We start from the raw sequence: 57,224 nt of genomic DNA, 5'->3' as shown, positions 1-57,224 counted from the left end.
CGACATGGTTATACGCTGGGGCATCTTCGCCCCCTTTTTCCCCGCCACCTGACGCGACTTTCAGCGTCACCGCCCTTCAGACGCCGTGACGACCGGTATAACGTTGTGCCCCCTGTTCCCCGTGTGACACCGTCACGACGCGCTGGATTCGGAGCAATCTGAACGGGCCACGTGGCGCGCGCTGTGCGTAGCGGTACGCCGGGCGAGTCCTGTTTGCCCTGCCCGTTGACCGCCAGCACGGTTAAGCATGCTTTGTTCTGTCATCTACACTTAGCCATTCATTCCCGGCAACCCTGAGCGGTTTGCCCATGCAAAGGACGACTTTATGACTGAACAATCGACAACAAATCACGCCTGGCTTTTGGCTTCACGCCCCAAGGGTGAACCAACGGAAGACAACTTCCGTTATGTTGCGCAGCCGACACCTGAAATCAAAGATGGCGAGATCTTACTGCGTACGATTTATCTGTCACTCGACCCTTATATGCGCGGACGTATGGATGAAGGGAAATCTTACGCGCCACCGGCAGAGCTGGATAAGCCGATGGTTGGCGGCACGGTTTGTCAGGTCGCCGAATCCAAAAAAAGTGAATTTAAAGCGGGTGACTGGGTGCTTTGCCAGAGCGGCTGGCAGGAATATGCCGTGTCTGATGGTAAAGACGTTGCCCGTCTGAATAGCGACCTCCCGCATCCCTCCTGGGCGCTGGGAATTCTCGGCATGCCCGGATTTACGGCCTATATGGGTTTAATGGATATCGGTCAGCCGAAAGAAGGCGAAACCCTGGTTGTCGCGGCGGCAACCGGTCCGGTGGGCGCGACCGTGGGCCAGTTAGGAAAAATGAAAGGCTGTCGCGTGGTAGGTGTCGCGGGTGGTGAAGAAAAATGCCGTCATGCGGTGGAAAATCTGGGCTTTGATGCCTGTATCGATCACCACAGCCAGGACTTTGAAGAGCAGCTCAAAAATGCCTGCCCGGATGGCATTGATATCTATTTTGAAAACGTGGGCGGTAAGGTGTTCGATGCGGTCTTCCCGCTGCTGAACCCGGCGGCGCGGGTGCCGGTTTGCGGACTGGTTTCTGCCTACAGCCAAAAAGAGCTGCCGCCAGGCCCTGACCGTACCTCCCGCATCATGGCCGGTATTCTGACCCGGCGCATTCGCATGCAGGGCTTTATCATTTTCCAGGATTATGACCACCGCTATCCTGAGTTTTTGAAAGCCATGACGCCGCTGGTGGAAAGCAAGAAAATTCAGTATCGCGAGCACGTGATTGACGGGCTGGAAAATGCGCCTAAGGCATTTATTGATATGCTGAACGGTAAAAACTTCGGTAAGACTGTGGTGAAAGTAGCCTCGTAATCCCACGCATCACGTAATAATGCAACGTCACTGACGTTGCATTTTTTTTAGCGGATGGGCTGCGAAACATGCGTAGCGGCTGCATCATTGGCCTTCGCGACGGCCAGCGCCAGCGCCTCACCGTCTGCCAGCGCCTGACACAATACGCCCATGAAACAGTCACCCGCGCCATGCGTACTGACCAGCGTCACCTTTCGGGCTGGCAACGTTTGCGTATTCCCGGCTTCGCTGAACGCCACACCGTGTTCACCGGCGGTCACCACTACGCACGGAAAGCGAGCAGCCAGTTGGGTTGCCGCCTGCTGTGCCGACGACAGATCGGTGACCACAATGCCACTCATGTCTCGCGCTTCAACCGCATTGACCACCAGCACATCAATGCTGCGTTCAAATTCAGCAGAGAGCGGGCGCGCCGGTGCCGCATTGATGCAGACCGGAATATGCTGCTGCCGTGCTGCCTGCGCCGCCGCCAGATTCACCGCTTCCGGCACCTCATTTTGCAGTACCAGCATCGAAACGCCCTGCCAGAAATCTGCCTGCGCAAACGGCAGGCAGGAAATATGCTGGTTGGCATTGGAGACGACCACTGCGCCGTAATCCCCTTCCGCATCGGTAATCGCCACGCTTATACCAGAGGGCATGTCGTTAAGCACCGCAACGTGTTGTGTTTCTACACCCGCCTGTTGCAGGCGATTCAGTAAGAACCGGCCCTGTTCATCCGCGCCTACGGCCCCGATAAAACACACCGCCGCGCCCGCACTGGCCGCTGCGATTGCCTGGTTGCCGCCTTTGCCACCAAACTTATAGCGGCACGCGGTACCCATGACCGTTTCGCCTTTTTCAGGGCGATGGTGGGCATCCAGCATAATGTCGTAATGAAGACTGCCGGTGACTGCAATTTTGCTCATGCTCAGAATTCCCGCAGATCCTGAACCGCATGCTGGGTTTTCATCAGGTTTTTCTCCGCCCGCTTCAAATCCTTTTTCGCGATAGCCACAAAAAGCGCATCCAGTATATTCAGTTGGGCGATTCGTGACGCGGCGTTTTCCCCTAACAGATGCGATCCCTGAGAAGTTGAATTAAGAACCACATGCGCATGACGCGCAATAGGCGACTCCGCGTAATTAGTAATGACAATCACTCTGGCGCCGTTGCGACCGGCTAATTTCACCGGATCGTTCACGGCACGCGTTGCGCCTGAGTGACTAATGGCAATTACCACATCGTCATCAGATAATACGGCGGCAGACATCAGCATAATATGGGCATCATCATAGGCGCTGGATTTAATCCCTATTTTTAGCATCTTGTGGGATAAATCACGGGCGACCGTTGCCGAACCGCCGACAGCATAAAGATCAATATGACGTGCTTTAAAAATAATATCTGCCGCGCGATTAAATTCGGACACATCTAAAACCGACAGGGTTTCTTCAATAGCCTGAATAGACGTGCGGAAAACTTTTGCCAGTAATTGTTCCGAAGAATCATCAGGCTCAATTTCTGCATGCAAACCGGCCACTTCAGACGCGTTATAATAAATTAAACTGCTCCTGAAATTTCTGAATCCCGTGAAGTTAAGCTTTTTTGTTATCTTCACTATCATCGCTTCCGATACACCGTTCTCCTGCGCAATCTCTTTTAATGAGGTTTGTTCAGTGATGTCGGTTCGGGCCGTGATCGCCTCAACCACGCGCCGTTCTAACGGGGTCAGTTGGGGTAATCGCATACGAATTTGAGCGCCAATGGCTCGCGGATCTTGCTTCATTACTTGCCTCGGGTCGCTCGGTCAATCAACATCGCTATGATAATAATAAGACCGGTAGCGAGCAATTGATAAAACGCCTGAATATTAAGCAGTGTCAATCCATTACGCAGCGCCCCCAGAATAATGACGCCGATCAGGGTGCCAAAAATACTGCCTTTCCCTCCCATCAGTGACGCCCCGCCGATGGCGGCGGCGGCAATCGCATCCAGCTCCCACAGATTGCCAATGGTGGGTTCCGCCGCGCCCAAGCGACCAATCAAAATCAACGAGGCCAGTGACGCCAGCATGCCGGAGATCACGTACACCGTCACCTTGGTGCGCTTCACCGGCACACCCGCTACCCGGGCAGCCTCTTCATTACCGCCAATCGCCAGAATGTATTCGCCCAGCGGCGTCTTATTCATAACGACCCATAAGCACAAAGCAATGACCGCCACCACCACGATGGGCGTGGGCACGCCAAATAGCGTGCTGTTAATCAGGCTACGGAACGACATCGGAATGCCAAAGACCGGATTGCCACCGGTATAAATCAGGGCAACGGCGCGAAACAGCGACAGACCGCCCAGCGTCACAATAAACGGTTGTAGCCCGGCATAAGCAATCAGTGAACCGCTAAACATGCCGCTAATGACCCCGATGCCCAGCGTCGCCATGATTGCCAGGGGTACCGGTACGCCAGAAACCATCAGCGTAGCCCCTAATACGGCGGACAGCGCCGCCGTGGGCCCGACCGATAAGTCAATGCCGCCCGAAATGATTACCAGGGTCATGCCCAGCGCAATTAAGGCATTTATTGACGACTGCTGCATAATATTCAGCAGATTGGGAACGGTTAAAAAGACCGGTGACAAAAATGAGAATGTCACCACAATAATGACCAAACCGATTAAGGTTCCGGCATCGCGCAGGTTGAATTTAAGCAGCGACGAAGAACGCCCTGGCTGCTGCATATTAGTTTGCGTTGTCATGTTTATCGCCTTTATCTTTAAAGGTGTTCGATCAGGCCATTTCTGTTTCTTTAATGGCAAAGCGGGCTATATTCTCTTCGGTAATCGCATCACCGGTTAATGTCTGGGTAATCTTCCCTTCCCGCATGACCAGAACACGATCGCAAATACGAATAATTTCTGTCATCTCTGACGAGACAACAATAATCGCTTTACCTGCCTGTGCCAGGCGCTCAATAAGATTGTAAATTTCGGACTTGGCACCAATATCAATTCCCCGGGTTGGCTCATCAAATAAGAAAACTTTGGTATCAGCTGCTACCCAGCGACCAATAATCACTTTCTGTTGATTACCGCCGCTAAGCGTGCCGATGGTTTTTTCGATATCCAGCGGGCGAAGTTTCAGGTCGCTCATCACATCGTGCGCCACGCGATTTAACCGGAGTTTATTGATTACCCCGGCCAGGGTGAACTGGCGCATAGACGACAGCGCCATATTCATCTTCACGGCGCGCGCTTTGATGATGCCCTCTTTTTTACGATCTTCCGGTACCAGGCCGATGCCTGCCCGGATCGCCGCGCTGATATTGTGGTTGGGGACCAACCGGCCATTGACCTGCACCGTGCCGCTGGTGCGCCTGTCAATACCGGCGATCAGTTTGAGAAGTTCGGTACGTCCTGCACCCACCAGTCCTGCAATGCCCAACACTTCCCCGGCGTTGACGCTAAAATTTGCAGGCGATATGACGTTGCTCCGTCCCAGGTTCTCTACCCGTAATACTTCCTGCGACGTCACGAAGGCATTGTGGTCGAGCTTTTCGATCTTGCGGCCCACCATTTTGGCCACAATGCTCTCTTCAGTTTCATCACAGATATTAACGACCCCGACCTGTTTGCCATCACGCATGATGGTTGCCCGGTCGCACACGCTGAAGATCTCGTTCATCTTATGTGACACGTAGATCAGTGAAACGCCCAGAGACTTCAGGTCGGCAATCAGTTCAGCCAGACGGTCAAACTCTTGCGGTGTCAGGCTGGACGTCGGCTCATCCATGGCGATGATTTTTGCGTCATCCAGTAAGGCACGCGCAATTTCCACCACCTGCTGTTGCGAAACCTTTAGCGCCTTAATCGGCATATCAGGATCGATCGTCGGATCCAGGCGCTTCAGGATTAACGTGGCACGCGCTAACTGTGCCGCTTTATCGACCCACAACCCCTTCGCTTTGGTTAACGGGCGGCCCAGAAACATGTTCTGCGCAACGGAGAGTTCGGGAACATGCTGCAGCTCCTGATGGATCATCGCAATGCCTGCATGACGCGCACTGAGCGGGTTTTTCATGTGTACCGTCTGGCCGTTCACGCTGATTTCACCGCTGTCCGCATCGCGCACGCCGGAAAGAATGTTTAACAGGGTGGATTTTCCCGCACCATTCTCGCCAATCAGGGCATGCACTTCACCCGGCTTCACAAAAAAGTCGACATTTTGTAAAGCTGCAGCGCTGCCGTAGGTTTTGCTGATGCCGCGCATCATTAAGCGATACTGTTCCATACACTCTCCGCCTGGCTTACTGCTGCGCTAACAGCTGACGCAGCTTATCCATGTCTTTGGTAGAAAAGGCATCGGCATTCTCTTTGGTGATGAGCGCCTGCGGTGTTGAGACGACACGTGAAATTTTCTGGCCGTCGATGAGACGCAGCATCACATCCATCGCCACTTCGCCAGTCAGCATCGGGAAGCTGTCTACTGTGCCGGTCAACTCACCGCGCTTGATCGAGGCATAGGCATCTGAAATACCGTCAGTCCCAAATACCGCAACCTGTTTTGCCTTGTCCATTGCGCGCACCGCTTCCACCACGCCAAGGGCCATGGTGTCATTGTTGGCGTAGAAACCAATCAGATCGGGATGCTGTTGCAGAATGGTGCTGGCCGCATTGTAAGCCTGCTCACGGCTCCAGTTCGCTGGCACGCTGGCCACCACATTGAACTTGCCGTTCGCTTTCAGCGTTTCTTTAAAACCACTGGTGCGCTGGCCAGCCGCGTAAACGCCAGGTTGCCCTTCAATGACCGCAACCTTGCCGCCTTGGGGATGGTGCTCAATAAACCACTTCGCCACCCGAACCCCGTTGTCTTTCTGGACGTTGCCAACGTAGTGTTCTGCGTTTGGCATGACGGCATCGTTGACGTTCACGACCGGAATTTTTTTGCTGTTGGCGCTTTCCAGTGCGGGTTCGAGGTTGATATCGGTTTGAGGTGAAACCAACAGGCCGTTAAACCCTTGAGAGATTAGCGTTTCGGCAATCGAGAGTTGTCCCAGCTGGTCGTCTTCATTTGCCGCGGCCTGATAAGCCACGGTGATACCATATTTTTTGGCCGCGTTCTGGTAGCCTTCACCAAGTAAACGCCAGTATTCGTTGGTCAGCGTTTTGGATACGCCGCCAATTTTCAGCGACTTATCGACCTTGGGCATCGCACCGTATTGACTGTCAAGCTGTGACCAGTCAGTACGGTCCGTTTCGGTATCGGATTTGAGGGGTGCCAGATCGGCTGCGTAAACGCTGGAACCGAGCAGCAACGAGGCCAGCACAGCGAGGAGACGTTTTTTCATATTGTTAGCCTTCTAATTATGCATTTGTAAGGTACATCTGGATGGTTTCACACCGACGCGATGACTAACGCGCCAGCATAATGTCGTTGACGATCTGCTGCGACGCCACGGCATCCTGATGACGGATAGCCTCGGCCAGCGCCGCGTTATCATTAAATTGCTCGCACAGTTTCAGGAGGCGTTTCACGGTGGCGATGTTGGTTTCGGCTTCACGCACTGGATCCAGCCCGCTGGCGTCCGGGAACGTGTCGAAGTAATATGCGCCCTGATAGCCATCGCGCTGCATCTGCCACAGGAATTCCAGCGTGGCACGCGGATTCACCGCTCCGACCATTAACCCGTCATCACGTTTACCCCAGCCATCATTCAGATCCAGCCCCAGCAGCCGGGAGCGGCGTGCGACCATGGCGGCAGCCCAGGCCGGAATTTCATTGGCGAACAGGACGTGAGCGAAATCCAGGGTGATCCCCAGGTTCGGGCAGCCCGCTTCTTCCACCGCCAGCAGGCAGGTTGTGACGTTAGGAAAGATGCTGTAGGCGCGGGGTTCGTTAGGTTTGTACTCAATACTCACGTCGACATCCGGGGCATATTCTGCAATTTCGCGCACTGCGCTGACCGCGTCTTCCCAGATTTTTTTGTAATTGACCTGAAAACAGTAATCAAAGCCATCCTGCCCCATCCACAACGTCATCAGTGTTGAGCCGAATTCCCGTCCGGCATCAATGCCGCGCTTGGTGAGCTCGATAGCTTCGCGACGAATGTTGGCATCAGGATGGGTAAAGGCGCCAATCTTGAACTGCGGTGCATCCCAACGCATCTGCATGCCGTTCACTGCCAGTCCCGCGTCCTCAATGGCCTGACGCAGCGTTTTGATATCTGCCGTAAGGTGTTGGGGATAGTTGAGATCCAGGTGGGTCAGGCCATTAACGGTACCCGCACGCGCCACCATTTGCATAACGGAGGGCTTCCCCTGTAACGCTGGCCAGTAGCGATGTGCCCCCGATGCAAACGAGTTAAGACGTGTGGCAAATTTTAAATCAGACATGTGGCGCAATCCTTCATCACAGGGTTGTAATGTACTTTTCTTTTTCACAATTAATTGTGAAGTTATAAGATAATTTACACCTTGCCGCGCCACACGCAAGCACCAAAACAGACAGGATCGTTGAAATGCGATAACCGTCACGGATAGCTCGTCAGTGGAAAGCCGGGTTCAGAGTGCGAAAAGTCCCAACGGGATGGGCCTGGCGCGATAAAGGTCACGTGTGTGTGAGAGAAAACGGCTATTGGGATGCAATCTGCCGTTGCGCTTCTGCGTTTTACGCTACGCTTATTCCATGCAATACCCGTATAAACATGGAGACTAATTGAATGAGTCACGATGCGCGTAAACCCACCACCACCGACGCAGGCATTCCGGTTGCCAGCGATGAGCACTCGTTGTCGGTAGGACCGGACGGCCCGCTGGTACTGCACGATCACTATCTGATTGAGCAGATGGCGAACTTTAACCGTGAACGTATTCCTGAACGGCAGCCACATGCAAAAGGGAGCGGTGCCTTTGGCTTTTTTGAGGTGACTGAAGATGTCAGTCGCTACACCAAAGCCAACGTTTTTCAGCCCGGCACGAAAACGGATGTGCTGATGCGCTTCTCAACCGTAGCCGGTGAGCGAGGCAGCCCGGATACCTGGCGCGATCCACGCGGTTTTTCCATCAAGTTTTATACCCGCGAAGGCAATTACGACCTGGTGGGCAACAATACGCCGGTGTTTTTTATTCGCGACCCGATGAAGTTTCAGCATTTTATTCGCTCGCAAAAACGCCGTGCGGACAACAATCTGCGTGACAACGATATGCAGTGGGATTTCTGGACGCTGTCACCGGAATCGTCGCACCAGGTCACGTGGCTGATGGGCGATCGCGGTATTCCCAAAAGCTGGCGTCATATGAACGGCTACTCCAGTCACACCTATATGTGGGTAAACGCACAGGGCGAGAAGTTCTGGGTGAAATACCACTTCCATACCGATCAGGGCATTGAAAACCTGACGCAGCAGGAAGCCGATAAGCTGGCAGGTGAGGACGGCGATTACCATACGCGCGATCTGTTCATGTCCATTAAAAACGGCCACTTTCCGAGCTGGACGCTCTATATGCAGATCATGCCCTTTGCGGAGGCAGATGAATACCGCTACAACCCGTTCGATCTCACCAAGGTCTGGCCGCACAGCGATTACCCGTTGATCAAGGTTGGAAAACTTACGCTGAACCGCAATCCTACCGATAACCATGCGCAGATTGAACAGGCTGCCTTTGAGCCTAACAATCTGGTGCCCGGTATTGGTCTGAGCCCGGATAAGATGCTGCTCGGGCGCGTCTTTGCCTATGCGGATGCCCACCGCGCCCGACTCGGGGTAAATTACAAGCAGATTCCGGTTAACGCCCCGCAGTCGCCGGTCAACAGCTACAGCAAAGACGGCGCGATGCGCATAAACCCGGTATCCGACCCGGTTTATGCGCCCAACAGCAAAGGCGGCCCGGTTGCCGATGGTGAACGTTATCCAACCGACTCGGTCTGGTCTGCCAGCGGCGATATGGTACGGGAACCCTATTCTCTGCGCCGTGACGACGACGACGTAGGCCAGGCGAATACGTTGATCAATAAGGTGATGGATGACGCCGCGCGTGACCGGCTGGTCAACAACGTTACAGGTCATCTGTTAAACGGCGTGGAAGAGCCGGTGCTGTCGCGGGCTTTTGCGTACTGGCGCAATATCGACAAAACCATTGGCGACCGCATCGCCACAGCCGTACTGGACGCGCGGGCTAAACGCTAAACCGCCCTGCCAAACGGTGGCATCCGCCACCGTTTTATCCCCGTCGCATTCAGCCATGCTTTGCACAAAACTGCTCAATATCCTCTGACTGAAAATCGGCAAGGTTTGCCATGATCTTTTCCCGTGGCCAGTTCCACCAGGCGATGTGTTGTAAGCGCGTGGCAATCGCCGGATGGAAGCGAACCCCAATCGGTTTGGCGGGCACGCCACCGACCACGGTATAGGCTGCAACGTCTTTCGTCACCACCGCGCCCGCCGCCAGCACCGCCCCGTCGCCCACCGTGACGCCGGGCAATACGATCACGCCATGACCGATCCAGACGTCATTGCCAATGATCACTCTGTCTTCTCGCCGGGCGGTGAAAAAACCGTGGTCGCGCGTGGCGGTCGCGTCGTAATACTCCGGACAATAGGTAAAGCGGTGTTGTGACGCGCGATTCATCGGGTGATTCGGCGCGCCAATCCGGACCTGATTAGCGATCGCGGTGAAACGGCCAATCTCACTGTCGGCAATGCAACAATGTTCACCTACATAGGAGAAATCACCCAGGGTGCTGTATTCCAGATAGCTGTGAGCCAGAATTTCACACTGCGCGCCAATCTGCGTTTCACGCATGCGTACGCTGGCATCGATTTCGGTTTTCTGAAGTTTGGCGGGTTTTACCGCGGCAAGTGACATGGAAACGCTCCCGGCTCTGGTCTGAGGTCTGGATAAGTGATGCCCGTAAGGCGCCTTACTGCCGCGCCACTGTAGCCGGATAACATGACAGACAATTGACAACGAAAAAGGCGGAGTGGTTAGCTCCGCCTTGGTCAAAGTTCCGGTTATTTTGCATGACCGGTCAGTTGCAAAAGGGCAACGATGATCTGCAAGATGACCCGGATAATCTCCAGAATCAGCTTAGTCAGTTCCATCACTTTCCTTCTCCTGCTTAGGGAGCGCGCTGTTCAGCAGCCGGGACTCTGACATTACCCGCCGACTGCCTGAGCACAACGTTGTGGAGAGGGCTGAGCGGCACTCATGGTTTAAGCCACAGGCCAGCACCACCTGGGACCTGCCGGGATTTACATAACCGTGCTCCCCTGGAAGCAATCAGTTAACCACGGTGCGATGCCCGATGCTCAACACATGTATAAATATACAGTATTTTGGCCAAACTTGAAGTCTTCGCTGTCACTCTTTACACTCAACCTGTGGAGAGTGCTGAGCACCTCGTTTGTCCTCCGGTTACCCGCCGCAGGACGAACAAAAGAAAAAAGGATTTGGCGTTATGCCAAATCCTTTTTTTATGCCTGCGCAGTCGCAATTACTTCGCTGAACTGACGCGCCAGATCGTATCACCTGCATCATCGGCGATAATTAACCCGCCCTGCTTATCGCTGGCAAGGCCCACCGGTAAGCCGTGCACTTCTTTTTCATCCTCAGTCAAAAAGCCGGACACCACGGTTTGCGGTTGCCCCACCGGTTTCCCGTTTTCGAATTTCACCCAGATGACCTTGTAGCCGTTCAGTGGCTTACGGTTCCAGCTCCCGTGTTCGCTGATAAAGGCACCGCCCCGGTACTGCGGCATATTCTCTGCACCATAGAACAACAGGCCCAGTGGGGCGACATGCGAGCTCAGAGCGTAATCAGGCTTGATGGCTGTTTTGACCAGATCCGGTCGCTGCGGCTGAGCGCGTACATCAACGTGTTGACCAAAATAGCTGTAGGGCCAGCCATAGAAGCCTTTCTCTTTAACAGACGTCAGGTAGTCGGGCACCAGATCCGAGCCAATTTCGTCACGCTCGTTGACAACCGCCCACAGCTGCTTCGTCTGCGGCTCCCAGTCGAGCCCAGTCGGGTTACGCAAGCCGCTGGCATAAATACGGCTGGCACCGCTGGCGGCATCGACCTCCAGCACGGCGGCACGGCGGTATTCCGCACCAATACCGTTTTCGGTGATGTTGCTGTTCGACCCGACGCCGACGTACAGTTTGCTGCCATCAGGACTGGCTAACAGCGCTTTTGTCCAGTGGTGGTTAATGGGCCCGCCGGGTAATTCGGTCACCTCTTCCGGCGCGGTGCGAATCTCGGTTTGGCCTTCGCTGTAGGGAAATTTCACCAGACTGTCTGCATTTGCCACATACAGGGTATTCCCGACCAGTTGCATGCCAAACGGCGCGGTCAGATTCTCGATAAAGCGGTGTTGCTCCCACTTGCCATTCACATTACGCAACAGGGTGATGCGGTTACCGCCTTTGCCCCCTTTGCCTGAGGCATTTTTTACCAGACCCGTAATCAACTCTTTCGGCTTGGTCGTGGGTTTGGGTGTGCCGTTGGATTCCGCGACCAAAATATCGTTGTTCGGCAGCACGTAGACCTGACGTGGATGCTGAAGCTTATCGGCAATCTTCTCTATCTTCAGCCCCTCGGCGACCTTAGGCATTTCGCCGTTCTTCCACGGAACACCTTTGGGCACCTGCATCGGCGGTACCATAAAATTTTTGGCTTCCGGCAGCTCAGGATTCGCACCAATCTGTTTTTCAGGCGCGACCGACGCACCGTTATCACACCCGGCTAACAGGGCCGTCAGCGCCAACGCTATCAGGGAATATTGTGGTATTTTCATTGGGGCTTCTCCTTAAGCGATGCGTTGACGAAGGGCAAGTTGCACATTCGCCAGCAGTAGCAGTATCACCACCAGCGTTGAGAGAATCACCGCCGTGGGCACCACGGCGTACGCATCACGGCTGTGAATAAAGGCGTTAGCGATAGCCAGCAGGATAGCCACCAGCGAGATCCAGAAATGGGTTTTCTCTGGCGCGCTGGTGCCGCGGAACAGATAAATAAGACTAATTACTCGTGGCAGAACAGCAATGACCAGACCTATTGCAATTAACCAACTGGCACTGACAGACCAGAAGATGACAGTCGTCTTCATATAGACGATATCGAACAGCCAGGCCGCTACAAAAAAGCCCACCGGTAGAGGTTCGAGGAGAGCGTAAAGCGTCACGGCGATGGCCGATCGTCCAGAGGTGTTGCGCATGATTTTCTCCATTTTCAATAGTTATACAGCCCAGGCACAACGTATTACCTTCCCATTACGTTGTTAACCTGCCTGTAAAATATTAGTAAACCTGAAGAAAAATGATGGTTTTAATTCACCTTTGCAGGCGATGACGGGTAAAGCGGTGTCGTCAGGCCTGATGCGACAGGAACCGGCCTGGATAATCGGCGCGAATGGGCTGTTGCGTCGCATAGCGGCCAACCAGCCTGTAGCGGTTCAGCGCAATGGCGTCGTAAAAAAGGTTACTGAGGCGTTTCGGCAACCAGCGCAGCACGCTCATAATGCGCCACGGCAGCGGCAACTGCTGAAAAACGCGAAAAATAGCCTGCGCCCGAAGCCAGTGCTGTTCATCCCGAATGTAGACGATCGTGCTGATATTGTCGTCAGGCAGGCCGGCCCATCTCAGTAGTGCTTTGCCCTCCTCACTCTGGACGGAAGCAAAACGGACCTGCCGCGCCAGCCGGTGGCGCAACAGGAAACGCACCCATCCTGTACAAAGTTTGCATACACCATCATAAAGCACGACGCTCTCGCCCGTTTGCAGATAAGGGGGCTGTGGCATGGGGCGGCTCCTCTGTTTCATCCTCAACAGACGCAGTATAGTCCTTCTTTCCCGTATGCTGAGCCAGCCACTGACAAACCGCCGCTTCATCGATGGCCCTGGCATTAACCCGCAGCAGCGGCCCCAGTGCCATGGGTTGTGCTTCTTCCGCCAGACGACGCAGTTCCGGAAGATACTCCGCGCCGGGGTGACCCGGCATGCGTTGCGCCAGGCGAGCCTGGTAACGCGCCACCGCCTCATCGGGTGAGATCTGCATCCAGATCTCCAGCACCTCATCCACGCCCGCTCGCTGCAAACCCTGCTCCAGCACGCTTTTCGACTGAAACCCAAACCAGGCATCAATCAGAAAAACCGTGTTCACCGGTGACTGGCCCACAATATTCCAGATCGCCTGGTAAGCCGCACAGCCGAGCTGTCGGTTACGCTGACGATCGACCGGGGCGAAGCTGGACATGAAGGGCTCCTTAATGCTGTCCAGCGTTAATACCGGTAAGGTGAAACGCCCGGACAGCATCCGGGTCAGCGTACTTTTGCCCGAGGCGGGAATTCCGTTGACCAGTACTACTCGCTTACTTTCCGCCTGTCTGGTCATAAGATCTCCATGACGTCCGCCATGCTACTGGCCTGGCGTAGTTTGACCAGCGTCGCGTCATCGTCAAGCAGCGAGACAATCGCGCGAATGCCCTCTTCAATGTGGGCATTACTGTCACGGGCACCGAACATGATGACGATATCGGCCTTTTCACTGCCCCCAAACGAGATCGGTTCTGCCAGCACAATCAGACTAAAACAGTCGCGAATAACGCCCGTTTCCGGGCGGGCATGAGGAATGGCGATACCTTCTTCAAACACATAATAGGCACCGTGCGTGAGCGTGTTATCAATGACAGCCTGAGGATACGAGGCCCGAATATAGCCGCCCGCCACCAGCGGTTTGGCCGCCATGGCGATCACCTGTTGCCAGTCGCTGGCCGCAACCCCGACCTGAATGGCACTGGCTTCCTGTAATAACTGTTTAATGGTCATTACTGCTCCTTAAACTGATTTTCGCACCAGATTGCGTAATTCATCAATTTTCACAAACAGAGGATCGATGTGATCCCGGTAACGACGGCTTTTTGCATAGAGTGATAATGCCCGGTTATATTCCAGCATTAATTGTTTTTGCGTGTCGGTATCGGCGGTATTACTGGCCAGCTTCGCTTCCAGCTGCCTTATTTTCTCGCTGACGGATTCTGCCAGGCGATCCTGTTCGGCCGCATCCTGCGGTTGATTTTCCACTTTCTTTTTCATGAATCCAAACATAGCGACTCCTGCCCCGAAAAGCGCGCGGGCACTTCAGGTTTATTTACGTCGGGATAAATGGGGTTAGCGGAATAACTGCATTTTTTCCACTAATACATTGGTTACCGCATTATTAGCGGGCACCAGGAAATTACGCACGCTGTCGTTTACTTTGCCTTTTTCGAACGTGGTTTTGCACTGCGCCACCCACTGGACATTCATCTCGGTGCCCACGTTCACTTTGTCGATACCGCTGCTGACAGCCAGGCGCATATCTTCATCACTCACGCCCGTTCCGCCGTGCAGGACCAGCGGCGTCGCGGTGGCGTCGGTGATTGCGGCCAGGCGCTGGTGCTGAATATGGGCTTTCCCGGTATACAGGCCGTGCACGGTGCCGATGGAAATCGCCAGCATGTCGACGCCCGTTTCGTGCACAAAGCGCTTGGCATCCTCTACAGGGGTAAACGCAATTTCATCCATCTCCACGCATTTACCATCTTCCGATCCGCCGATTGCGCCCAGCTCAGCTTCCACGGAGACATTTAGCGGGCGCGCCATATCAATAACCCGTCGGGTATTAGCAATATTTTCCTCAAGCGGTAAATGTGAGCCATCGTACATGACCGAACTGAATCCGGCGTTAATCGCTGTCTGAATCGCCTCTAAATCAGAGCAGTGATCCAGATGCAGACAGGTTGGAATATTTTTACTTTTCGCTAAAGATTTAACGGCATCGACCAGTAATTCGTGTCCGAGATATTTTGCCGTACCGGTAGATATCTGAATCATTAACGGGCTGTGGGTTTGTTCTGCCGCCTTAAAAAAGGCGGGCAGCATTTCCAGACAATGTAAATTAAACGAGCCCACTGCTTTAAAATCACGTTCTTTGGCAATCTTGAGCAGGTCAGTAAAATTATAAAGTTTCATGCACGTTTTCCTCACGGGATGAAGTGGATTTTCCGTTAACAAACCAGGCGATAGCGGTAACAAAGGCGACGAATACGGCGACGAACAACCAGTTATTCTGGAAAGCATGTCCCAAAACCAGGCCGGTACTGATGACGTCGGAATCGCTGAAGGTCACGCCGGTAAAGCCATAACTTTCCAGCATCGGCACCAGAATGGCCGGCAGGAAGGTAATGAATAAGCCGTGCACGAAGCCCCCGATCATCGCGCCGCGCCGGCCCCCCAACGCATTACCAAACACGCCTGCCGTGCCGCCTGCAAAGAAGTTGGTGAGCAGACCCGGCAGAATCATTGCCAGACCAAACATCGGGAACACCAGCATGCCGACCACGGAGCCGAGCGTGGTCGCCAGGAAACCGACAATGACTGCGTTAGGCGCATAAGGAAACATGACCGGGCAGTCGAGTGCAGGCTTCGCATCCGGCACCAGCCGCATGGCAATGCCACGGAATGCCGGAACCAGTTCATTCAGCAGCAGTCGCACACCGCTGTAGAGAACAAACACGCCCGCGACAAACTGAATGGACTGCATAAAGGCATACATCAGGTAGTTGGTGCCGCTGCTGTACTGCGCAATAAAGGCGGGACCGGCTGCCAGCGCAGGGATCAGGTACATTGGCACCATCACCACCGCCATTGACAGGTAGGTGTCCTGTAAAAATTTGAAGTTGTCCGGTAACTTCAGATCCTCCGTCGAACGTGACCCTTTACCGACCACCTTCGCCACGGCCGCCGTCAGCAGATAGCCGATGGTACAGAAGTGGCCCAGGGCAACATCGTCCGAATCGGTAATACGCCGTACCACCGGCTGGGCCAGCGCGGGCATCACGACAGCCATAACGCCACCAAAAATCCCGCCGGTCAGAATCAGCGGTAAGCCGGTTAAGCCTGCTTTATAGCCGATGACCGCACCAATCGTGGCCATCCATAACAACGCCTGTCCGGTCAGGAAGATGTATTTAAACGGCGTCAGGCGGGCAATGATGATATTGACGATAAAGATCACCAGCAGCGTCATGGCCACTTCGGAGCCCAGTTCACGGTTGGCCAGCCCGGCGATGGCAGCCACATCGGTGATGTAGCCCTGCATGCCAAAGCCGTGGGTGAAGATACTGTTCAGGAAGGTCAGTGCGCCGACAATAATATTGATGCCCGCCATCATAATTAAGAAGCCGAGCAGGGTTTTAAATGTCCCTTCTACCACTTTTCCCGCAGATTTCTTTTGCAGCACCAGCCCAATCAGCGCAATAAAAGCGATAAGAATGGATGCCTGTCCCAGTAAATCTTTAACCAGAAAATTGATTACACTATTCATGATTAGCAACCTTCATATTACGTTCTTTTAAGAAAGCCACGATCTTTTGCTCAATTTCGGCTTTATCGGTAAGTTTATTTAATATAATGACCCGTTTAATCTGTTCTGGTGTGGCGTCAGCATTTAAAACATCCGCAAACGCTTTTTGCGTCAGAATCATGTCGGATTTAAATGCATTAGCTTCTGAAATTGTGGTGTGATCGATATCGGCTTCAATTTCCAGTTTTTTTAAAACGGCTTTCGCACTCATTTCGATGGCGAAACTTGAACCCAGACCACAACCACAAACACATAAAATTTTCAGCATGTTTTCTCCTCACACTATTTGCAGTTGTTTAGCGAGTTTATAATGGTGCCCTTCTGTATCGACCAGGCGTTTCTTCATGCTTATTAAGTCAATCGGAATAGGCTTATTGCTGCCGTTAATAATGACGGCTTTATTGCGCATTCCGGATTGAATACAACGAACCACTTCACTTGCCATAATGGTACCCTGATAAATTTCTTCACAGGTGGGATCGCCATTACGCAGTCCATAACCGACAATCGTTTTGCGAATGCGCACACCGATCAACGGTTCAAGTTGCTTAATTAAGGTATCGATTGCGCCCTGAAAGCCCGGTGAATATTCACGTGTATAGCCCTCAGAGCACAGGATAATGACGCTGTTCTGTTCACTGAGGCGCTGAGTGATGCGCCCGGCCAGCGTCGCCGTCGGAATCTGACACTCGGGAATTAACGCAAAATCCGCATTCGATTTTATTGCCGATTGCAGCGTCAGTTCACCGCAGTAACCGCCGAGCAACTCGACCATAAATACCCGGCCGGTTAATGCGCGGCCCGTATTCCGCAGTTTTGCCACCTCTTTAAGTACCTGCTCACAGGCAGTTGAAAAGCCCACGGTGTAATCACTGCCGAAGACATCGTTATCAATCGTCATACCGATGCCAAAACAGTTCACACCGAATTCGCTCAGCGTATGTAAAAATTGCAGTGAGCCATCTCCGCCGGCCATAATTAATACATCAATACGCAATGCCTTAAGCTGTCGGGTGATGGTTTCGTATTCGCTGCGAATTAATTTTCGCGTGGTCCTTCCCGACTGCATAACCGGAATCGAGGTAACAGAGAAATCCACTAAATCGCGTTGCGCAATTTCCTGACAGACATTATCGAGAAGTCCCGGAATACCGCCATTAAATAACAGCATTTCCGCCTGCGTCATTCTCGCAATCTGAAAAATAAAATTATTTATGCCGGTAACATCGCCGCCGCTGATTACCATCCCGATTCTCATTCTCCATTCCTCTCTGGCTCAATGCGTCTGCGGGCTATTGTTTCGGGATACAAGCCTTATATTTGCAAGTGAGATCACAAAAACGAGAGTATTTTGCCGGGTGGATAGATTGACAGCGGGGTTAAAACAGGTGTTTCTGTGAATTAAATCACAATTAATAAGCGCGCCCGGTCTGTGAGCTTCGGTTGATAAAACAACAGGTTAAATATCATCAGGCGAAGAGAAACGGTTATTTCAGGCGCGTGTCCGGATAACAAAAAAACCGTGATGCAGATTTGTGATTTTCGCCTCACTTTTCACTGTGATGCTGACGGGTTATTTTGGCGGGCAGCATAGATACCGGTTATTTCGGCAGCGAAAAAGGATTCATCTTGTCCGGTTAACCGTTTACCGGGTTTTCTTACACGCGCGGCACGATGATGAACGTTTGCGCAAAGCGGGCTGTGTTGTACCGGTGACGTTGGGTGAAGCGGGCATAAAAAAACCCGGCAACGGATGTGCCGGGCTGGAAAACATGCTGGAAGCGTTATTTTGCGTACGCTTCGGTGGAGATGGTCAGTTTGACATCGTCGCTGACCGCAGGCACGTATTTATCCAGTTTGAAGTCAGAACGCTTGATGGTGCCGGTCGCATCAAAACCAATCGCCTGCTTTTTCACCATCGGATGCTCACCCTGCTTGTTCAGCGTGGCGTGCAGCGTAACCGTTTTGGTGATGCCTTTCAGCGTCAGATTACCTTCTACGTCAAATTTGTTATCGCCTTTAGCAATGACTTTGGTGCTGCGGAAGGTCGCGCTCGGGTATTTGGCGACGTCAAAATAGTCGGCGCCTTTAAATTCTTTCGTCAGTGCAGGCACATGGCTGTCAATTTTGGTGACAGGCAAGGTCACGTCAACACGCGACTGCTCGGGTTTGCTGCTGTCGAACACCAGTGACCCCGTGGCATCCGGAATATCGGCGGTAGGATGCGAGAAGCCGAAGTGTTCCCAGCTCATAACGACCGACGTATGCTGTGGGTCCAGCTGGTAGTGCATTGTCTCAGCCTGAGAAACCGGGATATACAGCGCGGCAACTGCGATCAGTGGCAGTGTAAAACGTTTAACATCTTTCACTTTTCATTCCTTTTTTTATGGCGTCACATTGAGTCTGGTGCAAAGCGGCAGGAATAAAAAGTGAAGAGATTTGGCGTAAACAATCAAAATCATTCAACAATATCGACGAGTAATTATTTTACTGCTTATCGTCTGTACGTAAGATGCGCCACGCTGATTTCTGGCTGCATAACTGGTGATGCAGCTGCGTTAACTGCTGAGTGCTGAGGGCAGCAATATCCTGTGACGTCAGTGTGGGCAGTCCGTTAGCCTGACGCAGCGCCTCGACGGTGGGTTCTTCCTGCGCTGCGGCTAACTGTGTTTTCACCCCGTCGAGATCGGCCGCGTCTGTCACGGACGTCATCTGCTGCAGGAAATCGTCGCAATACTGAATCAGCGTTGTGGCAGACAGGGTCGGTGACTGAAGCGCAAAAAGAATACCGTCGATATCCACACAACGCTGGTAACGGCAGCTGACGACATAACCGATGGGGTGTTCAACACGGTAGCGCTGATAAAAACGCGGCGCGTATAGCAGCGCCAGCGCGCGCAGTGCGGCCAGCTGTTGAGGATCGGCCAGTGGTATAAACAGCAGAATGGCGCTGTCGTCCGAGGGGTGCGGTATCCTGCTTTCGCCGCTCACCCATGCCCGCGCGGGTAATGTAGCAGAATTGACCTTCAGCACGCTGAGCTGTTGCGCAAGTTGTTGATGTCGACGGGCATTACCGCCCAGAAGGATGGCCCGCCAGCGCTGCGGCTGCACGGACGACGCCAGGCAGTAAGGCAATTGCCGTAGCAGTTCGCGTATTGCAATACCGGGAATGGCAGAGCTGGCCTCTTCCGTTGTCGGCATCAGGCAGGATAACAGTTGCGCCAGCGCCGCGCTGAGCAACGCCTCGTCGGCGGGTAAGTCCAGCGTCAGTTGCCAGACGCCCTGCCTTTCACACCATTCCCCACCGCCGCCAAAGTGACGCAGTACTGCAAACACCGGCCGCAAGGCGCTTTCGCAGGCCTGACCTGCCGCCAGCGTGTTGTACAGTTCGGGACGAAGTATCAGCGTGCCGGAGGTTTCATCCGGGTGAATGTGTGGCAACGTCACCGCGGTGGTGGGCAGCCTGGCGGGCGGGAAAGGATTAGGACCGGGATAATAAAACCACTCAACAGGGGGAACACTGACGTCGGGCACCTGCCAGCGCGCCAGGGTGAGCGCATAACCCTGTACGCTGCGTGATTCGCCAGCCACGTCGGCGGCACAAACCAGGGTGGTTGCTGGCACGCCGGCCAGCGTCTGTAATAAGGGCGAGAGTTCGGGGCAGTCGCCCGTGGCGGCAAACCCTAAAGCCCGCGCCTGAAGCTGCATTAAGGGCGACAATGCAGCCAGCCGCCGCTGCGCCAGGTGCCAGTAGTGTTGCCGCTGCGTCGCTGTGGTATGACTCAAGGCGGCGAAAAATGACATCAGCAATGCCTGTACCACGGCGGGTTGCTCACCCGTCACTGTCATCATCAACCACTGCGTTTTTGCGGACTGATACAGCCATTTTAGCTGTAACTGACTGGCGAGCCCGCGCGCGTACAAGGCGGCCAGCAAGCCGCCGGGGGCTTCATCCAGCAAAAACTCGCGCAACAGCGTGACACTGTCACTTAGCGCCGTTGGTAACAGCCAGCTCAGCGTCACTTCGGACGGGCCGTCCTGCTGCAACATCAGCCTCCTGTCGGCCGATAATTCAACGTCTGGTGCCGGAAGACTGCCCGCATCGCGAAGGGCAAAAGGAGCAGCAAAAATCTCAGCCAGCGTTGCCAGTTCGTCCAGCGGCTGCGGCCCCTGAAGCCACAGCATCATCGTGCCGGCGTGATAAAAACGCTGATGAAACGCCCGCAGCGCGGCCTGCAATTCAGTGACGTTGTCACCAAAAACCGCCCTGTTGCCGGTCTGAAAGCGCTGGAAACTGGCCGGTGCGATGACCGTTGAGAATATAGCCGCCTCTGCTCTGGCCGCAGTGTGATGCTGCAGCAGCCGATGCTCGGCATCAATCACAGCAATTTCCTGAGTAATGGCCTCTGGCGTTAACCGCGGCGCGCTCAGCATATCCTGCAGGCGCAGCAGGCCATCAACCAGACTGTCCGGGGCGACTTCAAAAAAAAAGGCGCTCTGGCGCGCCAGGGTGGTGGCATTCACCTGTCCGCCCTGCGCCTGCACCCAGCTCATCAGCCGCCCTTCGTCGGGCCAGCGCTGGCCACCGCTGAACAGCATATGCTCAAGCAGATGCGCCAGGCCGGGCCAGTTATCAGGTTCATCGTGACTGCCCGCCGCCACCTTCACCAGCGCCGCCGCCTGCGTTGCGTCCGGCTGGTGGACGAGCGTCACGCGGAGTCCGTTCAGGGTCAGGCTGCGTGTGTGCATTACAGATTCCGCGTTTTATAGATCAACTGAGAATTGGTGCGGTTGCGGAACTGTAGCTGACCGATTTTGATATCACTACAGTCTGCCTGACGGCGCGCCTCAAGGATTGTGCCGTGATGCGGTGACTTACTGCAGACCGGATCGGTATTATCGGCATCGCCGGTCAGCATAAAGGCCTGGCAGCGGCAGCCACCAAAGTCTTTCTCTTTTTCATCACAGGAGCGGCAGGGTTCCGGCATCCAGTCGAACCCCCGGTAGCGGTTAAAACCAAACGAGTGATACCAGATGTCTTCCAGCGACTGCTCCAGGACCGAAGGAAAGGCCACCGGCAACTGTCGCGCGCTGTGGCACGGCAGCGCCGTGCCTTCTGGCGTGACGCTCAGGAAAATCGCGCCCCAACCGCCCATGCACGGCTTTGGTCGTTCTTCATAGTAATCTGGCGTAACGAACAGCAGGTTAGTGAGGCTGCCCCGCTCGTTCATCTGCGTGCGGTAGCGGTTAACGACCGCCTCCGCCCGGGCAATCTGCTCACGCGTCGGCAATAACCCTTCGCGGTTCAGCTGTGCCCAACCGTAAAACTGGCAGGTCGCCAGTTCAACATCATCCGCCTCCAGCTCAATGCACAGATCGATAATCTTATCGATCTGGTCGATGTTATGGCGATGCAGTACGAAATTCAGCACCATCGGATAGCCATGAGCTTTCACTGCGCGCGCCATCTCCAGCTTCTGCTGAAAGGCTTTTTTCGAGCCGGCCAGCGCCGCGTTGAGGGTTTCATCACTGGCCTGAAAACTGATCTGAATATGATCCAGACCGGCCTCGCTGAATGCGTCGAGTTTTTTCTCCGTCAGACCAATGCCGGAGGTGATCAGGTTGGTATAAAATCCTAAATCACGCGCCGCTTTGATGAGTTCGGGCAGATCCTTACGCGTCAGCGGTTCACCGCCCGAAAAGCCCAGCTGCACGCTGCCCATGGCACGGGCCTGGCGAAAGACCTCGATCCACTGTGCGGTGGTAAGCTCGCGCGCCTGCTGGGCAAAATCCAGGGGATTCGAACAGTACGGACACTGCAGCGGACAGCGATAGGTTAACTCTGCCAGCAGCCAGAGCGGTGGGTTGACGCCGGGTTTAAGCTGGGTCACGGAACTGTATCCACTTCTGTTCATAAGCTGACTGCAGGAATTCTTTCACATCTTCGCCCACGCCGCCCGCGTCCGGGAACTGAGCATCCAGCGTGGCAATAATGGAAGCGATATCCTGTTTGCCGTCCACCAGCGCCAGAATGGCCGCAGCGGTTTCATTTAACTTCGCCATGCCTTCGGGATAAAGCACCACATGGCTGTCCTGTGCCGCTTCCCATTGCATACGGTAGCCACGGCGAAAGGCGACAATTGTGTGTTCGTTCATCATTATACCAGTCGGGTTGTGTGCCAGACGGCCTTATCGGTCACGCTGTGATAAGGCGGGCGGTGAAGTTCGTAAGCCATGGTCATGGCATCCAGCAGCGTCCAGAGAATGTCCAGCTTGAACTGCAGAATCTCCAGCATCCTGTTCTGTTTTTCCGCCGTATTACAGAACTCAAGCGCCAGGGCAAGACCGTGTTCCACGTCGCGGTTAGCCTGACTCAGACGGCTGCGGAAGTAAAAATAGCCTTCTTCTTTAATCCATGGATAGTGCTGAGGCCAGCTGTCGAGCCGTGACTGATGAATCTGTGGCGCAAACAACTCCGTCAGCGAACTGCAGGCCGCCTCCTGCCAGTTAGCGCGGCGGGCAAAGTTGACATAGGCATCTACCGCAAAACGCACGCCCGGCAGGACATGCTGTTCAGAAAGCAATGCCTCACGCGTCAGCCCGACCGCCTCGCCCAGCCGCAGCCAGGCCTCAATGCCGCCATCAGCGCCCTGGCTGCCATCGTGATCCAGAATACGTTGTACCCATTTACGCCGGGTGGCCGGGTCCGGGCAGTTGGCCATGATGGCCGCATCCTTCAACGGGATACTGGTTTGATAATAGAAGCGGTTCGCCACCCAGCCCTGAATCTGCTCGCGTGTGGCCTGGCCATTGTGCATCGCGATGTGATAAGGGTGATGAATATGGTAGTACGCGCCTTTATCACGCAGCGCCTGTTCGAAGGCCTGAGGCGACAGGGTTTCCGTAATCAGCATCTTTCGTCCTGCAACTGTATCGCCATTCCGTCCTGACTCACCTCAATGCCCTGTTCAGTCAGGTACTGACGCTGAGGCGACTGTTCGTCAAGAATGGGATTGGTGTTGTTAATATGAATAAGAATTTTGCGTTTTGCGGGCAGACGGGCGAGTAACGCCATCAGCCCCTGCTCTTCGGCCAGCGCCAGATGGCCCATGGCCTTGCCGGTATTTTTACCCACGCCCGCGGAGAGTAATTCATCGTCCTGCCAGACCGTGCCGTCAATCAGCAGGCAGTCCGCCTGTTCGAGCCACGGCAGAATCACCGCATCCGGCTCGCCCAGTCCGGGCGCATACAGCAGTTTCTGGCCGTTTGCGCGGTTTTCAATAAACAGCGCCACGTTATGGCCCGGTAACGGCCGATCGCGATAAGGCGAGTACGGTGGTGCGTTACTGAGGATTGGAATCGCAGTGAACTGAAGATCCGGACAGACGTCCACGCTAAACGGCGCTAACGGGCGAATGGGACGATGCTGTAAGCCGCCGTTCCAGTGTTTCAGCATGGTGAACACCGGGAAACCCGTGGTGAGATCGTCATAGACTTCCGGCGTGCACCATACCTGATGCGGACAACCTTCACGCAGACTGAGCAGACCGGTAGTATGGTCGATCTGGCTGTCAGTCAGGATAATGCCGCCGATCGCCGTACCGCGCAGCACACCTTTTTTGATGAGTTCTGGCGTGTGCAAAATCTGCTGACTGATATCGGGGGAAGCATTGCACAGCACCCAGTCCTCGCCATTATCGCTGACAATAATAGAGGACTGCGTACGCGGCGTCGCCTGAACGGTGCCGTTACGGACACCCTGACAGTTGGGACAGTTGCAGTTCCATTGCGGGAATCCGCCGCCTGCCGCCGAACCAAGGACTTTAATAAACATGAAAGGGACCAGGTGTTGAAACAAAATGCCCGCACAAGCGGCGGGCAAAGGATTAACGGTTGGAAATGTACAGTGTTACTTCCAGACCGAGACGCAGATCAACAAATGTTGGTTTTTTCCACATAATTTTCTTCCTTATAAATAAACAGACAAAGAACGTACTGCAAGACAGCATCGTAACAGGGATTAAAATGCGAACCTTGTCACGCTATTTTCTCGCAGACCCTGGGGTGAAATCAACGAAAAGCCCGTAAGAAAACGTGTTAACGGATGCCGGTAAGGTGTAAAACCCGCAGCCAGTTTCCCCACGTCAATTTCTCCAGCACGCTTTCATCATAGCCTTTGTCGCGAAAAACAGCGAGCAACCGGGGCAACCCACTGACATCGCCGAGCGCATCGGGCACCGAAATGCCGTCAAAGTCTGACCCGAAGGCCACATGATCGCTGCCCATTATGTTAATAAGGTGATCGCAATGTTTGACGATTTCTGTCAAATCGGTGTCGCTGTCACGTTTTCCGTCAGCACGCAGAAAAGCGTTGCCAAAGTTAATCCCGACCACACCGCCGCTGTCGCGAATCGCCCGAAGCTGATCATCCGTCAGGTTACGGGGTTGCGGACAGAGAGCATGCGCATTGGAATGACTGGCGACCAGTGGGGAAAGGCCGAGCCGCGCGGTATCCCAGAATGCCTTCTCGTTCATATGGGACACATCAATCATCATATTCAGCGCGGCCGCCTGCCTGATAAGCGCTTCCCCTTCTGCCGTCAGGCCGGGACCGGTGTCGGGTGATCCCGGAAAGCTGCCGCTAACCCCTTCGCCGAAGCGGTTTTTCAGATTCCAGAAAGGCCCAATCGAGCGCACCCCGGCATGATAAAACGCCGTCAACGCCTCGCCGTCGGGATCCAGCGCATCCGCGCCTTCGATATGGGCGACTAACGCCAAAACGCCCTCAGCGCGACAGGCGTCGATTTCTGCCGCGCTGCGGCACAGTTTTACCCGCCCCTCCGCATGCGCCACGATACGCTGCAGCAGGTCAAGCTGCTGCCACATTATCGTCAGGGGATCATAAGGTTCTTCTGCAGCACGCGTGGACGCGACCTGCGCCAGGTAATCCTTCGGCAGAACAAAAATCGCGCACAGCCCACCTGCGAATCCGCCCTGCTGGATGCGAGGGTAATCCAGATGGCCCTCAGGCACGCCGGCAAAGAACGCCTCAGCAGGCGCATCACGATGGTGCAGCCACAAATTCAGTAACAGATCGTTGTGCCCGTCGAAAATCTGCATAGAAAACCCCCTCAAGAACATCGGGTTATGCTAACGCTGTCGCCCCGCTTCGGCAAATGGCAGCGCACGCCGTGCCACAGCCCATGAATCACGGTTGTCACTTTTGCGTATCAGGTTGTCAGTTTTGCGCGCGCCGCATGGCTGCGCTTTCGCCACACTGAGCTGACACCGAAAAGGAGAACGCAATGTTAACGAATCCCGCCGAGAAATACCGCCCTTTCCCCTTGGTTGACCTGCCTGACCGTCAGTGGCCTTCGCGGTCAATCAGCCGTGCGCCGCGCTGGCTGTCTACCGACCTGCGGGATGGCAATCAGGCGCTGGCTGAACCGATGAGTCGCGCGCAAAAGCTGCAGTTCTGGCAATTATTGCTGGACTGCGGGGCCAAAGAAATCGAAGTCGCCTTCCCGTCAGCCTCGCAAACCGACTTTGACTTCGTACGGGATTTGATTGAACAGCAGCGCATTCCTGAAGACGTGACGGTGCAGGTTTTAACCCCCGCGCGCCACGATCTGATTGAGACGACCTTCTGCGCCCTGAAAGGCGCACCGCGCGCCATTATCCATTTGTACAATGCCACCGCACCGCTGTTCCGGGAACGTGTATTTAACCAGAGTAAAGCGCAGATTGTGGCGCTGGCTACCGACAGCGCGCGGCAAATCCGGGCCGCCTGCGAGGCCGCACCCGAGACACTGTGGACCTTTGAATACTCGCCGGAAACCTTCTGCTTTACCGAGCCAGCGTTTGCCCTCGACATTTGTGAAGCGGTGGCCGCCGTCTGGGAACCCGGGCCTGAGCGCCCCATGATCATCAACTTACCCGCCACGGTTGAAGTTAACACGCCCAATGTGTATGCCGATCAGATTGAGTTTTTCTGCCGTCACTTTAGTCGTCGACAGGCAGTGTGCATTAGCGTTCATCCGCATAACGATCGCGGCACGGGCGTTGCCTGCGCGGAACTGGCGCTGTTAGCCGGTGCGGACCGCATTGAAGGCTGCCTGTTAGGTAACGGAGAGCGCACGGGGAATGTGGATCTGGTGACGCTGGCGTTAAATCTTTATACCCAGGGTGTTGCCCCCGGACTGGATTTCAGTGACATGGCCCGCGTGATTGAGGTCGTCACCGCCTGCAATAAACTGCCCGTCCATCCGCGTCATCCCTATGCCGGCGAACTGGTGTTTACCGCGTTTTCCGGTTCGCATCAGGATGCGATCAAAAAGGGGTTTACCTGGCGCGCACAGCAGCAGGAAACCGTGTGGCAGATGCCCTATTTGCCCCTCGACCCGGCGGATATCGGCAGCAGTTATGAAGCGGTGATTCGGGTTAACAGCCAGTCGGGGAAAAGTGGGGCGGCCTGGCTGCTGGAGCAGAACCACGGTCTGCAACTGCCGCGCGCCCTTCAGCAGGATTTCAGTCGGTGTGTACAACAGGAAACCGATACCCACTGAAAAGAAATGACGCAGCACGCGGTCTGGCAACTGTTCTGTCGTCACTACCAGATTGATCGGCCCACGCTGCGTCTGATGGATGCCCAGAGTGAAAGCGAACAAGGCGAGCAAACGCGCCTGCGCGCCCACGTCCGCCATCACGACCACCTTCTCCTGCTGACAGGCTGCGGTAACGGGTTGTTGTCCGCCGCCGTCAACGCGCTGCGTCACGCCTGCGATCTGACGTTAACGATCGAACATTACCATGAACACACGCTGGGAAAACGCAGCGACAGCCGATCGGTTGCCTATGTCAGCTGTATCAATCTTCAGGGAGAGCGCGCATGGGGCGTCAGCATCGACAGCGATACGTCACGTGCCGCCCTGCAGGCCCTCCTCAACGCGGCAGGTCACTTTCTGCCGCCGGAAAGTAGTCCGTCGGTGCCACACCGAGCACACGACGAAACATCGCACTAAACGCACCGGGGCTCTCATAGCCCAGATCGAGGGCGACCTGTAGAACCGGGTCGCCCTGTGCCAGCCGGGTCAGGGCAATGGCCACGCGCGCACGGCGCACCCACTCGCTGAAATAAAGCCCGGTTTCACGTTCGAAGTGACGGGCCAGCGTCCGGCCAGACACATTAAGCCATTCGCTGGCGCGGGCCAGCGTCCAGTCACCGGCGGGCTCCGCCTGAATCTGCATGCACAATGCCTGTAAACGCGGGCTGTCCGGCACGGGCAAGGCAAAGGGCAGCACATCCATGCCGCGAATTTCATCCAGGATCAGCTCGTAAATCCGTTCCGCCCGACTGGCGGGCGCATAGGAAACCGGTAAATCCATGGCGCTGACGATCAGCGCCCGCAGCAGGGCCGAAATTTGTACGACCTGGCAACTGGCAGGCAGATCTGCCCTGGCCAGCGGGTCCACAAACAACACCCGGGCCGCGACCGCGCCGGTAATCTGTAAGCTATGGCGCGTCATGGCTGGCAGCCAGACGCCGCGGCTGGGCGGTACCACCCAACTGCCCTGTTCGGTTTCAACCCGCACCACGCCGCTTAAGGTATGAATCAACTGCGCACAACGATGAAAATGCCAGGGCTCCGTTGCCCCATGCGGATAATCGTGCGCCAGCGGCACCAGCGGACGCGTGCTGAAATCGAAACTGATCGTTGCACTCATTGCGACTTAAGGTACTTATAGATCACCGCTAAATCCTCTTCGCCGTGCCCGGCCTCCACGGCCTGCTGCCAGACGCGGGCGATATTTTCCAGCGCGGGCAGTGTGCTGTCCGACGCCTCAAGCGCCAGCCGGGCATCTTTAAGCGCCCACTGCAGATGCATCTGCGGCGTGTAATCTTCGCTTTCCATCATGGCGAGCTTCATTTTGGCATACGGCGCGGCCAGCGGACCGCCGTCCAGCACCTGCCACAGATCGTGGGTTGAAAAACCAAACTGTTCAGCGAGTCGGTTGCTCTCCGCCAGACTTTGCATCAGGCCGATTAACCAGCTGTTGATCACCAGTTTCATACGCGAACTTTTGCCCGCCTCGCCCAGCCACTGCGTGCCTTTACCTATCGCGGCAAACACCGCTTCAGCAGCCTGGGCACGCGAACGGTCGCCGCTGGCCAGCACCAGAATCTGGGCGTTTTCCGCAGGCGCTTTGGTGCCGGAAACCGGTGCATCGATAAACACCACATCCGGGCGCGTTTGGGCAAAGAAAGCGATCAGCGCATCGGTTTTTTCAACGCCAATGGTCCCCATCTGACACAGCGTGGCGCCCTGCTTTAGAGCCGCGTTCACCTCATGCAGCACCTGCGCTGTCGTTTCGCCATCGGATAACATCGCAATCACGACATCTGCCTCGCTTACCGCTTCAGATGCCGAATCCGCAAGGTTCAGCCCGGCGTCAACCAGGTCTTCGCCCCGTGCGCGCGTGCGGTTCCAGCCGTGAACCTCAAACCCTTTTTTCAGTAAATTCGCTGCAAAGGCGTGCCCCATGGCACCCAATCCTAAAACCGCTACGTTCATGCTGATTTCCTTGTAGTGAATAGTCAGGCCCGTGTTGCTCATACGGGTTGGCGTAAGATAAAAGGTAGCATCGGTTACCTCGTTCTTCCGTTAACGTCCGCTGTGGCTTCCCAAACCAGTTACTGACAACGCCGCCTGTCGTTCGGCCCGCAACCGGGCCAAACGCGGTAGAGATCTACCCAGGATGCCCGTCTCACGGTTACATCCATCGGCTGAACATTTACGTTTTTCCAGACAACAGACAAAACCATTAACATAAGGGCGATTGTGCCCGTGGGTTCGTTTATCTCCCTATACTGCGACCTGCCGCCAGTCGTCATGGCGTTCGACCCGCATCGGGCTGGCGACCTCCCCCTGGATAGCCGCTTTCAGGCCAAATACAGAGGGATATTAAGCGATTACGCCGGTAAAGCCTGCCGTTTTTTGTGCTGCCTGCCATCTTTTCTCTGCCGCTGACTGCGACGGCAAGCGGATGCCCGGTATCGTGCGCAACCGGGTCGATACCGGCTTAGAATCAGCCCCTGAACAGGGCTTTTATGCGGTCGCGGAATGGCGTTATATGAGCAATATTGCCGCAGATGACAGCAACACAGTGCGTGCACCTTCGTATGCCGTAACGGTGGTAAACAGCGGCTAAAAATGGCTGGTTGATGCATAAACACAGGATCTGGTTGGCCGGGTCGATAATCTGGTTGACTATATGGGCTCAGTCATCGTCAACGAAAGCAATGGCCGTTATTACGAATCTGCTCCGGGACGCAACTACAGCGTTGGCCTGACAGTTCCAGTAAACGCAGGCGGCTGCGCAGGTGCTTCGTGACCGCTGACTCGCTCTTTCCCTTATTTTTCAGGCATGACGTTGTTACATGCCGGGATAATTTTGCGGGACGCCGCGAATGGATCCCTGCGTTCTCGCGGGAGCCGGTGGTGCTGAGGCTGACAGGACCTTTATTTCGGCCGTGACATGGCTGGAAACCAGACGCGGCATCGCGCGCCTGGCGAGGCGGGACAGTGAACAGGCGCAGCGCTTACGCCACGCGTACCAGACCCAGGTGCTGGCGGTGTATCATGAGCGGACGCTGGCAGGATTGCACGCAACTGCGCACGGCTGTATGTGCCCCATCGACGTGCTGAAACCCATGCGTTGATTGCAGCGACGGCGATGCAGCCTGATCTGATTCTGGCGACGCGTCAGCCGAAAGACGTCAGGGAATGAGCGTGATGCTGCTCATCCCCTGGCAAGTCGCTTAACCCTTACAGGGCGTTAAGTTTTGCACGCACATCGTCACAACTGCCGGTTTCCCCCAGGCGAGGAAAAATGCGTTTAATGCTGTTTTCGTGCGTATCGCTATTTAAATCCGTCATCGCATCGACCGCTAACGTGACGTTGTAACCTAATTCGTAAGCCTGACGTGCCGTCGACTCCACGCCGATGCTGGTGGCAATACCGCAGATCACCACCTGCGTAATACCGCGTTTTTGTAGCTGATCATGAAGCGTGGTTTGATTAAACGCGCCCCAGGTGTGCTTAGTGACGGTGATATCGTTGTGTTGCGGTGTCATCGCCGGTACCAGTGTGGCCCAGTTTGCCGGTAATTCGCCCTGATGCCGGGGGGATTCGGTTCGGCCCGGTGCGCCGCCCGCGACATTCACAATCACGACAGGCAGGTCTTTTTCACGAAAGGCGGCCGCCAGGGCTGCGCAGCGTTCAATAACCGGCTGTGGCTCATGCACAACCGGCAGCGCAACAATCCCCTCTTGCAGATCGATAACAATCAGAGCGGTTTTCGCATCAAGTGTGGTTAAAGCCATGGTGAGTCCTCTGGAAACAGTATAAGAAGTATGGCGCAGGCTGATGCCGCTACGCACCGCCGGTTCGCCGCCAGTGCCCGAACAGGCGCGCCATACAGGGGGAGGCAATTATAGCGTGCCGGGCAGCGCTGAACAGGCGCGGGTCGTTTCAATTTGTAAGTCAGGCTGATTAATGGGCAAACCCGATCCGGTGCTCAGCGTCGCTCGACATAGTGAATCAGGCTGTGAAAACGCAGGCGCGTATCCAGCGGATTGCGATAACTGTGGGCCACGTCCGCGCGGAACTGAAAGGCCTCGTCCCGCTTCAGCCGCCGCCAGGTATCAGCAATGCCCAGCAACAGCTCGCCTTCCAGCACCACCACCTGCTCGATAACGCCTTTTTCATGCGCGGCAGAATCACTCTGCGCGCCTGGTGCCAGCTCAACGGCAAGCAAATCAAAGCGTAGCCGATCGTCATAAGGTAACAACGGCGTCACCGCCATCTGCGCATTGTGCTGGCGATAACGGGCCACTTCCCCTTCGGCGATGGGCAACTGATGAACAAAAAACGAGAACGGGACATTAAAGCCGGTGGCGATTTTCCACAGGGTGGCAATCGTCGGGCTGGACTCGCCGCGTTCAATTTGCCCCAGCATCGCCTTACTGACGCCTGTTTTCTCGGCGGTTAACGTAAGGCTCCAGCCATTGGCTTGCCTCAGTTGTTTCAGCGCCTCGCCAAGATAGTGATGCAAATTTTCCATATTGTCTCCTGCATAAGCGCATCAGTGTAGCACTTGTGCGTTATAGCGCACTATGCGACGATGTGCGCTATAACGCACAAGAGGAAGAGACTATGTCACTGCGCCATCCGCCGTTTCCCGTTACCCTGCCTATGGTGGTGTCAGGCTTTGTCGCCGTGCTGGTCGGCTACAGCAGCACAGGTGCGATTGTTTATCAGGCCGCCCAGGCGGCTGGTGCGCCGCCTGCGCTGATCGCAGGCTGGTTCTCCGTCATTGGCATCGCAATGGGAATCGCCTCAACGGGGCTTTCCCTGGCTTACCGCATGCCGGTGCTGGCCGCCTGGTCCACGCCGGGGGCGGCCTTGCTGGCCACCAGCCTGCCGGGCACGTCTCTCAATGAGGCCGTGGGCGTATTTGTTTTTGCCAATGTCCTGATTGTGTTATGCGGGGTCACGGGCCTGTTTGCCCGCCTGATGAATCATATCCCGGCGTCGCTGGCGGCTGCCATGCTGGCGGGCATTTTACTGCGCTTTGGCTTGCAGACGTTTAGCGACTTCGCCGTGAACTTTCCCCTCGCCGCCACGATGTGTATGAGCTGGTTACTGGCGCGCCGCTGGTTGGCCCGTTATGCCATTCTGATCACGCTTCTGGTCGGTGTTACCCTGGCGGTAGCCCAGAACAGTCTTCATTTTCCGGCGCAGGCTGCCCGTTTCAGCCTTCCTGCGCCTGTCTGGCCGTCGTTTTCACTGCACACGCTTATCGGTATTGGTCTACCCTATTTTTTAGTCACCATGGCGTCACAAAATGCGCCCGGCGTCGCCACCCTACAGGCACACGGCTATCGTCCGTCGGTGTCCGGGCTCATGAGCTGGACCGGATTACTGGCGTTGATTCTGTCGCCGTTCGGCGGATTTTCGGTGTGTGTGGCGGCCATTACGGCAGCGATTTGTATGGGCGAAGAGGTCGATCCCGATCCCCGTCGTCGCTGGATTGCCGCGGCAGTGGCCGGCGGATGTTATCTGTTGGCTGGCGTGTCCGGTGCGCTGATTGCGGTGCTGTTCAGCGCACTGCCGGCTGTAATGGTGCACGTAGTGGCGGGCCTGGCGCTGGTGACGACCCTGGGCGGCAGTCTGCAACGGGCACTGGCAGAGCCTGCTGACCGCGACAGCGCGCTGTTGGCTTTTTTAATCACGGCGTCGGGCGTGACGCTTTTAGGGATCGGGTCGGCGTTTTGGGGATTAGTGGGTGGCGTTATCGCGCATCTGTTATTAAAACGTAAAACAGCGTAACATCATCTGGGCATTGGTTATTTTCCCGGCAGCGGGCGAAAAAACCACGCATTTGACCTCTTTTTCTGCGGTTTGATTTGCCATTGCCCCACGTAAAATCACCGTAATTGACGATAACACGCGATCTTCTGCCTCAGACAACGACCGATAAGGGCCTAACAGGTGGCAAAAACTTTTCTGCGCAGCGGCAATCTGGATGCGGTTCTGGCTTTAGGTGAGAACGGCCAGCCAGTATTTACGTCCGCCCTGCAAATCCGTGAGACCCTGCGTTTGCGCCGCCAAAGCGCACTGGCAGACTGCCTGGCGATTCCGCAAACCAATGAACGTGGCGACCGGCTTGACTGGTACGCGCCTTTTTCCGGCAAAGTCAAATCCTGGATGGCCGCGAGCGATTATGAACGCCGTCAGGCGTTGCAACATCTCACTGCCTGCCAGCAGGATCTGCAAGCCATTAGCGCCCGCGCCCGCGAGGCTGCCAATCCGGCCATGCGCCTGTTTGGCGCGCTACTCGGCAAGAGCCTGCAATTCCCCAATCAGCAATATGTTTATCTGGTGAACGGTAAACCTGTCATCACCTTTTGGGGATTTGTGGATGCGCAGGAGCGCAACCGTGATGATGCACTCGCCTGCCTGCGTGAAAGCCTGGAGGAGTCGCTGCCTGCTTCGCTGGTCGAACTGCCACCCGAACCTGTTGTGCCGCCTGCGCCCGAACCGGTGGTGGTGCCCGAACCCGCCGCGGTGGTACCGCCGGTCGCAGAGGTGCCCGCACCGGAGCCGGAACCTGTACCAGAGCCTGTGCCCGCTCAGGCCGCGCGTCGTCCGGCTTTCCGTCTGTGGTATCTGATTCCGACGCTGGCCGTTGCCGCAGCGGCCGCGACGGCGGTTATCCTGCATATGCCGCAATCGGAGCCCGTCACGCCGTCCGCCCCGGTCGCCCAAAATACCGCCCCTGTTGCCGCTATCAGGCCGGCAGCCATGGTGCCGGCTGAAAAACTGGCTGACACTTTGCCGCAGAAACCGGCCGCCGTGGTAGCGGGTGCGCCAACCGCCGCCAGCGCTGCGCCTGTGCCTGCAGCGGCACCGTCTGCGACGCTTTCCAACGTGGTTGCGCCTGCGGTGCCCGCGAAACCCGACGATCTGGTGGTGACACCGGATGCCGTCCGTGATGGTCAGGTTCAGGTGATTGACGGACGCTGGCGCGTGGAGATCGAAAACATCAAAACGCCAACCGGTAAACCCCCTGTCATGCACTTCCAGTTTAACAATGGCAAGGGCAGCGTACAGATCAACCAGGGGAACACCACCTGTAAGGCCGATGTCACGGCGGCGATGACCAGCGCGGGTAACATGGTGATAGAAAGCCGCTTTACCGCCCGGTGCGCGGACAAATCGCGTTACCGTATGCCGATGTTAGTGTGTCATTCCAGCATTGGCGCCGCCGCCTGCGAAGCGCAATACACCGGGGATCGTGTGTATCCCATTACGATTAAGCGTGAGAGTAAGTAACTATGTTGGCTCCCCTGATCGATGATAAGCAAAAAATTTCTCTGATTGAGAACAGCGGCGTGCAGTTCCTGGATTTTGGTCTGCAACTCTCCGCAACCCAGGCACGCCGTCAGTTTGTGCGCCAGACCGCAAATGGCCCGTTACTGCGTCTGAATATGGACGGTAACAGCGGTAAATTTTTACTTTACCCGCAGGACGGTGGCGCACCGGAAGTCGTGCGTCCCGAAACCGATATCGCGCTGTCCGACTCCCTGACCTTACTGGAAGCCTGCTGGCTGCCGCTGCCAATGCTGCGTTGCGCCTCAGGTCGTCGCTTTATCGGCGGCCCGGAAAACTGGGCGCGCATGCGGTTAGTGGCGCTGGAGAAACCTGACAGCGCAGGCAACACGCACCGCGTTACGCTGGCGTTTGATACGCGCTGCGTGGCGGAAGAAGATGGCGGCGAACAGTTGGGACTGACGCCATCCGACGCACAGAACGGCGTTACCTTTGCCCTGGCCTGGCACAACTACGAGCTGGGGGAATTTCTTGATCACACCTGGGTAGATGGCTGGCTGCGCGAATCCTTCACCGACCGCGTGTCCGATCGCCGTGAACAGGCCATCAGCCAGGCGCTACGTGAGTTTGAATATCAGGCGCACTACCTCAACCTGCTGGAATTGCTGGGCGAGCAGCTTAACCTCACGGAGATTCACATCCAGGCCGCAACGCTGCAAACGCCAGCCGTCAACGTGGATATCATTCTTGACGTCGGCAACTCGCACACCTGCGGTATTCTGGTGGAAGACCATCCGGAAGAGAGCAACGGCCTGAAGCAGACCTACGAGCTGCAGATGCGCGATCTGTCTCAACCACATCGTGTGTATAACGAGCTGTTCGACAGTCGGCTGGAATTTGCCGAAGCGCGTTTTGGTAAAGCCAACTTTTCGCTGGAAAGCGGCCGTGAGCAGGCCTTTATGTGGCCTTCACTGACCCGCGTCGGACGCGAAGCCAGCCGGCTGGCCTTGCAGCGTGCCGGTCTGGAAGGCAGCACCGGGCTGTCCAGCCCGCGGCGTTACCTGTGGGACGAAGCCCGCTATCAGCCGGGCTGGCGCTTCAATCAGCAGAGCCCACAAGGTGAACCGCAGGCCTGCGCCGCCCCTTTCACCTCACTGATGAATGACGAAGGTCAGCCGCTGTATGCGCTGCCGCTGGATGAACGCCTGCCGGTGTTCTCCGCTCACTACAGCCGCAGTTCACTCATGACGTTTATGCTGTGTGAGCTGCTGGCCCAGGCACTGATGCAAATGAACAGCGCGGCACAGCGTCAGCGCATGCCGCAAAGCCATGCACCGCGCCAGCTGCGTCATGTGATTCTGACGCTTCCGTCCGCCATGCCAAAACCTGAACGTGAAATCTTTCGTCGTCGCATGCAGGAAGCGATTGCGCTGGTGTGGAAAGCCGAAGGCTGGCATCCGGCCGACGAGGAATTTACGGCGGAGACGCAGGCGCAAAGCAGTAAACCCGTGCCGGACGTACAGATGGAGTGGGATGAAGCCACCTGCGGTCAGATGGTGTGGCTGTTTAACGAAACCCAGGTGAACTTTGCCGGCCGCGCAGAAGACTTCTTCAGCAGCATGGCGCGTCCGGATCGTCCGCGTGAAGCCGATGAACAGCCCGGCAAGAGCCTGCGCATTGCCTCTATCGACATTGGCGGCGGCACCACCGACCTGGCGATTACCCAGTACCGTCTCGATGACGGCCAGGGCAATAACGTCAAAATTACGCCGCGTCTGCTGTTTCGTGAAGGCTTTAAGGTGGCAGGCGACGATATATTACTGGATGTGATTCAGCTGTGGGTTTTGCCGGCCCTGCAACAGAGCCTGCAGAAAGCCGGCCTGACGCTGGCCGAACCGCTGATCAACAAACTGTTTGGCCACGACAGCCGGATGGACGGTCAGGCAACGCTGCGGCAGCAAGCCACGTTGCAGGTGTTTATTCCCCTGGCGCAGGCGGTGCTTGAACGTTACGAGAACTGGGATCCGCTGGAAAGCCATGCCGAAATCAATGCGCTGTTTGGTGAGCTGGTCGATCAGCGTCCGGCAGACGCGGTGCTGGCGTTTGTTAATGGCGAAATCCAGCGTGAATTAGGCGGCAACAGCCGCTTTGACCTGCTTGAGGTGCCGCTGGTGGTCAGCATGGCGCAGCTTCACGGTGAGTTTATGCAGCATCGCATGGCGATCATTCCGGCACTGCGATCTATGTGTGAAGTGGTCTCACTGTATCAGTGTGACGTCCTGCTGCTGACCGGACGGCCCTCACGCTTCCCCGGCATTCAGGCGCTGGTGCGTCATCTGCAACCGCTGCCGGGCAGCCGCATTTTGTCGCTGGAAGGCTATCACACCAGTGACTGGTATCCGTTTAACAAACATGGTCGTATCGATAACCCGAAATCCACGGCCGCCGTGGGCGCGATGTTATGCCTGCTGGCCCTGGATTTGCGCCTGAGCAGCTTCTGGTTCCGCGCGGGCGATTTCGAGCCCTATTCCACGATCCGTTATCTCGGCATGCTGGACGAAAACCAGGCCCTGACCGATGAGAACCTGTGCTACAGCGACATCGACCTGGACGATCCCGCTTTCTCGCTGGATCGCAAAAGCAGCTTCCGGATTCGTGGCAACGTCTGTCTGGGCTTCCGCCAACTGGATAATGAACGCTGGCCCGCGTCGCCGTTGTACAGCCTGACGCTCAATGATGCCGCGCTGGCGCGCAAGGTTGCGGGTGAAAGCGTGCTGCGCGTGAAGCTGGCGGTGAAGGCCGGTCCGGATGCGCCTGGCCCCGAGACGTTGGTGTTAAGCGAAGCCCGACTGGACGATGGTACGCGCGTTCCGCTTGAACATCTGAGCCTCAAACTGAATACTCTCTCCGCCACTGGCAATGCCAATGCGCAATACTGGATTGACAGCGGGAGTGTATGTAAACGATGAGATCGGTTAAACCCCGCCAGCCGCAAACGCTGGCAAAACGCCTGAGTTTATTGCAGGACGCCCTGAATGGCAGCCTGGCATGGATTGAAAACACCCGCGAACAGTCGCCCCGTCTGGCACTGGAAGCCGAAACCCTGACCCTGCAGTTACGTCAGGCCCGTGTGCAAACGCAGGCGCTGGCGCAGCAGGTGGCCCGCCCCGTCACTTTAGCCCTGTTTGGGCAGTCTCAGGCAGGCAAAGCCTGGTTGTTAACGGAGATGGTCGCCGATGCCCAGGGACAGTTAATCACCGCGCTAAGCGACAAGCCGGTTAACTATTTTCAGCATATCAACCCGGGTAATCTTGATTTCGCCACGGCGACGCGGTTTACCCATCAGCGCGAGCCGCTGTCGTCGGAGTGGCCGGTAGAGCTGGCCCTGATGAGCGAAGCCGAGGTGCTACGCCTGGCGATTTCGTGTGGCGAAGGCGTCAGCCAGCCCGATACCGCAAACATCGACAGCGTGATACAACGTCTGCAGCGTCACCGCTTAACGACGCCACTGCCTGGCCTGGAGAGCGATGCGCTGGTCACGCTCTGGTCATGGTGCCGCCGCCATCATTTGTATGATGCACAACTGGATCGGCACTTCTGGCCTCAGGCGGTTGAACTGGCCCCGTGGCTGAGCGTCGACGATCGGGTCCAGCTGTTCTCTCTGCTCTGGCCCGCCGAACCGGCCCTGAATGAGCTGGTGCGGAGCTTGCTGCATCTGCGCCACCAACTGCGCAACAGCACACGCGTGCTGGGGCCGCTTAGCCTGTTAACCGATTCGTCTCTGCTGCCTGCCGAACAGCTTATCGTCCCGGCCAGCGAACAGGATCTCTCGCTGCACATTGAGATCTGCCCGTTAAACGGAAACCGCCTGGCCAAGCCGCAACATGTGGCGCTGGGATTACTGGCGCTGCTGACGCTGGAGGTGACGATTCCGCTCAGCTCCACGCCGCGCACCGCGATCTATGACGAAGCGGACATGCTGGAGCTGCCTGCACCCGGTACGCCGAGTGATGCGGCGCTGCGGGAAGAACGCCAGCGCCTGCAGCAGCAGGATGCGCTGCGCGCACGGCTGCTGGAGCACAAACGTACACTGCTCCCCGGCATCTATGCCGCCCGCCAGGGCATCGATTTGCTGCTGATCTGCACCGCCGCCAGCCAGCGTCAGGATGTGGATATCGCCAGCCGCGCCCTGCGCGAATGGCAACGCCTTCAGCCAAAAAACGACGCGGGTGAAAAACCGCGTCTGATTTGGGCGATCACGCCTTATGATGCGCGCCATAAGCAGGTGAATGTGGATGAGGCGGTACAGCGTCAGGTCGGCCAGCCGGGTCAGCAATGGGGTTCCATGCTGGCACTGGATCGCGCCGGTGTGGATCGCATGTCCGAATGGTTACAGGATGAGATGCAGCCAGAGGCACGCCGCGATCAGCTTATCGCGCAACTGGCGCAGATTCAGCACATGGTCGTTGAACGTCGGCTACAGCCCTGGACCGAAGCCGGTGCGTCGCCCGATCAGGCGGCGCGCAAGCAGAACATCGCGGATACCTTGTTGAAATGCCTGCAACATCGCACCGGTTTGCATGGAGAACTGCTGGAGCGGTTGCAGCCTTCCCGTGAAGCCCTGCGTCAGCTGTGGCTGAATCAGTCGGGCTCATCCGTTCCTGCCGCCACCACCAGTATTCAGGCACCGGAGAACCAGTTTGGTATCGGTTTTGAGTTCGACCTGTTCAGCGATGCTGAAATTGAACAGCCCGCGCCTCAGCAGTCCAGCTTTGGCCAGGGCCTGACTCAGTTCCCGCGCCAGGTCTTCAGCCTGTGGCTGAACCATCTGCGCCAGTTGCCGGAAAATCAGAGCCTGCTCACGCTGCTGAATATCGACAAAGCCACGATGGAATGGTTAATAGAAGAACTGATCACCGCCAGTTTCCGCACCGGTATCCTGCAGTCGCTGCAAACCGCCCTGCATGAACCGGACGCGCAGAGCATGTCGCATGAGTCGCGCGCCGATCGTCAGGTGACGCGTGCCATGACGGTATTGGGGGATTTCGTCGCGTGGCTGGGCTTCCTGCAGCGTCCGGAAGCGGAACGTCCGGCCAGCCGGGTTAACCGTGGCCAGTCGATCTTCTCACGTCCGCCTGCGCCGAGTGTGAATTTCAGCGCCGGTCAGCGACTGACAAAACTGTCGGCTACGCCAGCAAACCACACGGCGTACTACATATATGACTGGCTGGTGGGCCTGAACACGGTCATTATCGAAAACAACGGCTATACCGGTGGGGGCGACCTGCCGGTCAGCGCGCGCGAAGCGCTAGCCGACCTGCTCAAACCGCTGCGTAACTAAGCGTATATCAGGCGCAGTTCGCCACTCAGCGACTGCGCCGCCTCTTCCAGCAACGCCAGAACCGGGGCCAGATCCGCATCGTGCCGATCGGCATTCAGCAGATAAATCTCCGCCGGCAGGGCCATGCCACCTGTCAGCCAGTCCCAGAGCGCGTCCAGGTTATTGCCGAAGTCGCCGTAACAGTTGCTTTGCGCGGCAAACTGCCGGTAAAAGGCATCGCGATCCGCCAGCTCACCGAGATCAAACCGTAGACGCAACATCGTTACTGCACCGGCTTAAAACTGCGATAGTGGTCAGTGGAAAGAAACACCAGCCCGTCTGACGAATACACGAGGCGATCCGCCTCACGATGGCCGCAGCGGTAGTTCACATCCGCCTCATACCACTGCCGGTCGGAACGTTCAGGTAGCTTTCTTTCGCGGTTGGAAAAGCGATCGCCGCCAATCGCCCGGCCCGGCAGCACGTCACACAGATTGCCCTTCGCAGGATTCCAGCCCAGACGGCGGGCCTGCTTCTTTGTGATGTAGTAATCGGGCAACTGCTGATGCTGTAGCACCCAGCGGGCGACGGTTCGCACATCCGTTAAGGCGGCGATGTCTGCAGCAGAGGTTTTGGCAGGTGCAGACGTCAGATAGGGTCGCAGACCTATCCAGGAGAGGATAAGGATGAGGACTAATCCTAACCACAGTTTTTTTGACATGATGACATCCCTGGAAAACAGGATGCAGATAATAGCAGTTTTCTCAGCGGATAAAACAGCGCGGGCCAGATGACCTGGCCCTGGCGGGGTTTACTGCATTGCAGCCTGCGACGGCACACTGTGACGGCGCCACGCACCCGGAGCAACACCATACTGACGCTTGAAGCTGCGGTTGAACGACTGCTGCGAGTCAAAGCCCAGCGAAATGGCTACGTTCAGGATAGGTTCGTTGGTGCTGGTCAGGCGATCCGCTGATTTTTTTAATTTTTTCATACGGATATATTCACCCAGTGGATAGCCTGTGTGCTCTTTAAACATCCGTTGCAGGTGCCATTTTGAGTAGCCCGCGCGCTCAGAAACCGTATCGAGATCGAGGCGTGCTTCAATATTGTTGTCAATCCAGTTAATCAGATCGTGAATAAAAGCGTTACTCATCATTTGTCTTCTCCGGTCGCGACAGCGAACAGTATTAGTATCAGTTGCAGTTACACTTAAAGCGTGACTGACAATGCCATTTAATGCAAGTTTAATTAATACATTAAATGCCGCACATTTTATGGGGACTTACCTCATGCCCTGTCAGGCTGGATGCTGGCCGATAAATCATCGCTCATCAGACCGCACATAAAGTGTATCAGTTATTCTTGCAGTTCTCAGACACACAAGCCTACACTCCTCGCGATAAATTGCAACCATAGAAGTTGCAAATATTGGCCTGCGGGCTTTACTTCACTGTTCATCGCGGAATCACAACAATGATAAGCAACTGGGTTCGTCAGGGAGTTACCCTGCTGGGGATGGGACTGGTCATCAGTCAGTTAAGTGGATGTGACAAGGGTCAGGCGAACAGCGCCCCACCGCCGCCGCCCGAGGTGAGTGCGGCTGTGGTGGTGACAAAACCGGTCAGTCAGTGGGACAGCTTTAATGGCCGCATAGAAACGGTTGAAAGCGTCCAACTGCGTCCACGGGTTTCAGGCTACATCACCACGGTTAATTACCATGAAGGGGATGAGGTGAAAAAGGGCCAGGTCCTGTTCACCATTGACGACCGTAGCTACCGCACCGCACTGGATCAGGCGAGAGCCTCGCTGGCGCGTGCGCGGAGTCAGGCCAGCCTGACCCGCAGTGAATCGGCGCGCACAGAAAAACTGCTCGGTACTCAGGCGGTATCACGTGAGATGTGGGAGCAGCGACGCGCCAGCGCCAGCCAGGCGCAGGCCGATGTGCAGGCCGCCGAGTCGGCTGTGGCCATGGCCCAATTGAATCTGGATTTTACCCGCGTCACGGCGCCCATTGACGGCCGCGCTAGCCGGGCCATGATCACCGCAGGAAACCTGGTAACCGCCGGGGACAGCGCCAGCGTTCTGACGACGCTGGTTTCACAAGACAAGATGGTGGTCTATTTCGACGTCGATGAAACTACCTTCCTGCACTACCAGGCCATGGCGCGTCAGGGCCAGCAACGTCATGCCCTGCCCGTCGAGATTGCGCTGGCAGGCGAACAGGGTTACCCGCACCGGGGTAACGTCGACTTCCTGGATAACCAACTCAACGCCAGCACCGGCACCATTCGCATGCGTGCGCAGCTGGATAACCATCAGCGTATCTTTACGCCTGGCCTCTTTGCGCGCGTTCGCCTGCCGGGTCGTGCAACCTTCAACGCCCTGTTAATTGACGATAAAGCCGTGCTGACCGACCAGGATCGCAAATATGTTTATATCGTTGATGCTCAGGGGAAAGCGCAGCGCTGCGACATTAAGCCTGGTGCCATGGCTGACGGACTGCGTATCGTCGAGGCCGGTTTGCAGGCGGGCGACCGGGTCATCGTTGCCGGACTGCAAAAAGTGTTTATGCCCGGAATGCCGGTGACGGCCAAAACTGTCGATATGGCCGCTACCGCCGCTCAATAACCCGAGGTTGATATGGATTTTTCCCGCTTTTTTATTGATCGGCCAATCTTTGCCGCCGTGCTGTCGGTATTGATTTTCATGACCGGCCTGATCGCCATACCGTTATTGCCCATCAGTGAGTATCCCGACGTGGTGCCGCCGAGCGTGCAGGTGCGCGCCGAATACCCCGGCGCGAACCCAAAGGTCATTGCCGATTCCGTGGCGACCCCGCTGGAAGAAGCGATTAACGGCGTCGAAAACATGATGTACATGAAGTCCGTCGCCGGTTCGGATGGCGTGCTGGTGACCACCGTCACGTTTCGTCCCGGCACCGATCCGGACCAGGCGCAGGTTCAGGTACAAAACCGTGTCGCTCAGGCGGAAGCGCGACTGCCTGAAGACGTGCGCCGGCTGGGCATTACGACGCAAAAAATGTCGCCTACGCTGACCTTAGTGGTGCATCTGTTTTCGCCGGGCAGTACCTATGATTCTCTTTACCTGCGTAATTACGCCACGCTGAAAGTGAAAGACGAACTGGCCCGCCTGCCAGGCGTCGGGCAGATCCAGATCTTTGGTGCAGGCGAATATGCCATGCGCGTCTGGCTGGATCCCAACAAGGTGGCCGCACGCGGCCTGACCGCCGCCGACGTCGTCAGCGCAATGCAGGAGCAGAACGTGCAGGTTTCTGCCGGGCAGCTTGGTGCGGAACCGCTGAAAAAGCAGAGCGATTTTTTGCTGTCGATCAACATGCAGGGCCGGCTCGAAAATGAGCAGCAGTTCGGCGATATCATTTTAAAAACCGCTGAGGACGGCTCGCTGGTGCGGCTGCGCGATGTGGCACGCATCGAAATGGGTGCGGGCAGCTATGCGTTGCGTTCGCAGCTGAACAATAAAGATGCCGTCGGCATTGGTATTTTTCAGGCCCCCGGGGCCAACGCGATCGATCTTTCCAATGCGGTGCGAGCCAAAATGGATGAGCTGGCCACCCGCTTTCCTGACGATGTAAAATGGGCAGCGCCCTACGATCCCACTGTGTTTGTGCGCGACTCCATCAAGGCCGTGGTCCAGACTCTGCTGGAGGCAGTCTTTCTGGTCGTGCTGGTGGTGATTCTGTTCCTGCAAACCTGGCGGGCCTCGATCATTCCGCTGCTGGCGGTCCCTGTTTCCGTAGTGGGCACGTTCAGCGTGCTTTACCTGCTCGGTTTCTCGCTTAACACCCTGAGCCTGTTCGGTCTGGTGCTGGCCATCGGTATCGTGGTGGATGATGCCATCGTGGTGGTGGAAAACGTTGAGCGCAATATTGAGATGGGTCTGTCACCCAAAGCGGCGGCGCATCAGGCTATGCGCGAAGTATCGGGGCCGATTATCGCTATCGCTCTCGTGCTCTGTGCCGTGTTCGTGCCGATGGCGTTTCTGTCGGGCGTCACCGGTCAGTTTTACAAGCAGTTTGCCACCACCATTGCCATTTCGACCGTCATCTCTGCCATCAACTCGCTGACCTTATCGCCTGCGCTGGCAGCGATGTTGCTGAAGGATCACCAGGCCGCCAAAGACAGGCCCACGCGCCTGATCGACTGGCTGTTTGGCTGGATTTTCCGCCCGTTTAACCGTTTCTTTCACCGCACGGCCCATGGCTACGAGTCGATGGTAGCGAAAACCCTGCGGCGGCGCGGCGCGGTATTTGGCGTGTATCTGGTGTTACTGGCGGGCGCCGGCTGGATGTTCCATGCCGTACCGGGCGGATTTATCCCCACGCAGGATAAGCTTTACCTGATTGGCGGCGTGAAAATGCCGGAAGGATCGTCGCTGGCGCGCACGGATGAGGTCATCCGGCAGATGAGCGAAATCGGTCTGCAAACGGAAGGCGTGGCCTATGCGGTTGCCTTCCCGGGCCTGAATGCGCTGCAGTTTACCAATACGCCGAACAGCGGCACGGTGTTTTTCGGCCTGAAACCTTTCAGTGAACGTAAGCGCACGGCGGCGGAGATTAACGCGGACATCAATGCAAAAATCGCCCGTATCCAGCAGGGGTTTGGCTTCTCCATTATGCCGCCACCGATTCTGGGTCTGGGCCAGGGTTCGGGCTATTCGCTTTATGTACAGGATCGGGCCGGATTGGGCTATGGCGCACTGCAAACCGCGATTAATACACTCTCCGGCGCGGTAATGCAGACGCCAGGCATGCACTTCCCCATCTCGTCTTATCAGGCCAACGTACCGCAACTGGATGTGCAGGTTGACCGTGATAAGGCCAAGGCACAGGGCGTGGCGCTGACGGATTTGTTCAGTACGCTGCAAACCTACCTGGGGTCGTCCTATGTTAATGACTTTAACCGCTTTGGCCGGACCTGGCGGGTGATGGCACAGGCAGATGGCGAATTTCGTGACAGCGTGGAGGACATTGCCAACCTGCGTACCCGCAACGATCGTGGCGAGATGGTGCCCATCGGCAGCATGGTGCATATCACCACCACTTACGGGCCCGATCCGGTTATTCGTTACAACGGCTATCCGGCGGCGGACCTGATCGGTGATGCGGACCCTCGGGTACTGTCCTCCGCCCAGGCGATGCGCCAGCTTGAGGCGATGTCCGGCCAGCTGTTGCCGAACGGCATGAACATCGAATGGACCGACCTCAGCTACCAGCAGGCGACGCAGGGCAATACCGCGCTAATTGTTTTCCCGGTGGCGGTGTTACTGGCCTTCCTGGTGCTGGCCGCGCTGTATGAGAGCTGGACGTTACCGCTGGCGGTGATCCTGATTGTGCCGGTTACCATGCTGTCGGCCCTGCTGGGCGTGTGGTTAACAGGTGGAGACAACAACGTCTTTGTGCAGGTCGGTCTGGTGGTGCTGATGGGCCTGGCCTGTAAGAACGCCATTCTGATTGTGGAGTTTGCGCGCGAACTGGAGATGCAGGGTAAAGGGATTGTCGACGCCGCGCTTGAGGCCTGTCGGTTACGTCTGCGCCCTATCGTGATGACCTCTATCGCCTTTATCGCCGGAACTATTCCGTTGATTCTGGGGGAAGGCGCAGGCGCGGAAGTCCGCGGCGTGACGGGCGTCACGGTGTTCTCCGGTATGTTAGGCGTGACGCTGTTTGGCCTGTTTTTAACGCCGGTGTTTTATGTGGCGCTGCGTAAGCTGGTGACGCGTAACGCCGCGCGCCCGGTTACGGAACACGCGCAGTAATGCGTGTGCCCCGACGATCCTGCGGACGTCGGGGCACTGCCTCTCAACGTCAGTATATACAACGCCTGACCCGTGCCCTGGCGGAGCCGGTTAGCATTTATTTTATTTAAAAGGCGTTGTGCGAGCGCGGACGGGATAACTGAGTACGGGTGTTCGTCAGAGACAGACAGAGAGGACGTGACGGTGAAACCTGCCGATGATGAATGCAACACCCTCGCACGTGATGGTCGTCAGTTTACATAAGACGTAAAAAAAGCCGCATCAGCGGCTTTTTTTGCAGTCGGTATCCGGTTCCGTCACCTCAGGCTCAGGCACGGCGGTGCAGTTGCTGGTGTCGTGGGTTTTCAGCTCATTTAACGCGTCGGCGACGGTGCGCTTCGCGAGTACCGCCAGTGATGCCTGCTCGGCTTCCTCGGCAATCGATTTAAAATACCAGCACAGGTTGGCGCTGACCAGGCAACGCGGTGCCACATCCGGGCGAGCCGCCCAGAGTTTTTTATCATCTGTCACAGAGACATAAATATCACGCAGCGTGATTTCAGCTGCGGGTCTGCCCAAATGAATGGAACCCGTACGACCCAGCGTGGACACGATAATGCCATCACGGGTTAATGGGACCATTAACTTACGTATAAAGCTCGGGTTTGCTTCAAGCCCGTAAGCGAGAATCGCGCTGGTAGAGCGTTTTCCCATTTGCTCCGCCACCGCCACACTCAGAACCATTTGCAAAGCTGTCGGGAAGCGATAATCAAGCATCTTTGTATCCTGAATTGCGGTGCATTCTTGTTGTTATATAGCCGCCTAAGTGAACCAACAAACAGGGATGAATATAACAAACACTGTCACTTTTTAGAAGCAACCCACCCGCCACAAGGCACATATTCCCCACCCGGAAGCCCGCGACCGCACAAGGTGCTTATTTGCCCAGCGGTAGCGGACAGCATTAGCGCACAGATGGCGCTGGCGCTGGAAGCCGCTTTTTCAGTGCCACCACCAGCAGCAGATTTATCACTGCCAGTGTGCACAGTAACCACAGCGTGGCTTTGGGCCCCAACGTCGCAAACACATAGCCCACGCCTAACGGCGTTACCGCCTGCCCCATTAACGCCGGACGCGCCATCCGGCCTGCCAGTACCGCGTACGCTTCAGGTTTTACCATCATCAGCGGCAAAGTGCCGCGCACAATGGCGCGTAAGCCGTTTCCCGCACCGTAAAAGATCATACTTAACAGGGCCAGTTGCGGAAACAGCGCCAGCAACAACAACCCCAGCGCCACCAGCCCCACCGAAAAAAAAGTGGTCCAGATGGGATGGCCCCCTTTAAAGGCCATATCAATGAGACGGGATGCCACCTGGCACGGCCCCAGCAGCGTACTGATTGCCAGCGCCGCCGCCATGCTGTAACCACTGGCCTGCAACAGGGTAATAAGCTGCACCGAAATGGCCGTCATAATCACCGAGGCCAGCGTGAAAATGGCGCACAACAGGTAAAACAAGACTGCGGGCAAATCCGGCGCTGTGCCGGGTGCGCTTTTACGTTTGACGGGTGAGATAAGATGGCCTTTGGGCAAAGCATAAAAATAGGCCGGTAAGACGCTGACCAGCAACAGCGCGGCGATGGCGAAACACGCGCCCCGCCAGTTAAGCCAGTGAATAAGCAGCGCGGTGGCAGGCCAGACCACGCTGGTACAAAAACCGGAAATCAGGGTTATGCCGGTAATGGCGCTGCGTGCCTGCCCACCATAGCGGGTGCCCAGCGTCGCAAACAGCGCATCATACAGCCCCATCGCCATGCCGATACCGATGATGACCCAAGCCAGTAAAAACACCGGTAAGTGATGGCTGAATCCCATAAGGGTAAGCCCTGCCGCCATCACGATGCCATTGAGTGCCAGCATCAGGCGACCGCCCGTGCGTGCAATAAGGTGGCCACAGCGCGGAGCGAGCAACCCAGACACTAAAATGCCCAGCGATAACGCGCCGTAAACCCACTGTTGCGACCATCCGGTTTCTGCTACAACAGGCGCGGCCATGACCGCCATCAGATAAAACGAACCGCCCCAGGAGAGGATCTGAACCAGGCCCAGCGTGACAATTTGCTTGACACCCGGCTTTTTAATCACGTCCATGTTGAGGATCCGTTAGCAAACAAAGTATTTTTATAACATGTTCAGCTAAAAGGAAAAATGCCGCCGTTGGCTTTACCGCTTTTTTACGCCCCCAACGGTCCGGTTACCAACGCGCCCCAGCGGGATTTCTTCTCCCTGTGGTGGTAGAGCACACGCAGCTAAGGCGATAAGGACATTCAAAATGTGCTGTTGCCCTGCCGCACAGTTAATCGCCCGGCAGGGTGTGAAAAAATCAGCAACCAAAATGAAAAAGGCATGTCCCGCTCAGGCCTGAGCCGAAGCGGGACGCGCGGCGTGATGTCGTTGCCCGACTGAACCGGCTTGTGCGTTCCGTTAGCACCGGTGGTGAATTCGGCTATTCTGACTCATGGCCTGACAGGACACGGCATAAACAGGAAGATGCCAGGCCGGGCTGGAAAGCCACGCAAGGAGTAAAAGGCTGAATGCACCGCCTTTCAGATATCGACGAACCGGACTTATTAACCCCTATCCAGGAAGCAACGATGGCCCCTTCTCTGCCCCTGCTCGATGCGCAGGATGTCACCTTTTCACACGGCGGCAGACAGCTATTGCAGCCGGTCTCTTTACAGCTGTCGCCGGGCGACGTTGTCGTGCTCACCGGTGCCTCCGGCAGTGGCAAAAGTACCTTCCTGAAGATCCTTGCCTCTCTGTTAACGCCAACGACCGGAGAGATCCGCTTTCAGGGCCGCGATATCGCCACGCTCAGGGCCGAGGAATACCGTCAGCAGGTCTCGTACTGTTTTCAGACGCCACAGCTTTTCGGTCAGACGGTTTATGACAACCTTGCCCTGCCCTGGCAACTTCGCCGCCAGACGCCGCCACAGGCAAAACTTAAGGCGGCGCTGGAGAGTGTTAATCTCTCGCCGGATATGCTGAATGCTGCGATTGAGCCCCTCTCTGGCGGCGAAAAGCAGCGCATTGGGCTGCTGCGCCATCTGCAGTTTGTGCCGGCCGTGCTGTTACTTGACGAAGTGACCAGCGCGCTTGATGAAGAAAACAGCCTGACGGTACAGTCGCTGATCAGGCGGCTTGTCGCAGAACACCCGATGGCCGTCGTCTGGATAAGTCACGATGTTAACGACATACAGCAGGCAGAGCATGTGCTTCGCCTCACGTCACCTGACAGGGAGAAGATGAATGCATCAGACAACAATAAGTGACAACTCGCTACTGTTGTCGCTGGTTCTGGTCCTGATTGCGTTGCTTATCAGCCAGAAAGAGAAGCTTGGCATGAGCAAAGATATTCTGTGGAGCGTCAGCCGTGCGATCGTTCAACTGGCCATCGTAGGCTATGTCCTCAAGTCGGTCTTTGATGTGAATAACGGCGGGCTGACCGTGCTGATGGTGCTGTTTATCTGCGTCAATGCGGCGCTTAATGCCCGTAAGCGCAGCCGTAACATCGGTAATGCCTTTGTGATTTCGTTCGTTGCGATCGCGAGTGGCACCGCCATTACGCTGACCATTCTGGTCATGAGCGGTGCAATCGCCTTTCTGCCTATGCAGGTCATTCCGGTTTCCGGCATGATTGCCGGCAATGCCATGGTTGCTGTGGGGCTGTGTTACAGCAACCTGAACCAGCGCTTCAGCGACAATGCCCAAAAAATTCAGGAGATGCTGAGCCTTGGCGCGCCAGTCAAACTGGCCTCGCAGCGAATCCTTGCCGACAGCATTCGCGCCGCGATGATCCCCACCGTTGATGCCGCCAAAACTGTTGGTCTGGTGAGTTTACCCGGCATGATGTCCGGGCTGATCTTTGCGGGTGTTGACCCACTTAAGGCGATTAAGTACCAGATTATGGTTACGTTTATGCTGCTTGGCACAGCCAGTTTATCGACCATCATCGCCGTCTATTTGTCGTATCGTCGTTTTTTCACGGCCCGATCGCAGTTGAAAGCCTTAGCGAAGTGATGTTTCAGGCACCACGTCACGTTACCGACGCGGTGTGTTCTTCACTCATGGGTGGGGTTAACGGTCAGGCACTGACTGAACGAGATCCCCCCTGTTTGTGAGGGAGAAAATGCGCGTTGCCGCTGACATATCATGCCCGCCTGAGGATACCCTGCGCTTACCGCTGTGGTGTTTTTGGCAGCCGCAAGGCGGGCCTCTTTCTTGAGAACGTGTTTCCACTCATTCAGCGGGCTGAACAGATGAACGCGGCGAATGACGATTAAGGTTTTATTAATCTTGCGCGGGGAAAATGGCCCTTGTCCTCTTTACCACAGAGCCCACGCGCTGATGAATACTTTGCTGGAAACCTATAATCAGGATCTGTTCCTTACCATTAATGCCCTTCCCGGCACGCCCGGCTGGCTCATCGATTTTGCGACATTCAGCGCAGAGTATCTGATCTTTCTGCTGCCGCTTATGCTGCTGATTTACTGGTTTACAGGTGGGCGCGCAGAACGCGAAACCGCCCTGTTTGCCATCGTAACGGCCATCACAGGGCTGACACTGAATTTTCTCTGTTCAGCATTCTATTTTCATCCGCGCCCTTTTATGATTCGGCTGGGTCATCTGTGGATCGATCACGCTGCGGATACGTCATTTCCCAGCGACCACGGCACGCTGTTTTTCAGTATCACGCTGGCATTATGGGCCAGGGGTAACTGGGGCTCCGGTGGCATTCTCACGCTCGTCTCACTGCTGGTTGCCTGGTCACGCATCTTTCTCGGGGTTCACTTCCCACTGGATATGGCAGGCGCGCTCGGTGTAGCGGCCGTAGCCGTGATCATCGTAACCCTGTTCTGGCGCAAAAAAGGCGAAACGCTGCTGTCATGTTGCGAAGCCGTATCAATATGTTTATTCAGCCTGCTCCCGGAACGGATTTATCAGTTGTTCAGCCGACATTCGTAATCCTGCGCCGCTTAACCCCGGTGCCTGAAGGCGGCGAGAGCGCCCGCCAGGCACCGAATAACCTTTTTTGGTTTTGTCACCGTAGGTGACCAGCCGCTTCCCGCCGGTTCTGTCTACGCTGGTGACGATGGTAATGCACCCTGTCCCGCGTGGAGCTGTCACTCGCTTTTTTCTGGTGGGCCCCATCGCACCCTGTGCTATCTTCGCCCTGCTTATGCCACAGACCGCACCATTCCAGAAAGCCTGTTTAGTATGTTGTAACTATAAAGACGTTTGCAGCAGCGCGATCTTTCTGCCACATTGAGCATGTTGTAACTACAGGAGAGACTGCGGTGCGTTATGATTTAGTCACAGATATGCAGCAGTGCGTCAAGGATCTCGAAGAAGCCCTGGGAGCATTACGGCAGCAGATTGAGGCGCAGCCGCTGTTAATCGCCCGGGTCTTCAGTCTGCCCCCGATTGAAAAAGGGCATGAACACGATGCGATTACTCAGATTGCCGTGGAGCAGCACCTGGGCACAGAGGCGCGGGAGCGGGCGCTCAACCACTATTGCCGTCTGTTCATGCAGCACCAGTCAGAAAAGCTCAGCACTAAAGCCGCCGTGCGCCTGCCGGGTGCGCTCTGCATCGAATGCAACGAGCAGGACGCGCAGCAGCTTACCGCGTTTATCAACAGCATCAACCAGCTGAAAGCCCGTCTTGAGCACATGATCACCGTGGAGTCCGGTCTGCCTTCCGAAGCCCGGTTCGAATTTGTGCATCAGCATTTGCGCGGCTTAATTACCCTGAATGCTTACCGGACCATCACCGCCCTTCCCGCGCCAGAGAGTGTGCGCTTTGGCTGGGCAAACAAGCAGGTCATTAAGAACGTTAAACGGGACGAGATCATCGCCCAACTGGAAAAGAGTCTGAAGGCTGGCCGTGCCCAGGCTCCCTGGACACGCGAGCAGTGGGCGGAAAAAGTGCAGCAGGAACTGGCGGATGTACGTGCCCTGCCCGCATCCGCGCGCCTGAAGATTAAACGTCCGGTGAAAGTGCAGCCGGTTGCGCGCATCTGGCGTACGGAAGAGAAAAAGCAAACGCAGCTTGCCTGCCCGTCACCGATTCTTGTGCTGTGCCGGGATCGCACCCAGGTGCCAAAGTTAGGTGAGCTGCTGAATTACGATGCGGAGGCGATTACGCATCGCTATAAACCCGCCGCAGAACCCCTGCATTTGCTGATCCCACGCCTGCATCTCTGGGTGGACTGCCCGGTGTGATATCAGGGCCTGTGCAGGCCCTGACAGACCTGATTTACGACTTCATGCTGCCCACCATGTCTTCCGGACGCACCCAGGCATCAAACTCCGCTTCCGTCAGATAGCCCAGCTTCAGCGCCGAAGCTTTCAGCGTTAAGCCTTGTTTATGGGCCTGTTTGGCAATTTCAGCGGCCTTGTCATAACCGATGTGCGTATTCAGCGCGGTGACCAGCATCAGCGACTCGTTGAGCAACTGATCAATACGCTCACGCACCGGTTCGATACCGACAGCGCAGTGGTGATTGAAACTGTCCATCCCATCCGCCAGTAAACGAACGGACTGCAGGAAGTTATGGATAATCATCGGACGATAAACGTTCAGTTCGAAGTTGCCTGATGCGCCCCCCATGTTAATCGCCACGTCATTACCCATGACCTGACAGCACAACATTGTCATCGCTTCACACTGGGTGGGGTTAACCTTGCCCGGCATGATGGAGCTGCCGGGTTCGTTTTCCGGGATAGCAATTTCGCCGATACCACAGCGCGGACCGGATGACAGCCAGCGGACATCATTAGCAATCTTCATCAGTGAAGCCGCCAGGCCTTTCAGCGCACCGTGTGCATGCACCAGCGCGTCGCAGGTGGCCAGGGCTTCAAACTTATTAGGGGCGGTCACAAACGGCTGCTCTGTCTGTTCCGCCAGGGCTTTCGCCACACGCACGGCATATTCAGGATGGGTATTCAGGCCGGTTCCCACCGCGGTGCCGCCCAGCGCCAGCTCGGCCAGATGCGGAATGCTCTGCTCAATGTGTTTAAGGTTGTGCTCCAGCATGGCGACCCAGCCGGAGATCTCCTGACCAAGCGTGAGCGGCGTGGCGTCCTGCAGATGGGTACGGCCAATTTTAACGATGTCTTTAAAGGCGTCAGATTTGGCACGCAGGGTTTGCTTCAGGACGTTCAGTTGGGGAATCAGGTGCTCTCGTACCGCAATGACCGCCGCAACGTGCATCGCCGTCGGGAAGACATCGTTTGAACTCTGGCTTTTATTAACGTCATCGTTGGGATGCACCAGGCGGGACATGCCGCGCTCACCGCCCAGCAGCTCACTCGCACGGTTGGCCAACACTTCATTCATGTTCATGTTGGTCTGGGTGCCGGAGCCGGTCTGCCAGATCGCCAGCGGGAATTCATCGCTGTGTTTATCCGCCAGCACTTCATCAGCGGCCTGAATAATCGCCTCCGCCCGCTCCGCAGGCAGTAAGCCTAAATCCCGGTTAACGCTGGCGGCCGCGCGTTTGGTCATCGCCAGCGCGTGCACCAGCGCCACCGGCATCTTCTCTGTTGAGATACGGAAATGCTCCAGGGAGCGCTGTGTCTGTGCGCCCCAAAGTTTATCAGCCGGTACATCAATTGGCCCCATTGAATCTTTTTCAACGCGATTGGCTGCCATGACTTTCTCCTTTCACCGTTTTAAATAAACCCTTCGTTCACGCGCGGGTGTTCGCTACGCATGAAGCAGATAAACTCATACAAATTTTTAACATCATCCGAGCTTAGCATCCTTCTTGCGCTGGATATGTATTTTCCATGCCAGTTTCTGCTTTAATAAGCGCAATATTCCCATGCCAGAAAGGCAATGAAATGAAAAAGATGAGTAATGCGGTGCAATATTATGCCTGGGGGAGCAAGACGGCATTAACCTCCCTGTATGGCATCGCCAATCCTGAAGACTTACCGATGGCGGAACTGTGGATGGGGGCGCATCCTAAAAGCCCGTCCGCCGTTGACGTTGAGGGGCAATCCCGCTCGTTACGCGATGTCATCGCGGCCCATCCGTCGCAGATGCTGGGCGATGCCGTGGCAAAACGCTTTGGCGAACTGCCCTTTTTATTTAAAGTGCTGTGTGCCGATCAGCCGCTCTCAATTCAGGTGCACCCCAGCAAATCCGCCGCCGAAGAGGGGTTTGCGCGTGAAAATGCCGCCTCTGTACCGCTCAGTTCGCCTGAGCGTAACTATAAAGATGCCAACCATAAACCGGAGCTGGTGTACGCCTTAACGCCGTTTAAAGCCATCAATGGGTTTCGCGAGCGCAACGAGATGGTGACACTGCTCACCCCAGTGGCGGACGCGCATCCTGAGATCGCGCATTTCCTGCGCCAACCGAGCCCCGACAACCTGGCGCAACTGTTTTCAACCCTGCTGTCGCTTCAACAGGACGAAAAAGCGCAGGCGTTAACCGTACTGAAAAACGTCGTCAGTCAGCAGACAGGCGAACCCTGGCAAACCATTCATGAGATTGCGGAATACTATCCGGATGACAGCGGGTTATTCTCGCCGCTGCTGCTCAATGTGATTACTCTGCAGCCCGGACAGGCGATGTTCCTGTTTGCGGAAACGCCGCATGCTTATCTGCATGGCGTGGCGCTGGAGGTCATGGCCAACTCCGATAACGTTTTGCGCGCTGGCCTGACGCCAAAATATATTGATATTCCGGAACTGATGGCCAACCTCAAATTTGACGAAAAGCCGGCCAGCCAGCTTCTTACACAACCGGAGATACAGCAGGATGGCGAGTATTTTCCCATTCCGGTAGACGACTTTGCTTTCTCCATTCATACGGTGAATGCGCAGCCGCTTACCCTGCATCAGGAAAGCGCGGCACTGCTGTTTTGTATTGAAGGTGAGGCCACCGTCACCAATCGCCAGCAGCAACTGGTGCTAAAACCCGGCGAGTCCTGTTTCGTGGCCGCCACCGATGCGCCAGTGTCACTCACCGGCCAGGGTCGGGTGGCGCGCGTGTATAACACGTTTAACTGAGACGGCTGACGCCATTGCGCTTAACTGCTATTATTTCAAACTATTAGCTAAAATGCCTGCGGGCGCTTCTTCACCCGCTGTCTGTGACACGGGTGAAATCAAGGATAAGGACGATTCAGCAATGAAAAAGACTCAAGTTGCCGTTGGTGTGGTAGTCGCTCTGGGCGTAGTCTGGACAGGCGCGGCGTGGTTTACCGGCAAAAAGCTGGAAAGCAATATGGATCAAATGATTCAAAATGCTAACGCTCAGTTAACCACCCTGGCGCCCAACAGTCGTCTGAAAGTCAGCTATCAGGATTATCAACGCGGCATTTTCAGCAGCAAAATGAATGTGGTTATCCAGGCCAGCTCTCAGACCGAAGATAATCCTCTGCTCAAGCCCGGCCAGAGCATCATCCTGAACGAGCAGATCGACCACGGCCCGTTCCCCTTCGCACAGCTGAAAAAAGCCAACCTGATCCCCAGCATGGCGTCCGTGCATACCACGCTGACCAATACCGATGCGGTCAAAAAGCTGTTTGAACTGACCAACAACCAGTCGTTTATCAACGCCGAAACGCGTGTGGGTTACAGCGGCAGCACCGACACCGCAATAAAAATTCTGCCCATCGATTATCAAAATGCGCAAACAGCGCAACGCTTAGCCACCAGCGGCGGCACGCTGAATATCAGCGCAGACAACAAAGGCGATAAAGTGGGCCTGGAAAGTGACATCGACAGCATTGCCATCACCACCAAAAATCAGGTCGATCAGCCGGTGATGTTTACGCTGAACGGCCTGAAGCTGAAAGCGGATACGCATCTCACCAACGAAGGCGTACGCATTGGCGATCAGTCCATCAGCGTGGATAAAGTGGCCGCCGCAGTCAGCGGTCAGGACGCGGTTATTCTTAACAAGATGGTCGGTGATTCCTCTTTTGATAATCAGTCCGGCAAAATCAATGGCGACATTAATTACAAAATTGACGGCGTTGAGGTGCAGAAGCAGAACCTGGGTCAGTTCGCATTAAAAATGAAGCTGTCACAGTTTGATGCGCAAAGCGTTAAAGCGTTCTCGGATAACTACAACGCTCAGCTGACCACCCTGATGAACCAGCCTGGCGTGGAAGACGATCCGGTGCGTTTCCAGAACGGTGTGCGCGCGATCCTGCTGAACAATTTGCCGACCCTGCTGAAAGGGGCCCCGTCCATCAGCATCGCACCACTGAGCTGGAAGAACGATAAAGGCGAGAGTACTTTCAACCTGAATGCCCACTTTAACGATCCGTCCACGGTGACAGGCGAACCGCAGACGCTGGCGGCATCCGTTGATCGCGTACTGAAAACGCTGGATCTGAAGCTGTCTGTCAACATGCCGATGGCGACGGAAACCATGCGCCATATTGGCCTGGCTGAAGGTTATCAGGCTGAAGACGCGCAGAAACTGGCCGATCAGCAGGTTAAAGGGCTGGCAGCGATGGGCCAGATGTTCCGTCTGACACAAACGCAGGACAACAACATCGTTACCAGCCTGCAGTATGCCAACGGTCAGGTGAACATGAACGGCGATAAGATGTCGCTGGAGCAGTTCATGTCACGCTATATGCTTGGCGTCCCGACAAACGAAGGCATGCCGCAATAAGGTCAACCTTTTCGATCAAGGCGGCCCTGGCCGCCTTTTTTACGTCACTGCACCGCCCGCTTTTCTCTCCCGATTCGCTCTCATCAGACGGCCTGCGCCGCGTTACCGTTTATAAAGTGAACAGTTAACCCCTGCCTTTCACACTTGTTGCGCAAATCACTGGCGTTGTTGCGCAAGATATTTTTATAATGCTCTGCACTTTACAGATATCCAGACGAGTGCACTCCATGATTGATTCAACGCTTCCCCTTACCGACATTCACCGCCACCTTGATGGCAACATCCGTGCACAAACCATCCTTGATTTAGGCCGCCAGTTTAACCTGACCTTACCGGCGGATACGCTGGACACCCTGCGTCCGCATGTTCAGGTCACCGAAACGCAACCGGATCTGGTCAGCTTTCTGCAAAAGCTGGACTGGGGCGTGAAAGTGCTGGGCGATCTTGACGCCTGTCAGCGTATCGCGCGTGAGAACGTCGAGGATGCCGCCCGCGCCGGGATTCACTATGCCGAGCTGCGCTTTTCACCCGGCTATATGGCGATGACCCACCATCTGCCGATTGCCGGTGTGGTTGAGGCGGTGATTGATGGCGTAAAGGCCGGCTGCCAGCAGCATGATATCACCGTGCGCTTAACGGGCATCATGAGCCGGACTTTTGGCGAACAGGCCTGTCTGGATGAACTGAACGGCTTCCTCGCCCATCGCGACCATATTACCGCCGTGGATTTGGCCGGGGATGAACTCGGTGCGCCGGGTCACCGTTTTCTGAGCCACTTCCGTCGCGCCCGG

At 56.0% G+C, this 57,224-nt stretch carries 51 protein-coding genes and 2 pseudogenes (1 of these 53 cut by a window edge); 18 read left to right on the top strand and 35 right to left on the bottom strand.

The annotated features are described in order from the left end of the window. Window positions 1-325: 325 nt before the first annotated feature. Window positions 326-1,357: an NADP-dependent oxidoreductase gene (locus tag RAC90_RS04855; RefSeq protein WP_375124031.1), complete on the top strand. Its 1,032-nt coding sequence runs from the start codon at window positions 326-328 to the stop codon at window positions 1,355-1,357. A gap of 47 nt (window positions 1,358-1,404) precedes the next feature. On the opposite strand, the gene RAC90_RS04850 is transcribed toward RAC90_RS04855, so the two are convergent. The 6 genes from RAC90_RS04850 to RAC90_RS04825 form a co-directional block, all read right to left on the bottom strand. Beyond that, window positions 1,405-2,265, bottom strand: coding sequence for a PfkB family carbohydrate kinase (locus RAC90_RS04850; protein ID WP_375124030.1), 861 nt, complete (start codon window positions 2,263-2,265; stop codon window positions 1,405-1,407). A 2-nt stretch (window positions 2,266-2,267) separates the two neighbouring features. Next, a complete protein-coding gene (locus RAC90_RS04845) occupies window positions 2,268-3,125 on the bottom strand; it encodes a MurR/RpiR family transcriptional regulator (protein ID WP_054633805.1) in 858 nt (285 codons plus the stop codon). After that, window positions 3,125-4,096: an ABC transporter permease gene (locus tag RAC90_RS04840; RefSeq protein WP_054633806.1), complete on the bottom strand. Its 972-nt coding sequence runs from the start codon at window positions 4,094-4,096 to the stop codon at window positions 3,125-3,127. Before RAC90_RS04840 ends, RAC90_RS04845 begins: the two co-directional genes overlap by 1 nt. 31 nt (window positions 4,097-4,127) lie before the next feature. Further along, on the bottom strand, window positions 4,128-5,627 hold the full coding sequence (locus RAC90_RS04835; RefSeq protein ID WP_054633807.1) for a sugar ABC transporter ATP-binding protein: 1,500 nt from the start codon (window positions 5,625-5,627) through the stop codon (window positions 4,128-4,130). Between the two features lie 16 nt (window positions 5,628-5,643). Continuing rightward, window positions 5,644-6,684 carry a substrate-binding domain-containing protein gene (locus RAC90_RS04830; RefSeq protein WP_054633808.1) on the bottom strand — a complete coding sequence of 347 codons (1,041 nt, stop codon included), beginning with the start codon at window positions 6,682-6,684 and terminating at the stop codon, window positions 5,644-5,646. A 64-nt stretch (window positions 6,685-6,748) separates the two neighbouring features. Continuing rightward, on the bottom strand, window positions 6,749-7,729 hold the full coding sequence (locus RAC90_RS04825) for a TIM barrel protein (protein ID WP_054633809.1): 981 nt from the start codon (window positions 7,727-7,729) through the stop codon (window positions 6,749-6,751). A 326-nt stretch (window positions 7,730-8,055) separates the two neighbouring features. Between RAC90_RS04825 and RAC90_RS04820 the strand changes: the two genes are divergently transcribed. Next, entirely contained in the window at window positions 8,056-9,522 is a 1,467-nt protein-coding gene (locus RAC90_RS04820) for a catalase (protein WP_375124029.1), read from the top strand. Between the two features lie 49 nt (window positions 9,523-9,571). Here RAC90_RS04820 and RAC90_RS04815 read toward each other — a convergent pair whose 3' ends face one another. From RAC90_RS04815 to RAC90_RS04725, 19 genes are all read right to left on the bottom strand, one after another. Then, the gene (locus RAC90_RS04815) at window positions 9,572-10,201 is read right to left on the bottom strand and encodes a DapH/DapD/GlmU-related protein (protein WP_375124028.1); all 630 of its coding nucleotides are present in this window, start codon (window positions 10,199-10,201) and stop codon (window positions 9,572-9,574) included. A gap of 628 nt (window positions 10,202-10,829) precedes the next feature. Beyond that, window positions 10,830-12,131 (bottom strand): sorbosone dehydrogenase family protein, encoded by a 1,302-nt coding sequence (locus RAC90_RS04810; RefSeq protein WP_054633811.1) that lies wholly within the window; start codon window positions 12,129-12,131, stop codon window positions 10,830-10,832. A 12-nt stretch (window positions 12,132-12,143) separates the two neighbouring features. Beyond that, on the bottom strand, window positions 12,144-12,551 hold the full coding sequence (locus RAC90_RS04805) for a DUF2231 domain-containing protein (protein WP_375124027.1): 408 nt from the start codon (window positions 12,549-12,551) through the stop codon (window positions 12,144-12,146). Between the two features lie 151 nt (window positions 12,552-12,702). Next, complete coding sequence (locus RAC90_RS04800) at window positions 12,703-13,134, bottom strand: thiol-disulfide oxidoreductase DCC family protein (protein ID WP_375096278.1); 432 nt, start codon at window positions 13,132-13,134, stop codon at window positions 12,703-12,705. Next, complete coding sequence (locus RAC90_RS04795; protein WP_039340414.1) at window positions 13,085-13,726, bottom strand: glucokinase; 642 nt, start codon at window positions 13,724-13,726, stop codon at window positions 13,085-13,087. The genes RAC90_RS04800 and RAC90_RS04795 overlap by 50 nt, the downstream gene beginning before the upstream one ends. Continuing rightward, window positions 13,723-14,160, bottom strand: a complete 438-nt coding sequence (locus RAC90_RS04790) for a PTS sugar transporter subunit IIA (protein WP_054687760.1) — start codon at window positions 14,158-14,160, stop codon at window positions 13,723-13,725. The genes RAC90_RS04795 and RAC90_RS04790 overlap by 4 nt, the downstream gene beginning before the upstream one ends. Window positions 14,161-14,169: 9 nt before the next feature. Next, window positions 14,170-14,439: a hypothetical protein gene (locus RAC90_RS04785; RefSeq protein ID WP_039340416.1), complete on the bottom strand. Its 270-nt coding sequence runs from the start codon at window positions 14,437-14,439 to the stop codon at window positions 14,170-14,172. 63 nt (window positions 14,440-14,502) lie between these two features. Beyond that, the gene (locus tag RAC90_RS04780) at window positions 14,503-15,345 is read right to left on the bottom strand and encodes a class II fructose-bisphosphate aldolase (protein ID WP_054687761.1); all 843 of its coding nucleotides are present in this window, start codon (window positions 15,343-15,345) and stop codon (window positions 14,503-14,505) included. Next, complete coding sequence (locus tag RAC90_RS04775; protein ID WP_033741366.1) at window positions 15,332-16,699, bottom strand: PTS sugar transporter subunit IIC; 1,368 nt, start codon at window positions 16,697-16,699, stop codon at window positions 15,332-15,334. The genes RAC90_RS04780 and RAC90_RS04775 overlap by 14 nt, the downstream gene beginning before the upstream one ends. Beyond that, on the bottom strand, window positions 16,692-17,006 hold the full coding sequence (locus RAC90_RS04770) for a PTS sugar transporter subunit IIB (protein ID WP_033741363.1): 315 nt from the start codon (window positions 17,004-17,006) through the stop codon (window positions 16,692-16,694). Before RAC90_RS04770 ends, RAC90_RS04775 begins: the two co-directional genes overlap by 8 nt. A gap of 9 nt (window positions 17,007-17,015) precedes the next feature. Beyond that, on the bottom strand, window positions 17,016-17,996 hold the full coding sequence (locus RAC90_RS04765; protein WP_054687763.1) for a 6-phosphofructokinase: 981 nt from the start codon (window positions 17,994-17,996) through the stop codon (window positions 17,016-17,018). A 526-nt stretch (window positions 17,997-18,522) separates the two neighbouring features. After that, complete coding sequence (locus tag RAC90_RS04760) at window positions 18,523-19,107, bottom strand: YceI family protein (RefSeq protein ID WP_375124026.1); 585 nt, start codon at window positions 19,105-19,107, stop codon at window positions 18,523-18,525. 118 nt (window positions 19,108-19,225) lie between these two features. Further along, entirely contained in the window at window positions 19,226-21,487 is a 2,262-nt protein-coding gene (gene pqqF / locus RAC90_RS04755) for a pyrroloquinoline quinone biosynthesis protein PqqF (RefSeq protein ID WP_375124025.1), read from the bottom strand. Next, window positions 21,487-22,629, bottom strand: coding sequence for a pyrroloquinoline quinone biosynthesis protein PqqE (pqqE, locus tag RAC90_RS04750; RefSeq protein ID WP_058701944.1), 1,143 nt, complete (start codon window positions 22,627-22,629; stop codon window positions 21,487-21,489). Before pqqE ends, pqqF begins: the two co-directional genes overlap by 1 nt. Beyond that, complete coding sequence (pqqD, locus tag RAC90_RS04745; protein WP_033741351.1) at window positions 22,616-22,894, bottom strand: pyrroloquinoline quinone biosynthesis peptide chaperone PqqD; 279 nt, start codon at window positions 22,892-22,894, stop codon at window positions 22,616-22,618. Before pqqD ends, pqqE begins: the two co-directional genes overlap by 14 nt. Before the next feature lie 2 nt (window positions 22,895-22,896). Then, complete coding sequence (pqqC, locus tag RAC90_RS04740) at window positions 22,897-23,652, bottom strand: pyrroloquinoline-quinone synthase PqqC (RefSeq protein ID WP_033741349.1); 756 nt, start codon at window positions 23,650-23,652, stop codon at window positions 22,897-22,899. Continuing rightward, the gene (pqqB, locus tag RAC90_RS04735) at window positions 23,646-24,572 is read right to left on the bottom strand and encodes a pyrroloquinoline quinone biosynthesis protein PqqB (protein ID WP_033741347.1); all 927 of its coding nucleotides are present in this window, start codon (window positions 24,570-24,572) and stop codon (window positions 23,646-23,648) included. Before pqqB ends, pqqC begins: the two co-directional genes overlap by 7 nt. A 52-nt stretch (window positions 24,573-24,624) precedes the next feature. Further along, on the bottom strand, window positions 24,625-24,696 hold the full coding sequence (pqqA, locus tag RAC90_RS04730; RefSeq protein WP_009090272.1) for a pyrroloquinoline quinone precursor peptide PqqA: 72 nt from the start codon (window positions 24,694-24,696) through the stop codon (window positions 24,625-24,627). A 139-nt stretch (window positions 24,697-24,835) separates the two neighbouring features. Further along, window positions 24,836-25,858 (bottom strand): dipeptidase, encoded by a 1,023-nt coding sequence (locus RAC90_RS04725; RefSeq protein ID WP_033741345.1) that lies wholly within the window; start codon window positions 25,856-25,858, stop codon window positions 24,836-24,838. A gap of 185 nt (window positions 25,859-26,043) precedes the next feature. On the opposite strand from RAC90_RS04725, the pseudogene leuA reads away from it, so the two are divergent. Continuing rightward, window positions 26,044-27,759, top strand: a pseudogene (gene leuA, locus RAC90_RS04720) (2-isopropylmalate synthase). On the opposite strand, the gene RAC90_RS04715 reads toward leuA, so the two are convergent. Continuing rightward, window positions 27,680-28,462, bottom strand: a complete 783-nt coding sequence (locus tag RAC90_RS04715) for a helix-turn-helix domain-containing protein (protein WP_110267533.1) — start codon at window positions 28,460-28,462, stop codon at window positions 27,680-27,682. The pseudogene leuA and the gene RAC90_RS04715 sit on opposite strands and share 80 nt — an antisense overlap. Further along, window positions 28,459-29,310, bottom strand: a complete 852-nt coding sequence (locus tag RAC90_RS04710) for an NAD(P)-dependent oxidoreductase (protein ID WP_033741339.1) — start codon at window positions 29,308-29,310, stop codon at window positions 28,459-28,461. Before RAC90_RS04710 ends, RAC90_RS04715 begins: the two co-directional genes overlap by 4 nt. 457 nt (window positions 29,311-29,767) lie before the next feature. On the opposite strand from RAC90_RS04710, the pseudogene RAC90_RS04705 reads away from it, so the two are divergent. Together RAC90_RS04705 and RAC90_RS04700 are read left to right on the top strand one after the other, a co-directional pair. After that, window positions 29,768-30,130 (top strand): annotated as a pseudogene (locus RAC90_RS04705) (TonB-dependent siderophore receptor); the annotation flags it as partial. 76 nt (window positions 30,131-30,206) lie between these two features. Beyond that, entirely contained in the window at window positions 30,207-30,458 is a 252-nt protein-coding gene (locus tag RAC90_RS04700; protein WP_375092507.1) for a hypothetical protein, read from the top strand. A 106-nt stretch (window positions 30,459-30,564) separates the two neighbouring features. On the opposite strand, the gene RAC90_RS04695 is transcribed toward RAC90_RS04700, so the two are convergent. Continuing rightward, a complete protein-coding gene (locus RAC90_RS04695; RefSeq protein ID WP_039340433.1) occupies window positions 30,565-31,122 on the bottom strand; it encodes an isochorismatase family protein in 558 nt (185 codons plus the stop codon). A gap of 194 nt (window positions 31,123-31,316) precedes the next feature. Next, window positions 31,317-31,862 (bottom strand): helix-turn-helix domain-containing protein, encoded by a 546-nt coding sequence (locus RAC90_RS04690; RefSeq protein ID WP_033741332.1) that lies wholly within the window; start codon window positions 31,860-31,862, stop codon window positions 31,317-31,319. A 92-nt stretch (window positions 31,863-31,954) separates the two neighbouring features. On the opposite strand from RAC90_RS04690, the gene RAC90_RS04685 reads away from it, so the two are divergent. The 4 genes from RAC90_RS04685 to RAC90_RS04670 all read left to right on the top strand — a co-directional run bounded on the left by RAC90_RS04685 (window position 31,955) and on the right by RAC90_RS04670 (window position 39,974). Continuing rightward, window positions 31,955-33,130 carry a benzoate/H(+) symporter BenE family transporter gene (locus tag RAC90_RS04685; protein WP_054687768.1) on the top strand — a complete coding sequence of 392 codons (1,176 nt, stop codon included), beginning with the start codon at window positions 31,955-31,957 and terminating at the stop codon, window positions 33,128-33,130. A 162-nt stretch (window positions 33,131-33,292) separates the two neighbouring features. After that, entirely contained in the window at window positions 33,293-34,636 is a 1,344-nt protein-coding gene (locus RAC90_RS04680; protein WP_375124024.1) for an SrfA family protein, read from the top strand. Window positions 34,637-34,638: 2 nt separating this feature from the next. Then, entirely contained in the window at window positions 34,639-37,602 is a 2,964-nt protein-coding gene (locus tag RAC90_RS04675) for a virulence factor SrfB (protein WP_039340438.1), read from the top strand. Then, entirely contained in the window at window positions 37,599-39,974 is a 2,376-nt protein-coding gene (locus RAC90_RS04670; RefSeq protein ID WP_375124023.1) for a virulence factor SrfC family protein, read from the top strand. Before RAC90_RS04675 ends, RAC90_RS04670 begins: the two co-directional genes overlap by 4 nt. On the opposite strand, the gene RAC90_RS04665 is transcribed toward RAC90_RS04670, so the two are convergent. From RAC90_RS04665 to RAC90_RS04655, 3 genes are all read right to left on the bottom strand, one after another. Continuing rightward, window positions 39,971-40,234: a barstar family protein gene (locus RAC90_RS04665; RefSeq protein ID WP_205951839.1), complete on the bottom strand. Its 264-nt coding sequence runs from the start codon at window positions 40,232-40,234 to the stop codon at window positions 39,971-39,973. The two genes, RAC90_RS04670 and RAC90_RS04665, sit on opposite strands and share 4 nt — an antisense overlap. 2 nt (window positions 40,235-40,236) lie before the next feature. Next, entirely contained in the window at window positions 40,237-40,674 is a 438-nt protein-coding gene (locus tag RAC90_RS04660; protein WP_006119088.1) for a ribonuclease domain-containing protein, read from the bottom strand. 90 nt (window positions 40,675-40,764) lie between these two features. Further along, a complete protein-coding gene (locus RAC90_RS04655; RefSeq protein WP_006119087.1) occupies window positions 40,765-41,112 on the bottom strand; it encodes a helix-turn-helix domain-containing protein in 348 nt (115 codons plus the stop codon). 359 nt (window positions 41,113-41,471) lie between these two features. Between RAC90_RS04655 and RAC90_RS04650 the strand changes: the two genes are divergently transcribed. Together RAC90_RS04650 and oqxB are read left to right on the top strand one after the other, a co-directional pair. Next, on the top strand, window positions 41,472-42,584 hold the full coding sequence (locus tag RAC90_RS04650; RefSeq protein ID WP_375124060.1) for an efflux RND transporter periplasmic adaptor subunit: 1,113 nt from the start codon (window positions 41,472-41,474) through the stop codon (window positions 42,582-42,584). A gap of 12 nt (window positions 42,585-42,596) precedes the next feature. Then, window positions 42,597-45,752, top strand: coding sequence for a multidrug efflux RND transporter permease subunit OqxB (gene oqxB, locus RAC90_RS04645; protein WP_058701955.1), 3,156 nt, complete (start codon window positions 42,597-42,599; stop codon window positions 45,750-45,752). Between the two features lie 261 nt (window positions 45,753-46,013). Here the strand turns inward: oqxB and RAC90_RS04640 are convergent, their stop codons facing one another. Both RAC90_RS04640 and RAC90_RS04635 read right to left on the bottom strand, forming a co-directional pair. Then, a complete protein-coding gene (locus RAC90_RS04640; protein ID WP_006119082.1) occupies window positions 46,014-46,508 on the bottom strand; it encodes an Rrf2 family transcriptional regulator in 495 nt (164 codons plus the stop codon). Window positions 46,509-46,695: 187 nt separating this feature from the next. Continuing rightward, complete coding sequence (locus RAC90_RS04635) at window positions 46,696-47,880, bottom strand: MFS transporter (RefSeq protein WP_375124022.1); 1,185 nt, start codon at window positions 47,878-47,880, stop codon at window positions 46,696-46,698. A gap of 503 nt (window positions 47,881-48,383) precedes the next feature. Here RAC90_RS04635 and RAC90_RS04630 point away from each other — a divergent pair. The 4 genes from RAC90_RS04630 to tus all read left to right on the top strand — a co-directional run bounded on the left by RAC90_RS04630 (window position 48,384) and on the right by tus (window position 52,013). Continuing rightward, window positions 48,384-49,061, top strand: a complete 678-nt coding sequence (locus tag RAC90_RS04630; protein WP_044241999.1) for an ATP-binding cassette domain-containing protein — start codon at window positions 48,384-48,386, stop codon at window positions 49,059-49,061. After that, entirely contained in the window at window positions 49,039-49,809 is a 771-nt protein-coding gene (gene fetB, locus RAC90_RS04625; protein ID WP_375124021.1) for an iron export ABC transporter permease subunit FetB, read from the top strand. The genes RAC90_RS04630 and fetB overlap by 23 nt, the downstream gene beginning before the upstream one ends. A 327-nt stretch (window positions 49,810-50,136) precedes the next feature. Continuing rightward, window positions 50,137-50,754, top strand: coding sequence for an undecaprenyl-diphosphatase (locus RAC90_RS04620; protein WP_162285673.1), 618 nt, complete (start codon window positions 50,137-50,139; stop codon window positions 50,752-50,754). 356 nt (window positions 50,755-51,110) lie between these two features. Then, a complete protein-coding gene (gene tus / locus RAC90_RS04615) occupies window positions 51,111-52,013 on the top strand; it encodes a DNA replication terminus site-binding protein (protein ID WP_375124059.1) in 903 nt (300 codons plus the stop codon). A gap of 34 nt (window positions 52,014-52,047) precedes the next feature. On the opposite strand, the gene fumC is transcribed toward tus, so the two are convergent. Beyond that, window positions 52,048-53,445, bottom strand: a complete 1,398-nt coding sequence (gene fumC / locus RAC90_RS04610) for a class II fumarate hydratase (RefSeq protein WP_375124020.1) — start codon at window positions 53,443-53,445, stop codon at window positions 52,048-52,050. Between the two features lie 191 nt (window positions 53,446-53,636). Here fumC and manA point away from each other — a divergent pair, with 191 nt between their 5' ends. The 3 genes from manA to add form a co-directional block, all read left to right on the top strand. Next, window positions 53,637-54,812, top strand: coding sequence for a mannose-6-phosphate isomerase (manA, locus tag RAC90_RS04605; RefSeq protein WP_054633837.1), 1,176 nt, complete (start codon window positions 53,637-53,639; stop codon window positions 54,810-54,812). Window positions 54,813-54,933: 121 nt separating this feature from the next. Then, complete coding sequence (locus RAC90_RS04600; protein ID WP_375124019.1) at window positions 54,934-56,433, top strand: YdgA family protein; 1,500 nt, start codon at window positions 54,934-54,936, stop codon at window positions 56,431-56,433. 227 nt (window positions 56,434-56,660) lie between these two features. Next, window positions 56,661-57,224 carry the 5' portion of an adenosine deaminase gene (gene add, locus RAC90_RS04595; protein WP_375124017.1) on the top strand. Its footprint extends 432 nt past the window's final position, so 564 of the gene's 996 nt are visible here — the first part of the coding sequence; it begins with the start codon at window positions 56,661-56,663; the stop codon falls past the right edge of the window.

The sequence above is a fragment of the Pantoea sp. CS_6 genome (genome assembly GCF_041954745.1).
Classification (GTDB): Bacteria; Pseudomonadota; Gammaproteobacteria; order Enterobacterales; family Enterobacteriaceae; genus Pantoea; species Pantoea stewartii.
Note: the sequence above shows the minus strand (reverse complement) of the source record. Positions and strands in the feature narration are given on the sequence as shown.

What these genes read in the sequence shown, in the direction of transcription:
- RAC90_RS04855 (WP_375124031.1), top strand. Translation starts at nt 326, where the DNA reads ATGACTGAACAATCGACAACAAATCACGCCTGGCTTTTGGCTTCACGC.
- RAC90_RS04850 (WP_375124030.1), bottom strand. Translation starts at nt 2,265, where the DNA reads ATGAGCAAAATTGCAGTCACCGGCAGTCTTCATTACGACATTATGCTG.
- RAC90_RS04845 (WP_054633805.1), bottom strand. Translation starts at nt 3,125, where the DNA reads ATGAAGCAAGATCCGCGAGCCATTGGCGCTCAAATTCGTATGCGATTA.
- RAC90_RS04840 (WP_054633806.1), bottom strand. Translation starts at nt 4,096, where the DNA reads ATGACAACGCAAACTAATATGCAGCAGCCAGGGCGTTCTTCGTCGCTG.
- RAC90_RS04835 (WP_054633807.1), bottom strand. Translation starts at nt 5,627, where the DNA reads ATGGAACAGTATCGCTTAATGATGCGCGGCATCAGCAAAACCTACGGC.
- RAC90_RS04830 (WP_054633808.1), bottom strand. Translation starts at nt 6,684, where the DNA reads ATGAAAAAACGTCTCCTCGCTGTGCTGGCCTCGTTGCTGCTCGGTTCC.
- RAC90_RS04825 (WP_054633809.1), bottom strand. Translation starts at nt 7,729, where the DNA reads ATGTCTGATTTAAAATTTGCCACACGTCTTAACTCGTTTGCATCGGGG.
- RAC90_RS04820 (WP_375124029.1), top strand. Translation starts at nt 8,056, where the DNA reads ATGAGTCACGATGCGCGTAAACCCACCACCACCGACGCAGGCATTCCG.
- RAC90_RS04815 (WP_375124028.1), bottom strand. Translation starts at nt 10,201, where the DNA reads ATGTCACTTGCCGCGGTAAAACCCGCCAAACTTCAGAAAACCGAAATC.
- RAC90_RS04810 (WP_054633811.1), bottom strand. Translation starts at nt 12,131, where the DNA reads ATGAAAATACCACAATATTCCCTGATAGCGTTGGCGCTGACGGCCCTG.
- RAC90_RS04805 (WP_375124027.1), bottom strand. Translation starts at nt 12,551, where the DNA reads ATGCGCAACACCTCTGGACGATCGGCCATCGCCGTGACGCTTTACGCT.
- RAC90_RS04800 (WP_375096278.1), bottom strand. Translation starts at nt 13,134, where the DNA reads ATGCCACAGCCCCCTTATCTGCAAACGGGCGAGAGCGTCGTGCTTTAT.
- RAC90_RS04795 (WP_039340414.1), bottom strand. Translation starts at nt 13,726, where the DNA reads ATGACCAGACAGGCGGAAAGTAAGCGAGTAGTACTGGTCAACGGAATT.
- RAC90_RS04790 (WP_054687760.1), bottom strand. Translation starts at nt 14,160, where the DNA reads ATGACCATTAAACAGTTATTACAGGAAGCCAGTGCCATTCAGGTCGGG.
- RAC90_RS04785 (WP_039340416.1), bottom strand. Translation starts at nt 14,439, where the DNA reads ATGTTTGGATTCATGAAAAAGAAAGTGGAAAATCAACCGCAGGATGCG.
- RAC90_RS04780 (WP_054687761.1), bottom strand. Translation starts at nt 15,345, where the DNA reads ATGAAACTTTATAATTTTACTGACCTGCTCAAGATTGCCAAAGAACGT.
- RAC90_RS04775 (WP_033741366.1), bottom strand. Translation starts at nt 16,699, where the DNA reads ATGAATAGTGTAATCAATTTTCTGGTTAAAGATTTACTGGGACAGGCA.
- RAC90_RS04770 (WP_033741363.1), bottom strand. Translation starts at nt 17,006, where the DNA reads ATGCTGAAAATTTTATGTGTTTGTGGTTGTGGTCTGGGTTCAAGTTTC.
- RAC90_RS04765 (WP_054687763.1), bottom strand. Translation starts at nt 17,996, where the DNA reads ATGAGAATCGGGATGGTAATCAGCGGCGGCGATGTTACCGGCATAAAT.
- pqqF (WP_375124025.1), bottom strand. Translation starts at nt 21,487, where the DNA reads ATGCACACACGCAGCCTGACCCTGAACGGACTCCGCGTGACGCTCGTC.
- pqqD (WP_033741351.1), bottom strand. Translation starts at nt 22,894, where the DNA reads ATGAACGAACACACAATTGTCGCCTTTCGCCGTGGCTACCGTATGCAA.
- pqqC (WP_033741349.1), bottom strand. Translation starts at nt 23,652, where the DNA reads ATGCTGATTACGGAAACCCTGTCGCCTCAGGCCTTCGAACAGGCGCTG.
- pqqB (WP_033741347.1), bottom strand. Translation starts at nt 24,572, where the DNA reads ATGTTTATTAAAGTCCTTGGTTCGGCGGCAGGCGGCGGATTCCCGCAA.
- RAC90_RS04725 (WP_033741345.1), bottom strand. Translation starts at nt 25,858, where the DNA reads ATGCAGATTTTCGACGGGCACAACGATCTGTTACTGAATTTGTGGCTG.
- RAC90_RS04715 (WP_110267533.1), bottom strand. Translation starts at nt 28,462, where the DNA reads ATGAGTGCAACGATCAGTTTCGATTTCAGCACGCGTCCGCTGGTGCCG.
- RAC90_RS04710 (WP_033741339.1), bottom strand. Translation starts at nt 29,310, where the DNA reads ATGAACGTAGCGGTTTTAGGATTGGGTGCCATGGGGCACGCCTTTGCA.
- RAC90_RS04700 (WP_375092507.1), top strand. Translation starts at nt 30,207, where the DNA reads ATGGATCCCTGCGTTCTCGCGGGAGCCGGTGGTGCTGAGGCTGACAGG.
- RAC90_RS04695 (WP_039340433.1), bottom strand. Translation starts at nt 31,122, where the DNA reads ATGGCTTTAACCACACTTGATGCGAAAACCGCTCTGATTGTTATCGAT.
- RAC90_RS04690 (WP_033741332.1), bottom strand. Translation starts at nt 31,862, where the DNA reads ATGGAAAATTTGCATCACTATCTTGGCGAGGCGCTGAAACAACTGAGG.
- RAC90_RS04685 (WP_054687768.1), top strand. Translation starts at nt 31,955, where the DNA reads ATGTCACTGCGCCATCCGCCGTTTCCCGTTACCCTGCCTATGGTGGTG.
- RAC90_RS04675 (WP_039340438.1), top strand. Translation starts at nt 34,639, where the DNA reads ATGTTGGCTCCCCTGATCGATGATAAGCAAAAAATTTCTCTGATTGAG.
- RAC90_RS04670 (WP_375124023.1), top strand. Translation starts at nt 37,599, where the DNA reads ATGAGATCGGTTAAACCCCGCCAGCCGCAAACGCTGGCAAAACGCCTG.
- RAC90_RS04665 (WP_205951839.1), bottom strand. Translation starts at nt 40,234, where the DNA reads ATGTTGCGTCTACGGTTTGATCTCGGTGAGCTGGCGGATCGCGATGCC.
- RAC90_RS04660 (WP_006119088.1), bottom strand. Translation starts at nt 40,674, where the DNA reads ATGTCAAAAAAACTGTGGTTAGGATTAGTCCTCATCCTTATCCTCTCC.
- RAC90_RS04655 (WP_006119087.1), bottom strand. Translation starts at nt 41,112, where the DNA reads ATGATGAGTAACGCTTTTATTCACGATCTGATTAACTGGATTGACAAC.
- RAC90_RS04650 (WP_375124060.1), top strand. Translation starts at nt 41,472, where the DNA reads ATGGGACTGGTCATCAGTCAGTTAAGTGGATGTGACAAGGGTCAGGCG.
- oqxB (WP_058701955.1), top strand. Translation starts at nt 42,597, where the DNA reads ATGGATTTTTCCCGCTTTTTTATTGATCGGCCAATCTTTGCCGCCGTG.
- RAC90_RS04640 (WP_006119082.1), bottom strand. Translation starts at nt 46,508, where the DNA reads ATGCTTGATTATCGCTTCCCGACAGCTTTGCAAATGGTTCTGAGTGTG.
- RAC90_RS04635 (WP_375124022.1), bottom strand. Translation starts at nt 47,880, where the DNA reads ATGGACGTGATTAAAAAGCCGGGTGTCAAGCAAATTGTCACGCTGGGC.
- RAC90_RS04630 (WP_044241999.1), top strand. Translation starts at nt 48,384, where the DNA reads ATGGCCCCTTCTCTGCCCCTGCTCGATGCGCAGGATGTCACCTTTTCA.
- fetB (WP_375124021.1), top strand. Translation starts at nt 49,039, where the DNA reads ATGCATCAGACAACAATAAGTGACAACTCGCTACTGTTGTCGCTGGTT.
- RAC90_RS04620 (WP_162285673.1), top strand. Translation starts at nt 50,137, where the DNA reads ATGAATACTTTGCTGGAAACCTATAATCAGGATCTGTTCCTTACCATT.
- tus (WP_375124059.1), top strand. Translation starts at nt 51,111, where the DNA reads ATGCAGCAGTGCGTCAAGGATCTCGAAGAAGCCCTGGGAGCATTACGG.
- fumC (WP_375124020.1), bottom strand. Translation starts at nt 53,445, where the DNA reads ATGGCAGCCAATCGCGTTGAAAAAGATTCAATGGGGCCAATTGATGTA.
- manA (WP_054633837.1), top strand. Translation starts at nt 53,637, where the DNA reads ATGAAAAAGATGAGTAATGCGGTGCAATATTATGCCTGGGGGAGCAAG.
- RAC90_RS04600 (WP_375124019.1), top strand. Translation starts at nt 54,934, where the DNA reads ATGAAAAAGACTCAAGTTGCCGTTGGTGTGGTAGTCGCTCTGGGCGTA.